Here is a 57003-nt window from a genome sequence, read left to right as displayed (position 1 = left end):
AGCGGGTTCATGCCGCGGATCAACTCCAGCGCCGGGCTGAAGCGCGTGGCCAATTGGGCGGCCATGCCTTCGGACGACAAACCATCATTGATTCGATCAGCCCCGATCATATTGCTGATGCCAATGAACGCCATCAGCACCACCGCCCCGGCCAGGGCAACGCCTATCATGCGGGCCGGCCGGGTGTATTGGTGGATGATGATCGCCGCAAACACCGAGACAAAGATGAAGCGAGAGTTGGCAATGAACAAACAGATGAATGAAGTGGCCAGGCAAATGCTTGCGAGCTTTTTCCTGTGTTCGAACAGCCGTGGGTCTATGAAGTAATAAATCAGATAGGCCACGGCGGCGTACGTACCGCCGTCCAGGTAGCGGTAGGCGTTTTCTTCATAGTAGACGTCTTGAAACTTGTACAAGCCCAAGCGTAACCAGGCAATGTCCAGCACATTGAAGGCGGTCATCGCGATCAATAGCAGGAGCACTGTCTGCAACTTCAGCGTTTTTGCGGCAAGGGTCGCGATGTTCGAGAGCACGATAAATGACAGGATCATTATAAACGGCCGAACATCCTTCAACAGGTACTTGTTCGAGGACTCCAGCAGGCCGCAGGCGAGTAACACCACATACAGCCCGCACCCAAAAAGCAGGCCGCCTGGCACCGTCAATTGTTTCTTCTGTGTAGCCACCTGCCGGATCAGCAGTGCGCCCAGCCCGCCGACGATATAAAAGTCAAAGAAGTAGATACCCTTGAGCGAGATTATTTCGCTGTAGGAGTTACCCGTGGGAATAACAGCCAGCATTATCCCGAACACTACGATTGAGTATTTTGGATTTTTCGCCGCGAGCAAACCCGCTGACAGCGCGATAAGGGATAACAGGTAAAACATGGCTGGGTATTCTTTATGCTGATTTGAATTTGGCACGCTACCGCCCCAGGATTTTTCGTTCATTTCCTGAAAACGTGACCTCTATCCTGCAATTACAGTGGTGAATCAGCTCCGATCAGCCTGGTATTCGTACTGGTAATACCCGTAGTTGCCGTAGCCATATTTGGCCGACGCTTTCTTTTCAACGCCGTTGAAGATCGCGCCCCTGAGCACGATGCCGTTCTGGGCAAATCGGCGCATGGTGTGCTCGATCTCTTTTGCCGGGTTCAAGCCATAGCGGGTGACGATCAGGTTGGTCCCCGATTGCCGTCCCACGATGGCTGCGTCGGTCACGGCCAAGAGCGGTGGCGTATCCAGAATCACCAGGTCATACCGTTCGCTGACCTGCGCCAACAGCTCGGTCAGGTTGCGGTGCATCAGCAGCTCGGAAGGATTCGGCGGTATTTGCCCGCGGCTGATGATGTCGAGGTTTTCAATGGCGGTTTTGTGGATGGCGGATTCAAGGGTGCATTGATTGGAGAGGATGTCGGAAAGCCCATCCTTGGCCGGCACACCCAGCACTTTGTGCAGGTAGCCCCGTCGCATATCCACGTCAATCAACAACACGCGCTGCCCGGTTTGCGCGATGACCGCCGCCAGGTTCACCGAGACAAAGGTTTTACCCACCTCGGGGCTGGGGCCGGAAATCATGATCCGGTTATTCGGCGCCTCGAGCATCGCGAAGTGCAAACTGGTGCGCAAACTGCGCAAGGCCTCCACTGCCAGGTCCGTGGGGTGACTGATGGCCAGCAATGAAGAACCGGCATCGGCACGCCCACGCCCGCGGGTGATTTTGTCTTCTTCGACCTTTTGCAGCGTGCTGTACGGAATCGACGCGTACACCGGCAAGCCCAGTTGCTCGATGGCCTCGGGGCTTTCCAGGCCACGGTTCAGCGCCTTGCGCAGCAGCACCAGGGTCACCGCCAGGAAGCCGCCCAGCAGCGTCGCGATCAGCACGATGAGGATCTTTTTCGGCTTGATCGGCTTGAAGAAATTGACGTCTGCGGTGTCGATCAGGCGCACGTTGCCCACGGTGCCCGCGCGCATCACATCGAGTTCCTGGGACTTGTTGAGCAACTGGGTGTAAATGGCCGTGCCGACCTCGACATCCCGGGTGAGGCTCAGCAGCTCCTGCTGGGTGGAAGGCAGGCTCTCGACCCGGCTCGCCAGGCTCTGCTGCTTGCTGGTCAGCTCGCCGATCTGGGTCAGCAATGCGCGATACGCGGGATGCTGGCGGGTGAACTTGCGGTCCATCTCGGCCTGTTGCAGCTTCAGCTCGGAGATGCTGGTATCGAGGCCCACGATCTGGTCGAGAATCGCCTTGGTTTCCAGGGTGATGTCCACCGACTTGCTGCGGGTCTGGTATTCATTCAAGGCCTTCCCGGCTTTTTCCAGGTCCTTCTTGACCTCCGGCAGTTGCTCCTTGAGAAACGCCAGGCTTTGCGCCGCCTCAGCCGAGGTGCGCTCCACGTTCTGCCGCACGTAGATCGCCGCGATCTGATTGAGGATTTTGATCGCTTGGTCCGGCTCGGTGCTTTCCAGCGCCAGGCCGATCATGCCCGACTCCTTCCCTCGCTCGACCACATCCAGGTTCTCCTGATAGTCGAGGATGCTGGTCAGTCGCGCATTGCGGATCACCCGGAAACGCGTGCCGGGCTTGGCGCGCAGTTCTTCAATCTGGAATGCCACGCCATTTTGCTCGAACGGCTGCCCGGCCTCGCCGGCCGCCAGCACCTGGTCATCTTCATCCACCAGGGTGTAGTGCGCGTTTTCACCCACGGTCAGGGTCAGCTTTTTGCCCAATTGCCCGTCGGGCAGGTCCAGCTTGAAGATCTTCAGCGACTCGCCGCCCCAGGCGAAGCTGTCCAGGCCCAGCAGCGGCTCGGCGATTGCACCGGGGTTGGCCTTCTGGAAGCGGCGCGCCAGGAACTCACCCACTACCGGGAAGTACATCGGCTGTACGACGATATCGAGTTTCAGGTTGTCGACGGTTTTGCCAATCACGTAGCGGGACTGGATCAGCTCGATCTCGGTGGCCGACGGCGACTCCTTGCCCAGCATCCCGCCGATGTCCGAGAAGCCCAGCAAGTCGTTCTTTTTCGCTTCGACCTGCAGCAGGGCATTCGCCTGGTAGACCGGGGTTGCCAGCACCGCATAGGCGACGCCAGTGACCATAAAGGCACCGGTCACCGCAGCGATCAGCCATTTATGGTCGATCAGTGTTCCAAACAGACCGAGGAGATCAATCTCCCCGTTATCGTCTTCCTGTACGGTGACTGCTGGCGTTTGCTGCATAAGTCGGATTCTTAGCCTTTATTTCGATTCAAAAAGTAGTGGCGATCAGCGTGCAAGACGCTGCGCCCATGCGTTTACAGCTTCTTCGATCAACGCATAAGCGTGCACAAACGCGGCCTTGCCTTGACGGTACGGGTCGCTGATCTCTCGCTCGTTTTGCCATTTGCCCAGCAGCAAGACCTTGCCTCGTGCCTCGGGCGCCATGCTGAGTACGGCATTGATGTGCTGTCGTTCCATGACCAGGATCAGGTCGGCTTCACTGATCGCCTGTGGCGCCAACTGGGTGGCCTGGTGCTTGTCGGCCGGATGACCGTGGGCTTCGAGTACCGCACGGGCGGTGGTTTCAATCGGCTTGCCGACCAACGCGGCAATACCTGCAGAACTGATCTTGATATCGGAGCACGGGAGTGCGCCACGCAAAAGACTTTCCGCGGTGGGACTACGGCAAATATTGCCAATACAGACAATCAACACTCTTTTAAACAAGGCACTATCCCCGGGCCATCCATTACCCCATGAAGCAACCTCTTCAACTTCATTACTTCACGGCAGTATTTATTAACACGTAACCCTTACTTCCCCCAAAATTATCTCCGGACGAAAAATAACAACCACCGCCTTCAACCCGACAATTTATAACATTCATTACTTCGTCACTCCCACCGGCTTTAAATTACAGCCTTGTCACGTATCGTCTTATATAGGAAGAGGAACGCCCATGAGCGCAAATGCCAACAAAGCCTGGTACCTGGTCCAGTGCAAATCCCGGCAGGACGAGCGCGCCGAGGAGCACCTCCAGCGCCAGGGCTATACCTGCTTCCGGTCTACCTATAAACGCGAACGGCTGTTGAAGGGCCAGCGCAGGACCACCCGTGAATCGTTGTTCCCCGGCTATCTGTTTATTCAAATGAGCCAGCAGGACAGCTGGAGCTCACTGCGCTCGACCCGCGGTGTGTCGCGGGTGGTGGCATTCGGCGCGCACCCGTTGCCCATCAGCGACACGCTGGTGGACGAACTCCAGGAGCGCGATCACCAGGCCGTGGTGAGCGCCCTGTTGCAGCCCGGCGAAAGCGTGCGCATCAATGAAGGGCCGTTTGCCGAACTTGAAGCGGTCTTCCTGGCCATGGACGGTGAGGAACGGGTGGTGTTGCTGATGAACTTCCTGCAACGGGAACAGCGCATCAACTTGCCATTGGCAGAAATCAGCCGAGTGCAAAGAAGTGACTGATAGCGGCGCTGAACAGACAAGAAATAACATTCAACTTAATAACAGACTAAAAATAACATCCGCTTACTTTTTCACCTCTTGAGAATAAAGTAATACGTGAATTAACAGCGAGGGACGGCCATGAAAAGTTCAAAGCTATTGGTAGAGCGTATCGGCCTGTTTCCTTCTTCGGGAAACATTCACGTCAAGGTTAATAGTTCAACCACCGTTGTAGAACGCATGCAGGTGTTATACGCCGGCCATTCCCTGGACAGTGACGAATCCTGTACCGGGCTTTCAATGGTGTTCGCCGACTGGCGCTTCAAGTTGCAGGTGAGCAATCCCCTGTCCATCTGCCTGTGCGTGGAGAGCCGCGGCGACAGCCACCTGATGCAAATGAAGACGGCCGAACTATTGGCGAATATTTCCTGCACCGAGGAGCGGCCATGAGCATTTATGAGGATCTGAAACGGGCCTACGCCTTGAAAAGGCTGACGAACACGTTTGAAGGTTTCGTGGGCCTGGCACCGCACGAACAACTGCCGGCGGAGCAATATGCGCACAACACCCGGATCATGTCCCACTGGCTGGATCAGTTGCGCGGCAACTCACCGCAGGACATAACCGACACGTTGTTCAAGCAGATGAAGCGTTCGCAGCGCCGTGGCGATGCCCGGCGCTTCAATTGCCAGACGGTGCTGCTGGAGCTGCTGGTGGAAAGTAACCTGGCCCTAGACCTGGCCACTTACTCGGCGTTCAACTGCATGGAAGAGGCCCGCCAGGAAGGCTCCTGATGGGCCTGGTCGGCACCTGATACGGCCACTGCCACATGGTTGAGCAGCTTCTCGGCGTTGTACTTGGGTGCCATCGCACTTAACAACAGGATCACCATTCCCCCACCGATCAACGATGGGGAAACCCGCACTTCAACCACCTCAAGGCGCCACAGAAACGCCAGTGCCGCCATGCCGCCCAAAAAGCCACCGGCCAGTGCTTCGTTGAGTGGGTGAATATAGGGTGCCACGCAATAGGCACTGAACCAGCCGGCGATCAACATCCCGGCGATAGCTGCGGGCCAGCGCCACTCGGGGTTGACCCGGCGCGCCACCAGGCTCATCGCCACGGGCACCATCAACGACGTATTCATGGCGTGACCGCTGAGCACCGCAATATCCAGCTGCTGGAGCGCCACGCCCCAGCCCTTGAACAGCAACTTGCTGAACGCCACGATGGAATAGGTGCAGGCGATGGTCATCAGCCACCACTTGACCGCCTGGGGCCGGGAATACCAGAGCCAGACGGCGATCACCACTGCGGCCGGAATCATGACGGTGATACCGCCATATTGCGCCAGTTCTTCCCGTATCAAGTGCTGTTCCCTACCCGCAAGTTTTTCCCGGACCCATGAGACCTCAGGTCCGGGCAAAACACAACGACTTCAGGGCGTGCCAGCCAGCGATTGCGGCGAAAACACCTCGGTATCCGTCAGTTTCCGTACCTCTACCCGGTGCGGGAAAATCTTCTTTTCCACAAACAAATCATCCACCTGCTGCAACGCCTGCACATCCCGCTCCTCTACCGGCAGCAGCGACTCATCACCCCATGTGCGCAGCAACTGTGAAACCTTGAGCGGGATATCGTTGACCGTGGCAAACACCCGTGCGTATTCCTCGGGGTTCTGCTGCGCCCATTCAAAAGCCTTGGCGAACCGCTGCAAAACGTCACGCAACGCCTGGCGCTTGAGCGGGTCGGTGAGCACTTCATCGGACGCGGTAATAAACGTCAGGCCGGTATTGATGCCCTCCCCGCTGATCAGCACCCGCGCGCCCTGCTGTTCGGCGAACGCCTGGTACACCCCGAAGGTCGCCCAGGCTTCGATCTTGCCGGCGTTGAACGCAGGTAATGCATCGGTGGGCAGCACGAAGCCGACGTTGACGTCCTTTTCATCCACGCCGGCATTCGCCAGGGCGCGGATCAGCAGGTACTGGGAAATGCTCCCACGGGCCGACGACACCACCACATTGCGTCCTTTCAGATCGGCCACGCTGTGGATCGGTGAATCGGGCGGCACCAGGATCGCAATGCTGCGCGCCTGACTGCGGCGCACCGCAACGATACGCAGCGGCGTGCCTCCGGTGGCAGCCGCCAGCACCGGTGTATCCCCGGCCGGGCCGAGGTCCACGGCGCCGGCGCGCAAGGCTTCGAACAGCGGCGCGGCGCCCTGGAAGTTGGCCCACTGGACCTTGTAGTCGATGCCATCCAGGGCGTGTGCGGCCTCCACCACCGTACGCAAGCCCTTGGCCTGGTCACCGAGGATCAGGGTCACACCCGACAGATCCGATGCAGACTTCGGCGCTTCAGCGGCTTTGTCGCAGCCGCCCATCAGCAGTGCAGCCGCCAACAGGCAAAGGGTTCTGAATTCAACCATGGGCAAACCGCCTGACGCTGGCGTTCGCAGGCTGGGAGGCCGGGGCGTCCACTTCAACCCCCAACAGGCTCAGCAAGCGGGCGCGAATCGCCTGGAAACCGTCCTGGCCGGTATCCCGTGCACGGGGCAGGTCGATGCGCAGTTGCTCGGCAATCTTGCCCTCCGCCAGCACGATCACGCGGTCGGCCAGCAGGATCGCTTCGTCGACGTCGTGGGTCACCAGCAACACGGCCGGCGTGTGTTTGCGCCAGAGTTCGATGATCAGGCGATGCATCTTGATGCGGGTCAGCGCATCCAGCGCGGCGAACGGTTCGTCGAGCAACAGCAGCTTGGGCTCGCGCACCAGGCCGCGGGCCAATGCCACGCGCTGGGCCTCGCCGCCGGAGAGGGTCGCCGGGTACGCCTCCAGCCGATGGGCCAGCCCGACTTCCGTCAACGCCTGCACCGCACGGGCCTTGGCGTCGGGAACCCGCAGGCCGAGAATCACGTTTTTCCAGGCGCGCTTCCACGGCATCAGGCGCGGCTCCTGGAACACCGCCGCCCGGGCCTTGGGCACGCGCAACTGGCCGCTGTCGATGCTGTCCAGGCCCGCGAGGCTGCGCAGCAAGGTGGTCTTGCCGGAACCGCTGGCGCCCAGCAACGCAACGAACTCCCCCGGGGCGATATCCAGGTCCAGGCCGTCGATGACCCGCTGCTGGCCGAACTGGCGCACCACATTGCGCAACTGCACCGGTGCTGTTGAAGCTTCGAGAATCGACATGTCAGTTCCTCACAAACGATGGGCGCCAGGCCAGGGCAAAACGTTCCAGGGTGCGGATCAAGCCGTCGATCAGCAGGCCCAGCACGCTATAGATCAACAGGCAAATCACGATCACGTCGGTGCGCATGAAGTCCCGCGCATCACTGGCCAGGTAGCCGATACCGGCGGTGGTGTTGATTTGCTCGACAAACACCAGGGCCAGCCAGGAGATGCCCAGGGAATAGCGCAGGCCGACAAAAAACGAAGGCAACGAGCCCGGCAGGATCACGTGCCAGATCAGCTCGCGACGGTTGAGGCCGAGGGTGTTGGCGGCCTCGATCAGTTTGGGGTCGATGTTGCGGATGCCGGCGAACAGGTTGAGGTACACCGGAAAGGTGGTGCCGGTAACGATAAGTGCGATCTTGGTGAACTCGCCGATGCCAAACCAGAGGATGAACAACGGCACCAGTGCCAGGGAAGGAATGGTGCGCAGCATCTGCATCGGTGAGTCGAGGATTACCTCGCCGCGCTTCGACAGGCCGGTGATCAACGCGGCCACCACCCCGATACTCACGCCAATGCTCAAGCCCAGCAGCGCCCGTTGCAGGGACACCAGCAGGTGCTTGCCCAGCTCTCCGGAGACGATCATTGCCCACAGGGTGCCGCCAATCTGAGAAGGCGCGGCGATGATCCGTGCCGGGATCAAGCCCAGCTCGGAGGCCAGTTCCCACAGCAACAGCAACACAATCGGGCTGACCAGCCGCAGCAACACATCGGGGGTGCGCCAGTTGCGCAGCCAGCGCGGAATCAAACGGGATGCAACGCCGGCTTGACCCTCGGCCTTGTCGACGGAAAACGAACTGGCGTTAAGGGACTTTTCAGTCATCGGGCTTCCTTCCTCATCAAGAACACGGCCAGGAGCGCCGCTGCGGTTTCATGCTATTCGCATAAAAAACCTCAGTGAAATTCTATTTGGGAATAACCTAATACGATTAAAATGCGCATTACTGATAACGATCTAAAACTATGATTCTGTATTTTTATAATTAGGATAGAACCAATCGGCATTTTACAGGCCCGGGTGCGGCCCCTATTTTCGATAGCAGCTTTATTCCTGCCCTCAACAAGGACTGACCATGAGCATCGAATTTATCGGCTATATCGGCGGCCACCACGCCTCCGAGATCCACCCTCGCAGCGGCCCGACCTTGCAGCCCGACTACGTGGAGACCGTGGCCCGCGCCCACGAAGAGGCCGGCTTCGACCGCGCGCTGGTGGCCTTCCATTCCAACAGCCCGGACAGTACGTTGATCGCTGCCCATGCGGCCAGCGTGACGAAAAAGCTGCAGTTCCTGATTGCCCACCGGCCCGGCTTCGTCCAACCCACCCTCGCTGCGCGGCAGTTCGCCACGCTGGATGTGTTCAACGGCGGGCGCACCGCGGTGCACATCATCACCGGCGGCGACGACCGTGAACTGCGGGCCGATGGCAGTCATATCGACAAGGATGAGCGTTATGCGCGCACCGACGAGTACTTGAGCGTGGTGCGGCAGGAATGGACCAGTGAAAAGCCCTTCGACCATCACGGCACTTACTACCGGTACGAGGGTGCGTTTTCGACGGTGAAGTCGCCGCAGCAGCCGCATATACCGTTGTATTTTGGCGGGTCTTCAGCGGCGGCCATTGCGGTGGCGGGCAAGCATGCGGATGTGTATGCGCTGTGGGGTGAGACCTACGAGCAGGTGAAGGAAGTGGTCACCCAGGTGCGGGCTGAGGCGGCCAGGCATGGGCGTACGGTTCGCTTCAGTTTGTCGTTGCGGCCGATTCTGGCAGAGACTGAAGCGCTGGCTTGGGAGCGTGCGGACAGCATCCTGGAGCAGGCGACGGCGCTGGCGCAGAAGAATGGGTTTGTGAGGCGTGAACCGCCGAATGAGGGGTCGCGGCGGCTGTTGGCGGCGGCGGCCCAGGGGTCGCGGTTGGATAAGCGGTTGTGGACCGGGATTGCGGGGTTGCTGGGGGCCCAGGGTAACTCTACATCGCTGGTGGGTACGGCCGATCAAGTGGCCGAGGCGTTGCTGGATTATTACGACCTGGGTATCACGACGTTTTTGATTCGTGGGTTTGACCCGCTCAATGATGCGATCGATTACGGCAAGCGGCTGATTCCACTGACCCGGCAGTTGGTGGCTGAACGGGAACGCCAGGCGGCGGAAAAAGTCGCCTGAAACCACCTGAAGGAGCTGCCCACGCAGCTCCCGCAGAGAAAATCGCTGATTGCATCCAACCCTCTCGCCACGCTAAAGTTGAGAATAATTATCAATCACTAGCTGGCACCCGCATTCCATGAACAACCGCAGCAGTTTCGAACAGGACGTCGAACACCTCTACCTTGAACACAGTGGGTGGTTGAAAAACTGGTTGCGCAAACGCCTGCACGAAACCGCCGATGCCGATGATCTTGCCCAGGACACATTCGTGCGAATCATCGGTGCGCGGCGTCCGGTCAATGAATTGCGCCAGCCCCTGGCCTACCTTGCCACCATCGCCAACAGCCTGCTGATCAACCGCTGGCGCCGCCAGGCAGTGGAGCGCGCTTACCAACACGTGTTGGCCGAGCAACCACAAGCGCTGGAGATATCGCCGGAAGACAAATACCTGCTGATCGAAACCCTGGTGGAGGTCGATGAACTGCTGCATGGGATGCCCGCCGGCATGCGCGAGATCTTCCTGCTGTCGCAGCTCGACGGGCTGACCTACAAGCAGATCGGCAGCCAGCTGGGCCTGAGTGTGGACAAGGTGCAAAAGTCCATGAGCAAAGCGTTCGCCCTCTGCTATGCCAGCCAGTTCGAGTAAGCGCCGTGTCGGTTCAGGATCATCAGGAACACCCCATCCCCGAATCCGTGCGTGACCAGGCTGTCGCCTGGTTCACCCTGGCGCAATCGGGTGAGATCAGCCCCCAGCAGCAGGAACAGTTGCAACAGTGGCGCCAGGCCGACCCCCAACACGAACGCGCCTGGCAACGCTTCACCACCCTCACCCAACAGTTGCAACGGCGCAGCCAGCAACTGAGCACCCCGCTGGCACGCCAGACCTTGCAACAGACCCGAACCCTGGAGCGTGATCGTCGCCAGGTGCTGAAACTCGTGTTGGGTGCCGGCTTGTTGGGCGGTACCGCCTGGCAGGCCAGTGACAGCTTTTGGGTACAAAGCGTCCTGGCCGACTACCACACCGCAACCGGCGAACGCCGCCACCACACGCTGAGCGACGGCACACAAATCTGGCTTAACACCCGAACGCTGCTGGATGCGCAATACGATACCCAGGAACGCCGCCTGACCCTGCGTCAAGGCGAAGTCGACATCCTCACCGCCAGCGACCCCGCCGGGCGCCCCTTGCTGGTGTACACCGCCGAAGCGCGCCTGCAGCCGTTGGGCACGCGGTTCACCGTACGGCGCGAAAACGATGGGCACGGAACCCTGGTGTCCGTCAGCAGCGGCCGGGTCGCCGCCCGCCTCAAGGCAGGAGGCGAGGCGCTGGTGGTAGACGCCCACTCACAGGCCTGGATCAGCAGCACTCGCGTCTACCCGGCACAACCGGCCAACCTGAACGATACGGCATGGATCGACGGATTCATCGTGGCCGAACGCATGCGCCTGGAGGATTTCGCCCAGGAACTGGCGCGGTATCTGCCAGGCATTTTGCGCTGCGAACCGGCGGTCGCCGACCTGCGACTGAGCGGCTCTTACCCGCTGAACAATCCCGGGCAGATCTTCTCGATGCTTGAACAGAGCCTCCCGGTGAAGGTGCAGCAGCGCACGCGTTATTGGGTCACCCTCACCGCGCGGTGAGCCTGCCATGAAAATAAACTGAAAAAAGCCGCAGGTTTTTCATTCTCGTTTGGCTTATGGGCGACTCCCGCTCATTGCAGTGGCGGGAAAGCCCTCCTCCTGACTCCGGAAACCTGCCATGAAAGACCGCTCCGCCCCTCGCCCACGCAGCAGCAATCATCGCTGTGCATCAACCCTCAGCCTGGTCCTGTTCAGCGGCGCGGTACTTGCGCAAAGCGTGCTCGCACCGGTAGCCCTGGCGCAAACGGCAGACAGGCAGATCCACTTCGCGGTCGGCGCAGGGCCGCTGGACCAGGTGTTGGGCCAGTTCGGATTGCAAGCAGCCATTGCGGTGTCCGCCAACGCGAGCCTGACCGCCGGCAAAAACAGTCCGGGCCTCGAGGGTGCCTACACAGTAGCCCAAGGCTTTGCGAGGATTCTGGCGGGCAGCGGTTACACCGCCGCGCTGCAAACCAACGGCAGCTATGTGCTGGTGCCCGAGGCCGACAGCACTGGTGCCCTGGAGCTCGGCGCCACCAACATCAATGCCACGGGGCTGGGTGCTACCACGGAAAATACCGGCTCCTACGCCACAGGCTCAATGCAGACCGCCACCAAGCTGCCGCTGTCGCTGCGTGAAACGCCGCAATCGGTGACCGTCATCACCCGTCAACGCATGGACGACCAGGGCATGCGCAGCCTCGACGATGTGGTGCAGGCAACCCCAGGGCTGCGCATGTCCGCAGCACGGCCGGCCAACAGTGAGTATTTCTCCCGCGGTTTCCCCATCAACAACCTGATGTTCGACGGATTGCCCACCACCTACAACGCCGACTGGGTCGCCGCTGCCGACATGGCGCCCTACGACCACGTGGAAATCGTGCGCGGCGCCACCGGTCTGATGCAAGGCGCCGGCAACCCGTCCGCGGCGATCAACATGGTGCGCAAGCGACCGACGCGGGAGTTCCAGGCCAGCGTCACTGGCAGCGCCGGCAGCTGGGACAATTACCGCTCCGAGCTGGACGTGTCCGGCCCCCTCAACGACAGCGCCAGCGTGCGTGGACGGTTTGTCGGGGCGTACCAGGACAAGGACAGCTTCCAGGATTACGCCGGCCGCGAACGGGGGGTGTTCTACGGCATCAGCGAGTTCGACCTGAGCGACAGCACCACCCTGACCCTGGGAGCTTCGGATCAGAACGATAACAACAACATCAACTGGGGCGGGTTACCGGTCAACAGCGACGGCAGCCATGCCAACTTTTCCCGTTCAAAGACCTTTGGGTATAGCTGGAGCCACCAGGACATCGACAACAAAACCGTATTTGCCGAGCTGGATCACCGGTTCGACAATGACTGGCGCCTGCACCTGGCCGCGTCAAAGAACTGGTCTGACTTCGCGCTGACCGGTGCCGTGCTGGAACACTACGGCGCCTACCAGCAGCGGGTGTTCAACCAGACCCGCAACTACGATCAGTCCACTTATGATGCCTACGCCAGCGGACCATTCAGCCTGTTGGGGCGCCAGCATGAACTGGTCGTGGGTGCCAGCAAGCGCCAACTCAAGACCAGCGGCAAGGGCGGCAACACCTTCATTCCAGTGGCCGACATCATCAACTTCAGCCCCCGCAGCGTACCCAAGCCCAGTGTTCCGGACAGCTACGACCTGAATGAAAAAGTCGACCAGGAAGGCATCTACATCACCACCCGCTGGAGCATCACCGACCCGCTGAAAGTCATTCTCGGCGCACGCCTGGACTGGTACGACACCACCTCGATCTACAACCAGATCAATGACGGTTACTACACCAACAGCCAATACAAGGTCACCCGCAACCTGACGCGCTACGCGGGCGTGATCTATGAACTGGACGAGCACCACTCGGTCTACGCCAGCTACACCGACATTTTCATGCCGCAAAGCGAGGTCGCCAACGACAACTCGGTGATCAAGCCGATCGAAGGCAAGAACTACGAAATAGGTATCAAGGGTGAATACTTCGGCGGCGCGCTCAATGCCAGTGCCGCGCTCTTCCAGATCGACCAGGAAAACCGCGCGGCCTTGCTCGACAGCCAGTCCCAGTGCGCGCGCAGCAACGACGGTGTGTACTGCTACGAAGCCGCCGGCAAGGTCCGCAGCCAGGGTATCGACCTGGAACTGATCGGCGCCCTGACCCCTGATTGGCAAGTGGGCGCCGGCTACACCTTCGCCCAGGCCAAGTACCGCAAGGACGCCGATCGCACCAAGGAGGGCCGCCTGTTCGACACCGACCTGCCACGCCATATGTTCAAGTTGAACACCGTGTACACCCTGCCAGGGGAGCTGGATCAGTGGCGTGTCGGCGCCAACCTGTATGGCCAGAGCAGCATGTTCAACAAGGGCAGCAACTCAAGTTTCGGCCCCTACCATATCGAACAGGAGGCCTATGCACTGGTGGGATTGATGGTGGGCTACAAGGTCAATCAACACCTCGATACCCGGCTGAACGTCAACAACCTGTTCGACAAAAAGTACTATCAGGGCATCGCCAGCAACAGCACCTGGAGTCCGTATGACGTGTACGGCGATCCACGCAATTTCACGGTGACCGCCAAGTACAGCTTCTGACCCGACCTGCGGTGAGGGAGCAGTCTCTCTCACCGCATCGATCAGTTCTTGTAATCGGTATCGCTGCGCTCCAGCTGCCGAATCAACGCATTCCAGTGCCGCGCCACCCCCGGCCCATCCCCGCTCTTGAACACTTCTGCCTGCTTCTCCACCTTGGCCACCACCTCCGCCGGCGGAAAGATCAACTCGGCATTCCCCCCCGCCTGCGCCGCAATCTGGATATTGCACGCCCGCTCCAGCCCCTGCAGCTGCTGGAACGCATGCTCCACACTCACCCCCGCCGTCAGCAATCCATGGTTGCGCAAGATCATCACACTCTTGTCCCCCAGGTCCGCCACCAACCGCTCACGCTCATCCAGGTCAAGGGCCACACCTTCATACCCGTGGTACGCAACGCGCCCGGAAAACCCGATGGAATGCTGGGAGATCGGCAACAACCCGTCCTTCTGCGCCGACACCGCAATACCGTCGCGCGTATGCGTATGCAGCACGGCCTGCAAATCGTGGCGAGCCGCATGGATAGCGCTGTGGATCACATAGCCCGCATAGTTGATCCCCAGGCCCGTAGGGTCATCGACAATCGTGCCGTCGATATCCACCTTGACCAGATTCGAAGCGCTGATCTCATCGAACAACAGCCCGTAGGCATTGATCAGGAAATGCTCCTCAGGCCCCGGCACCCGGGCGGAGAAGTGGGTGTAGATGTGGTCGGTCCACTTGTACAAGGCCGCCAATCGATAGGCCGCCGCAAGTTTAACGCGCACCTCCCACTCTTCCGGGGTAACCCGCTGGCGGACGTTGTTCGAGACACTGGAGATCGAGGTGACGCTGCTCATGGCAAAACTTCCTGGATGGCCTTAAGGACTTCCAGGCAAGCCTAGGGGATGACCAAAAATAATAAAAAGCACATTTTAATCTAAGCTAATTATTATTTTTTTTCATATCACGCCGCATTGCGCACCTTGTGCAACGACGCCGTCACCAGCTTGCCAAACGCGTCCACCGGCCCTTGCAGGTTGCCCAGGAAATGCGGGTAGATCAGCCACAGGTCCATCACCGGCTTGAAGTCCTTCAGTGGCATGGCCGCCAGTTGATCGCGATGGGCACTGCGCTCCAGCAGCGGGCGTGGCACCAGGCCGAGGCCCAGGCCGTCAGCCACCAGGCCCAGTTGCAGCTCGGTGCCGAAGGTCTCCAGGTTGACCCGCAACGCCAGGCCCTGGTCCGACAGGGTGCGTTGCAACCCGGCACGGAAACCGCAGCCATCCGGGTTCAGGATCCAGCCATTCTGGTACACGTCCGCCAGCTTGCAGGGCTTCTTCGGCAGTTGGGCCTTGGCACACACCACCACCAGTTCCATCTTGCCGATGGACTCGCCGACGATGTTGTCCGGGAAGATCTTGCCCGCCGGAAACAGCGCCGCCGCCGCGTCCAGTTCGCCGCGCTCGATCTTGCCCACCAGTTGGCTGCCCCAGCCGGTAGCCACCTGAGCCCGCAGCTCGGGGAATTCACTGCGCAGGTGCTTGAGGGCGTCCAGCAACACCACGTCGCCAATGGTCTGCGGCACCCCCAGGCGCAGCAGGCCGGTGGGCGGCGCGTCGGTGGCCACCAGTTCCCGCAGGGCGTCCATTTCCCGAAGGATCGAACGGCACTGTTCATACACCCGCGTTCCGATCAAAGTAGGCTTGAGCGGCTTGGTGTTGCGGTCGAACAACTCCACCCCCAGCGCCTGCTCGAAGTTCTGCACGCGACGGGTAATGGCCGGCTGGGTCAGTTGCAGCGACTCGGCGGCATGGCTGATGGACTGGCAACGAATCACTTCGACAAAGGCATCGATATCGTCAATTTTCATTTGGGCCGCACATAGAGAACAGTCATTAAGATGTGTGAAAAGCATAGTTCCATAAACGGTGGCTGGATAGCCCAACCCGCGGATCGATAACGTCTAACGCTATTCAAACCGGTTCTAAATTACTTTCCGCTATAACCTAATCATTAAAAAATAGCATATTAACTATAAACATTATGCTTAGATAAACCCATCACCACGAACCACCCACGATGGAATTGTCATGACCCAGGCCCGACACCCGGAGAGACTCAGAGCATTCATTGGCGCCCTGGCGGAATTGATCGACGGCAACCCTCGCGAAGGCGACCTGCTGCACCGCGGCGGCAAGCTGCTGGCGCAACTGGTCAGCCACGATGACTGGCTGCCGGACGAGTTTGCCCAACCCGACCCCGAGCGTTATCAGCAATTCCTGCTGCACGCCGATTCGCGCCAGCGCTTCAGCATCGTCAGCTTTGTGTGGGGGCCGGGGCAGACCACGCCGATCCATGACCATCGCGTGTGGGGGCTGATCGGCATGCTGCGCGGTTCCGAGTATTCCCAGGGCTTTGCGCGTAACGCCGAGGGCGCACTGGTCGCCGACGGCAAGCGCATCCAGCTGGAACCCGGCCAGGTGGAAGCCGTGTCGCCGAAGATCGGTGACATCCATCAAGTCAGCAATGCCTTCAGTGACCAGGTGTCCATCAGCATTCATGTGTATGGCGCCAACATCGGTGCGGTGCGCCGCGCCGTGTACCAGCCGGACGGCAGCGAGAAACTGTTTATCTCCGGTTATTCCAACGCTTTTCTCCCGAACATCTGGGATTTGTCCAAAGACGCCCTGTCCAAAGAGAGCCCTGCCCCATGACTCTATCGAACCGCAGCTTCGCCCAGATTCGCCAGGCCCTCCTGGACCGTGAAGAAGTCGCCCTTGTGGATGTGCGCGAGGAAGCGCCTTTCGCCGAATCCCACCCGCTGTTCGCCGCGAATATCCCGCTGTCGAAACTGGAACTGGAAGTGTATTCACGCATCCCACGCCGGGATACCCAGGTGACGGTGTACGACAACGGTGAAGGCCTGGCACAGATCGCCGCCCAGCGTTTGCAGGCGCTCGGCTATACCGAGGTCAGCCTGCTGGAAGGCGGCCTGGACGGTTGGCGCAGCGCCGGTGGCGAGCTGTTTATCGACGTCAACGTGCCAAGCAAATCCTTTGGCGAGCTGGTGGAAAGCCAGCGCCACACACCGTCGCTGGCGGCTGAAGAAGTGCAGGCGTTGCTCGACAGCAACGCCGACGTGGTGGTGCTCGACGCCCGCCGCTTCGATGAATACCAGACCATGAGCATTCCCACCGGCATCAGCGTGCCCGGCGCCGAACTGGTGCTGCGCGCCCGTGAGCTGGCACCGGACCCGGCCACGCGCATTATCGTCAACTGCGCCGGGCGTACCCGCAGCATCATCGGCACCCAGTCGCTGATCAATGCCGGCATCGCCAACCCGGTGTCTGCCCTGCGCAACGGCACCATCGGCTGGACCCTGGCCGGGCAGAAGCTGCAACACGGCCAGGCTCGACGCTTCGCGCCGACCTCGGAAGAACACCGCCAGATCGCCGCCAGGGACGCCCGCCAAGTCGCCGACAAGGCCCGCGTAGGCCGCGCCACCCTCGCCGACCTGCAACGCTGGCAGCAGGAAGCGGCGCGCACCACTTACCTGTTCGACGTACGCACCCCGGAAGAATTCGAAGCCGGCCACCTGCCCGGCTCGCGCTCCACACCGGGCGGCCAACTGGTGCAGGAAACCGATCACGTCGCCAGCGTACGCGGCGCCCGGCTGGTACTGGTGGATGACGACGGCGTGCGGGCCAATATGTCTGCGTCCTGGCTCGCACAACTGGGTTGGGAAGTGCATGTGCTGGATGACCTGCAACCTGCGCACTTCAGCGAACCGGGGGCCTGGGTTGCCCCCGTCCCGGCGCCGCAACAGGCCGAACTCATCAGCCCGCACACCCTCGCCGAATGGCAGGTTCATGGCGACACCGCAGTACTGGATTTCACCGCCAGCGCCAACTACGTCAAGCGCCACATTCCCGGTGCCTGGTGGGCGTTGCGCGGGCAGTTGCCCGAAGCCTTGCGCAAGGTGCCTGCTGCCGAACGCTACGTGTTGACCTGTGGCAGCAGCCAGCTGGCGCGCCTCGCGGTGGCGCAAGTCGAAGCGCTGACCGGCAAGCCCGTGTTCCTGCTGCAGGACGGCACTGCCAGCTGGATCGCCGCGCAACTGCCGCTGGAGGAAGGCGAGACCCGCCTGGCTTCACCGCGCATCGACCGCTACCGCCGCCCGTACGAAGGCACCGACAATCCGAAGGAAGCCATGCAGGCCTACCTCGACTGGGAGTTCGGCCTGGTGGACCAGCTGGCCCGCGACGGCACCCACGGGTTTTATGTGATCTGAACACCCCCAGGAGCGAGCCCGCTCGCTCCTCTTCCCACTGCCAGCCGACCCCTTCTCCAGGCGGAGGCGACTGAACGCAAGACCTAGCCTGGAGCCCGCCTGATGCGCTTTACCCTTGCCCTTTTACTGGCCGCCCTCACCCTGGGTGCGACTTGCCAGGCCGCCGACCTGCAGCCCCTGCGAGTGGCCAACCAGAAATCCACCATCAAGGCGCTGCTGGAAGTCGCCGGCGAAACCCGGGATGTGCCCTACGAAATCCAGTGGTCCGAGTTCCCCGCCGCCGCACCGCTGGGCGAAGCCCTCAACGCCGGGGCCGTGGACATCGGCGCGCTGGGGGACGCGCCCTACGTGTTCGCCCTCGGTGCCGGAGCACCGCTGAAGGTGGTGAGCATCATCCACGCCGAAGGCCGCAACACCACCGCGCTGATTGTTCCGAAAGATTCCCCGATCCACGATCTTGCCGACCTCAAGGGCAAGCGCATCGTCACCACCCGCGGCTCCATCGGGCACTTCCTGGCGATCAAGGCGCTGCGCAGCGCCGGCCTTTCCACCCACGACGTGCAGTTCATCTTCCTGCTGCCCAGCGAGTCACGGCTGGTGCTGGATAACGGCACCGCCGATGCCTGGTCGACCTGGGACCCCTACACCACCGTGGTCACCAGCCAGAGCCAGGCAAGGGTCCTTGCCAGCGGCAACAACCTGCTGAGCAATCACCTGTACCTCGCCGCCACCAGCAAGGCGATTGCCGACAAGCGCGTGCAGCTGGACGACTTCGTGGCCCGGGTCGACCGCGCCTACCGCTGGAGCAACGATCACCCGCAGGCGTTCGCCGCCGCCATGGCCAAAATCACCGGCTTGCCGCTGGAGGTACACGTAGCCGTGGCCAACGCCACCCATATGCAACCGGTGGCGATTGACGACTCGGTGATCAGCGGCCTGCAAACCACCGCCGACATCTATCAGGGCGAAGGCCTGCTGACCAAACACATCGACGTCTCCCAAGGCTTCGACAAAAGCTTCAACGCCAAACGTGCCCCGCTTACCCAGGCTTCCCGCTAAAAGGAGAGAGAACATGAGCAAACGCCAACTGAAACTCGGTGCCATGGTGCACGGCGTCGGTCACGGCTGGGGCGAATGGCGCCACCCGCAGGCGCAACCCAATGCCAGCGTCAACTTCGGGTTCTACAAGCATCAGACGCAACTGGCCGAAGGCGCGAAGTTCGACTTCGTGTTCATCGCCGACAGCCTGCATATCCATGAAAAATCCAGCCCGCACTACCTCAACCGTTTTGAGCCCCTGACCATTCTTTCGGCCCTGGCCGCCCTGACCTCGAACATCGGCCTGGTGGCGACCGTCACCGTGAGCTACACCGAACCGTTCCAGGTGGCACGCCAGTTCGCCTCCCTGGACCACATCAGCGGCGGCCGCGCCGGCTGGAACGTGGTGACTTCGTGGCTCAGCGGCACCGCCGACAACTTCGGCAAGGCCGAGCACCCGCCCCACGCCGTGCGCTACCGCATCGCCAGGGAGCACGTGAATGTGGTCAAGGGCCTGTGGGATTCCTGGGAAGACGATGCCTTTGCGTACAACAAGCAAAGCGGCGAATTTTTCACCCCTGGCAAGCTGCATGCACTGGAACACAAAGGCGAGTTTTTCTCGGTCAAGGGCCCGCTGAATATCGCCCGCTCGCGCCAGGGCCAGCCGGTGATTTTCCAGGCGGGCACTTCCGAGGACGGGCGCAATTTTGCCGCCGAAAACAGCGACGCGATTTTTGTCCATGCCGAGACCTTCGACGAAGCCAAAGCCTACGCCCAGGACTTGAAGAAACGCGCCCGCAGTTTTGGCCGTGATGCTGATCAGTTGTCGATCCTGCCGGGCATCCGGCCGATTGTTGGCCGCGACGAAGCCGAGGTGGAAAGCCGCTATCAGCAAGCTGTGGAGCTGGTGACCGTCGAGGACGCAATCGTCGCCCTGGGTCGCCCGTTCAACGACCACGACTTCAGCAAGTACCCGCTGGACGAACCCTTCCCGGAACTCGGCGACCTGGGCTCCAACAGCCAGAAAGGCGGCTCCGACCGCATCAAGCAACTGGCCCGCGATGAACGCCTGACCCTGCGGGAAGTGGCCCTGCGGTTCTCCCGGCCCAAGCGCGATTTTGTCGGCACCCCGGAGCAGGTCGCCGACGCGATCCAGACCTGGTTCGAAGCCGGCGCGGCCGACGGCTTCATCATCAATTCACTGCTGCCGGACGGCTTGCAGTACTTCACCGAGCTGGTAGTGCCGGTGCTGCAACAACGCGGGCTGTTGCGCAGCGAATACAGCGGCGCCACCCTGCGGGAAAACCTTGGCCTGGACGTGCCGGCGAACCGCTACAGCACCCCGTTCGAAACTCAACCAACGCAGATCGCCATCTGACCAGGGCACGACCATGACGAACACGATCAAACACGGACAGTTCAATCGTCGCGGCTTCCTGGGCGCCAGTTCGATTGCCCTTGGCGCGCTGGGCCTCGCCTCGCTGGTGCCCCGGGCTTTCGCTGCACCTGCGAAGCTCTCGGACCTGACCCTGGCCGTCGCCACCTACCGTGGCCAGGACTCGTACTTCACCGACGACGCCGGCACTTCCAACACGCCCTATAAAGTCGACTACGCCGAGTTCGCCGGCGGCAACCTGATCGTCGAAGCGCTGGCCTCCGGCAGCCTGGACATTGGCGGCATGAGCGAGATCCCGCCGATCTTCTCGATCCAGAGCCACCGCGAGCCGAAGCTGATTGCGGTGCTGCAAGGTGACGTGAATAACCAGGTGATCCTGATTCCCAAGGAGTCGAAAATTGAATCCATCGCCCAGTTGAAAGGCAAGCGTGTGGGCTATGTGCGCTCCACCACCTCGCACTACTTCTTGATCAAGGCCTTGAAGGAGCAAGGGCTGACCTTCAACGACATCACCCCCGTGGCACTCACGCCACAGGACGGTTTCAGCGCGTTCCAGAGTGGCCAGCTGGACGCCTGGGTGATCTACGGGGTGTTTATCCAACTGGCGAAATTCCGCAGCGGCGCCCGGGTATTGAAAACCGCCCTCGGCTACCTCTCCGGCAACTACCTGATCGGCGCCCGCCCCGCTGCCCTGGAAGACCCGCTGCGCAAACAGGCGATCCAGGATTACTTGCAGCGCCAGGCGCGCACGCTGGAATGGATGAACAACAACCCTGAACCGTGGGCTGAAAAATCGGCGAAGTTGCTCGGTGTGGACAAGGCAGTGTTCCTCGACGTGTACAACAACCGCAGCCAGCCCTACAGCGTGATCGAGGTGAACGACCAGGCCATCGCTTCGCAGCAGGAAGTGGCGGACCTGTTCTTCAATGCCGGGGTATTGAACGAGCGGCTGGATGTCAGCCCGTTGTGGGACCGGCAGTTCAAGTTGCTGCCGATATAACCCGCCTTCGAAAACGCCGAATAACCCATGTGGGAGCGGGCTTGCTCGCGAAAGCGGTGGATCAGCCAACGGATGTGCAACCTGACACACCGCTTTCGCGAGCAAGCCCGCTCCCACATTTTGAACGAGTACACCCATCATGAGCCTTTCTTCTCAACCGTCACTGCGCTCCGTGGAAGTGGCCAATTTCGAAGCCTTGCTGGAACGCCTCAGCGCCCAGCTCGCCGCCACTGCACACATCGTTGATGAAAGCGGCACCTTCCCCCACGACAACTTCAAGCTGCTGCACGAACACGGCCTCGTCGCCCTGACAGTGCCCAAGGCCCTCGGCGGTGGCGGTGCCAACCTGAGCCAGGCGCGCAAGGCCATCAGCGCGATCGCCAAGGGCGAGCCGTCCACCGCGTTGATCCTGGTGATGCAGTACCTGCAACACACGCGCCTGCAAGACAGCAAAACCTGGCCGCCCGCCCTGCGCACCCAGGTCGCCGAAGACGCTGTGCGCAATGGGGCGCTGATCAATGCCCTGCGCGTCGAACCCGATCTCGGCACCCCGGCCCGTGGCGGCCTGCCCGCGACCATCGCCCGGCGTACCGCCGCCGGCTGGCGCATCAGCGGGCACAAGATCTACTCCACCGGCAGCCATGGCCTGAGCTGGTTCAGCGTGTGGGCCCGCAGCAGCGATGAAGACCCGTTGGTAGGCGCCTGGCTGGTGCCCAGGGACAGCCCCGGCATCAGCATCATCGACACCTGGGACCACCTCGGCATGCGCGCCACCTGCAGCCATGAAGTGGTGTTCGACAACGTGCTGGTGCCGCTGGACCACGCGGTCAGCGTCAGCCCCTGGAGCGCACCGCAGGCGGAACTGGACGGTGACGGGTTCCTGTGGATGTCGGTACTGCTCTCATCGGTGTACGACGCCGTGGCCCAGGCCGCGCGCGACTGGCTGGTGGACTGGCTGGAACAACGCAAGCCGTCCAACCTCGGCGCCGCGCTGTCGACCTTGCCGCGCTTTCAGGAGACCGTCGGGCATATCGACACCCTGCTGTTTGCCAACCGCAGCCTGCTGGACGCCGCCGCCGACGGGCACACCCCGACGGCCCACGCCGCACAGATCAAATACCTGGTGACCGGCAACGCGATCCGCGCCGTCGAGTTGGCCATCGAGGCTTCCGGCAATCCCGGCCTGTCCCGACACAGCCCACTGCAGCGGCATTACCGCGACGTGCTGTGCAGCCGCGTGCATACCCCGCAGAACGACGCGGTGCTGCAAGGCGTCGGCAAGGCCGTCTTCGCTCAACGACACAAGGAACGCCCATGAGCCAGGTGATTATCGCCAGCCAGCTGGACGAAGATTTCAATCAAGTCATCCGCCAGCGCCTGGCCCTCACGCACCCCGGTGCAGAGGTGATCAGTGTGCCGGCCGGTGTGCCCAGCGACTTGCCGGCCCAGGCCAATATCCTGCTGGCCCGGCCGATCAATGTGCGCGGCTACACCGCGCCGGACACACCGCCACCGGGTTGGCCGTACGGCGTGCAGTGGATCCAGGTGGTGTCGTCGGGCATCGACTTCTATCCCAGGTGGCTGTTCAACGGGCCGCCGGTGAGTACCTCACGGGGCAGCGCCGCCGAAAACCTCGCCGAGTTCGCCCTCGCGGCAATCTTCGCGGCGGCCAAGCATTTGCCGGATATCTGGGTAAAGGATGCCCAGTGGCAGTTCACCCCGCTGCGCCCGCTCAAGGGCACCACCCTGGGGATTCTCGGGTTTGGCGCGATTGGCCGCAGCCTGGCGCAGAAGGCTCATGGGTTGGGGATCAAGGTGGTGGCATTACGCCAAAGTGACACGCCGTTTGACGTGGAGGGTGTGGAAGCGGCGCGGGATATCCATGACCTGTTTGCTCGTTCCGATCACCTGGTGCTGGCAGCGCCACTGACCGAGGCCACACGGCATATCGTCGATCGTGAGGCGCTGGCGAATGCCAAGCCAGGGTTGCACCTGATCAATATTGCCCGGGGAGGATTGGTGGATCATGAGGCGCTGCTGGAGGCGCTGGACAGCGGCCATATCGGGCTGGCTTCGCTGGATGTGACCGAGCCCGAGCCATTGCCGGACGGGCATGCGTTGTATGGGCATCCGAGGGTCAGGGTGTCGCCGCATACGTCGGCGATTTCGACCAATAGCCGGCATGATATTGCGGACAGTTTCCTGGGCAATCTGGAAAGGTATCTGAGTGATCGGCCGCTGGAAAACCTCGCTGATACCCAACGCGGTTACTAAACCCAACAGAGATCAAAATGTGGGAGCGGGCTTGCTCGCGAATGCGGTGTTTCAGTCACTATCAATGTTGACTGAGCGACCGCATTCGCGAGCAAGCCCGCTCCCACATTTGTTTTTTGTTCGGCTGAAAAATATCATCAGCCTTACGCATCACATTCAAACCAATACATACCTATTTTTTATAATTAACTTATAACTAATCGGACTTTTACGCCCGGCATTTATACAAATACTGTTACATCCAGTACCGACCCCTGACCAGGTGGAGGCCCAATTTTGCCTAAACCGTCAACCACCTCAGGGGTCCATCATGAGTCCTACCGCCGTACCCAATCGCCTGGCACTGGCCATCTCCCTCGCCCTGTTCGGCCTCGCCGTTCACGCCGACGACGCCGCCCTGCCGGTGGTCAATGTCACCGCCGAGCACCGCAGCGAAGACCTGCAAAAAACCCCGCTGGCGATTTCCGCGTTTGATGAAAAGGCCCTGGAAGACAAGCAGATCAACAGCGTGCGCGACCTCTCGGGCCAGGTGCCGAACCTGACACTCAGCCGCCAGTCGATCTCCTACAGCGCGCAGACCTACGGCATTCGCGGTATCGGTGAAACCGACCCGATCCAGGAAGCCGCCGTCGCCGTGTATGCCGATGACCTGTACATCCCGCGTGCGATTTCGTCGATGCTCGACTTCAACGATGTGGAGCGTGTCGAAGTGCTGCGCGGGCCCCAGGGCACCCTGTACGGACGCAACAGCAGCGCCGGCGCGATCCGCGTGATCACCCGCGATCCGACCCAGGAAACCCGTGGTTTTGTAGAGCTGGGCGCCGGCAACTACGATGCGCAGAACGCACGCCTGCTGATCAGCGGCCCGCTGGTGGACAACGCGCTGTTCGGCAGTTTCTCGGCGATCCGCCTGAGCCGCGACGGCACCGTCTCCGATCCCACCCGGGGCAAGGATGTAAACAACGTCGACATCCAGTCCTACCGCGGCAAGCTGCGCTACAAGCCGGTGGATTCGCCGTGGGATGTGCAACTGACCCTGGCCGGTACCTTCGACCGGGGCGACACCACCAGCTACACGCCTTTCGACGCCAACGGGCATTTCGACAAATTCAAGAGCTACAGCAGCCTCGACCCGAAAAACCGCCTGGACCAGGGCAGCTCGGTACTGCGGGCGATTTACGCGATCAATGACAACCTGAACTTCAAATCAGTAACGGCCTACTCGGCGTTCCACCAACCGGTGGACTACGACAACTCAGGGCAAGCCGCGCTGATCCAGAACAACCTGATTCTGTACAAGCAGAACTATGCGACCCAGGAGTTCCAGCTCAACGGCGACTACGACGATTTCAGCTTCAGCACCGGGGTGTACCTGTACCGCGAGAAGTTCGACGCCGACCGCGACAACCTTACCTATTCCATCGCCCGCAATCGGGTGATCGGCCAGGGCCAATACAGCACCACCAACACCGAAAGCTATGCGCTGTATGGCCAGGGCACCTACAAGCTGACGCAACAACTGTCGCTGATCGCCGGCCTGCGCTTTACCCGCGAGCACAAGAATTTCGACTTCACCAACTACGCGATCAACACCGACCGGCAAATCACCGGCACCAACTTCACCGCCGAGTCGAGCAAATCCTGGCAGTCCACCAGCCCGAAGATCGGCTTCGAATACGCCTGGACCCCGCACCTGAACCAGTACGCCTACGTCGCCAAGGGCTTCAAGGCCGGTGGCTACGACAACCGCGCCCCCACCCAGGCCGCCGCCGAACAGGCGTTCTCCCCGGAAGACGTGACCACCTGGGAAACCGGGGTCAAGGGTGACTTCTTCGACCAGCGCCTGCGGGCCAACGTCGCGCTGTTCTACAACGACTACAAAGACCTGCAAACCAACGCCTATGACCCGGCGCTGGGGGTGAGCCTGCGCACCAACGTCGGCCGTGCCCACACCTACGGCGTGGAGCTGGAAACCCTCACCGCCCTGAGCCGCGACCTGCAACTGACCGCCAACGTCGGCTACCTGCAAAGCAAATACGACGACTTCCAGAACGCCAGCGGTGCCGGGGTGGATGCCAACGGCAAGCAACTGGTGTTCTCGCCACGCTGGAACGCGAGCGTTGGCCTGAACTACACCATCCCGGCCGGGCTGCCGGGCACCTGGCTGGCAGGCACCGATGCGCAGTTCCAGACCAAGTCCTACGCCAACGCATTGAACGACGACATCCAGGAAATCCCGCAACAGACCTTCTGGAACGCCAACACCCGCTACATCAGCGGCGACGGCCACTGGACCACCACCCTGGCGGTGAAAAACCTGCTGGACCGCGCCTACCCGCAGTCGGTGGGCTACGTGCCCTCCAGCGGCGCCCGCTACTACTCGGTCAACGACCCGCGAACCCTGTTGCTGACCGTGCGCTACGACCTCTGACAAACCGCTATCTCAAGGAGCGAATCATGGCTTTTACCCGCAGGGAACTGATTTCCCGTATTGCCGCCGTGGGCGGTTATTCCGCCGCTGTCAGCGCATTGGGCGCGCTGGGGCTGACGCCTCAGGCGGTGGCATCGAGCTTTACCCCGCTGCAATTGGGCAGCACCGGCAAAGGCAAGCAGGTGGTGGTGGTCGGCGCCGGGATCTCCGGGCTGGTCAGCGCCTATGAGCTGCGCAAGGCCGGGTTCAACGTGACGATCCTGGAAGCCCGCGACCGGGTGGGTGGACGCAACTGGACCCTGCGCCGAGGCACCAAGGTCGATTTCGACGACGGCGTCAGCCAGACCGTCGACTTTGATGACGGGCAGTTTTTCAACGCCGGCCCCGCGCGTATTCCCAGCCACCACCAGACGATCCTCGGCTACTGCCGCGAGCTGGGTGTGGAGCTGCAAGTACTGGTCAACAGCAGCCGCAACGCCCTGGCCCGGCCGGATACGCAACAGCCGGCGTTCCAGTTGCGCCAGGCGGTCAATGACACCCGTGGCCAGCTCTCGGAACTGCTGGCCCGCACAGTCAGCCGCAAGGCGTTGGACCAGGACCTGAGCGTGGATGACCGCAAGGCGCTGCTGAGTTTCCTCAAGGTGTACGGCGACCTCAACGGCGACCTGCAATACAAGGGTTCGGTGCGCTCCGGCTACACCCGCGTGCCCGGCGCCGGCGACCAGACTGGCGTGACCCGCGCGCCGCTGGAGCTGCAGACCCTGCTCAATCCGAAGCTGTGGGGCGCGCTGGTGTTCGATGAAATCCCGGAGTTTTCCTCCACCATGTTCCAGCCGGTGGGCGGCATGGACCGCATTCCGTATGCCTTCTACGAGCATCTGAAAGATGCGGTGCGCTTCAACGCCGAAGTCAGCGATATCCAGACCTCGGAGCAAGGCAGCCGGATCACCTACCGCGACCGCATCAGCGGCAAGACCCAGGTGCTGAGTGCCGACTACGCGATTGTCACCGTGCCCTTGCCGCTGCTGGCCAAGCTGCCAACCAACTTCACGGCACCCTTCAAGCAGGCGATCCAGACCGCGCAAAGCGACCAGGCCAACAAGGTGGCCTGGCAAACGCCGCGCTTCTGGGAAACCGACTTCAACATCTACGGCGGCCTGTCGTACCTCGACCATGAAGTCAAAGGCCTGTGGTACCCCAGCGACCGCCTCAACAGCGCCCAGGGGATTCTGGTGGCGGCCTACAACACCAGTGAATCGGCCCAGGCCTTCAGCCAGAAATCCCTGGCCGAACAGTTCGCCTCCTCACGCCAGGCGGTGGAGCTGTTGCACCCCGGCCACAGCGCCAAGTTGCAAAAACCGGTGGCGATCAACTGGTCGAAAGTCAGCTACAGCAAGGGCCCGTGGATCGTCAACGACGAGGTCGGCGAAAGCGCCTACCGCCTGCTCAACGAGCCCCAGGGCCGCACGTACCTGGCCAGCGACGCCCTCGCCCACGGCGGCGTCGGCATCTGGCAGAACAGCGCCGCCGATTCGGCGCGGCGCATCGTCTCGCTGATCGGCCGGCATGCCGAACGCCAGCAACCGGGCGTCGCCGCCTGACTTTTCTCTCTCAAGGAATGAACCGATGAAGACGCTTTTTGCAGGACTGCTGATGACCGCCACCACCCTTGCCGCCCACGCCGATGAGATCAAGCGCGTGCCGCTGCCGAACTCGAACTTCCCGATCTCATTGGCGGTGTCGGTGCCGCCGCAGACCGAGCTGTTGTTTGTGAGTGGGTTGCTGGCCGACCTGCATGACCCCAAGGCGCCGAAAGACTCGTTTGCCGCCTATGGCGACACGGCCATCCAGACCACGTCGATCCTCAACAAGCTCAAGGGTGTGCTGCAAGGCCAGGGCCTGGATTTGGGAGATGTGGTGCAGCTGCGGATATTCCTGGTGGGCGATCCAGCCAAGGGCGGCAAGCTCGACTTTGCCGGGTTGCAGGAAGGCTATACGCCGTTCTTCGGCAGTGCCGAGCAGCCGAAAAAACCGGCGCGCACCGCGGTGCAAGTCGTCGCGTTGCCATTGCCCGGCGGGCTGGTAGAAATCGAAGCGGTTGCCGCGCGCAAACGCTGACAGGGACATCACTCGAGACCAAGGAGCTCCACTCTCATGCGAAAATTCAACTGGCTGACGGCACCTTTGTGGCGAGGGAGCTTGCTCCCGCTGGGGCGCGCAGCGGCCCTGAAGCCTGACTCCGCAATTTCCCCGGAAGACTGTGGCGACGGTATTGGGGCTGCTACGCAGCCCAGCGGGAGCAAGCTCCCTCGCCACAGCAAGCTCCCTCACCACAGCAAGCTTCCTCACCACAGCAAGCTCCCTGGCCACAGCAAGCCCACTCGCCACAGCAAGCTCGCTCATCGTAAAAGGCTACATCGGTACAATCATCTGAAACTCCTGCCGCTCTCGCTGGCGTGCGGCCTGGCGTCCTTCGGCGTCGAATCTGCCGAAGACCGCTCCCCCACCCTCGACACCGTGGTGGTCACCGGCAACCGTGGCGCCGAACAACGCACCGTCACCACCAGCCCCACGCCGATTGATGTGATCAGCGGCGAACAGCTGCGGGCCGTGGGCAAGCCGAGTTTGCTGGAGGCATTGGGCAAGCTCATCCCCTCGTTCAACCTGCCCGACCGCGCCGGCTGGGATGCCAGCGGCGTGGTGCGTTCGGCCACCTTGCGCGGCCTCACCGCCTCTCACGTACTGGTGCTGGTCAACGGCAAACGCCGCCATACCAGCGCCACCCTGAACATCAACGGCATCAACAGCGGCGCGGCCCCCAGCGACCTCGACCTGATCCCGGTGGCTGCCATCGACCATGTTGAGGTGCTGCGCGACGGTGCGGCGGCGCAATACGGCTCGGATGCGATTTCCGGGGTGATCAATATCATCCTCAAGCAGACCACCGGCGGCAGTTCCGACACCACCCTGGGGCAGAACTACGACGGCAAGCGCGGCACCGGCCAGGAGGCGCTGAACTATGGCTTCCAGGTGGGGGAAGCCGGGGTGCTCAACGTGTCCCTCGACACCCGCTACCAGGAGCGCGACAACAAGGCCGGCAGCAACGGCTACAGCAGCCATTACTACCCGCTGGCGGACGGTTCCCCCGACCCGCGCGAAGCCACCTCCAGCCACCACACCTACAAAGGCTACGGCTCGCCCCGCAGCCAGTTGGGCAATGTGGCGTACAACCTCGACCTGCCGCTGAACGACAACCTGACGCTGTACTCGTTTTCCACCCTGGCCACCCGGGAGAACAACGACGGCCAGAACTTCCGCCTGCCCAACGGCCGCAATACCATCACCACCGGGCCCAATGGATACCCCGATGGCTACAGCCCGTACTGGCTGGTCAACGAGACCGACTTCCAATCGGCCTTCGGTGCCAAGGGCAATGACCTCGGCGGCGGTTGGGGTTGGGACCTGAGCAGCACCTACGGGCGCAACTACGCCAAGCAGCGCACCTACGACAACCAGAACCCGTCCCTGGGCGAAAGCACACCGAACAAGTTCACCTCCGGGATCTACATCGCCGACCAGCTCACCACCAACCTCGACCTGAAAAACACCTACGAGATCGGCCTGGCCAAGCCGCTGGACGTGGCGTTCGGCCTGGAGCACCGGCGCGAAAGCTACGAGACCCGCGCCGGCTCCGAGGCTTCCTATATCGATGGCAGCTACGTGTTCCCGGCAGGCCATCCGCGTGCCGGGCAGCGTCCCGATCCGGGGGCTCAGGTCACCAACGGCATCCGTCCGGAAGACGCGCAGAAGGTCAGCCGCAACAGCGTCGCCAGCTATGTCGACCTCGGGTTCTACCCCACCGAGCAGTGGTACATCGGCGTGGCCGGGCGCTACGAACATTACAACGAAGGCGTCGGCGGTACCCGCAGCGGCAAGCTCAGCACGCGGTATGCGTTCAACCCGGTGTTCGCCCTGCGCGGCACCGTGAGCAACGGCTTTCGCGCACCGTCCCTGGCCAACGAGATCTTTACCGCACGCTCCACCGGGTTCGACACCATCAATGGCGTGTACCAGTCGTATAACTACGTGATCCTGCCGGTGGATTCCGCCGGCGCTCAGGCATTGGGTGCCAAGTCACTGAAGCCGGAGCGCTCGACCAACTTCAGCCTCGGTTTCGCCGTGACCCCAAGCGATGACTTGAGCCTCACGGTGGACGGCTACGTGATCAACCTGCGGGACCGCCTGGTGCTCAGCGAACGCTTCCAGGGCCCGGGCATTGCCTCCCTGCTGGACAGCATCGGCGTACCGGCCACGGCGGGCGCACAGTACTTCACCAACGGCGCCAACACCCGCACCTCCGGGGTGGACGTGGTGGGCAACTACCGGCAGAACCTCGACCGCTACGGCTCGGTGAAATGGACGGCGGCGCTGAACTACAACCACACGCAGATCCTCAGCGTCAACGACACCCCGGCGCAGCTAGCCGCCCTGGGCAACTTCCAGTTGATGGGTCGCCAGTCACGGGCACTGATCACCAAGACTTCACCCAGCAGCAAGATGATCTTCTCCGCCGACTGGGCGATCCACGACTTCGACGTCAACCTGCGCCTGACTCGCTACGGCACCTACACCGAGGTCAACAGCTCCAGCGACGCGAGCCTGGACCGCACGTATTCGGCCAAGTGGATCACTGACCTCGACGTGGCCTACGCGATCAGCAAACAGCTGACGGTGGCCGTAGGTGCGCAGAACCTGTTCGACAAATACCCGGATCACATCGGCGTGAAGAACTCGTCGTTCGGCGATAACTGGGGCAGCTATTCGCCGTTCGGGTTTACCGGCGGGTATTACTACAGCCGGGTGCAGTACGCGTTCTGATTCAACAACCGCCGGCCAGGCGTTCACGCAGGAACTCGATCAACGCCTGCACCGGGCGCGAGCTCTGGCGGTGCTGGGGGTAAACGGCGGAAAGGGTCAGGGGTTCGGGCGCGCAGTCTTCCAGCAGCGTCACCAGGCGGCCGTCCTGCAAGGCTTGGGCAACGATAAAATGGGGTAGATAGGTGATGCCCAACCCGGCCACGGCGGCATCCCGCAGCAGCTCACCGTTGTTGACCCGCATGCGCCCGCTGACGTTGCGGGTGTGGGGTTTGCCATCGACCTTGAAGTGCCATTGCACCTGGCGACCATGGCCGTAAGGCAGGCATGCGTGATCGGCCAGGTCATCGGGACTCTGCGGCGTGCCGTGGCGGGCCAGGTAGTCGGGACTGGCGCAGTAGACGCGCTGCACACTGGCGATGCGTCGGGCGATCAGGGTCGAATCCTCAAGGGTGCCGATGCGCAGCACCAGGTCGTAGCCCTCGCTGATGAGGTCTACCGGGCGGTCACTGAGGTCCACTTCCACGGTGACGTGAGGGTGGCGTTGCAGGAACAGCGGCAACAGGCAACCCAGGTGCGCCATGGCAAACGACAACGGCGCGCTCAGGCGAATGGTGCCTCGGGGCTCGGTGTTTTGCCCGGCGATGCCCTGCTCCACTTGCTCGACTTCACTGAGCAGGCGCAGGGCGGATTCGTAGTAACTCTGGCCCAGCGGCGTGACGTCCAGGCGGCGGGTGGAGCGGTTGAGCAGGCGTACGCCGAGGCGCTCTTCCAGCTGGATCAGGCGGCGGCTGACAAACTGCTTGGACAGGCCAAGATGCTCGGCGGCAGCGGTGAAACTGCCGGATTCCATGACCTGGCAAAACAGGCGCATGTCTTCGAAGGGGTTCATTGTCGCTTCTCGGTGGACGCTGGGCTGTTTTATAGCCGGTCAGTCGCCACACCACAAATCAAAATGTGGGAGCGGGCTTGCTCGCGAAGGCGGTGGGTCAGTCGGTACATGTATTGACTGGCACACCGCCTTCGCGAGCAAGCCCGCTCCCACATTGGATTACCTGCATATCAGAGAGCGGTTTATTTGGCCGTCAGCGCCGAGTAGCTGTTCATCAAATTGCGATAGTTGGGAATACGCGGCGACAGCAGATTCGCCAAGCCTTCCATGTCGTTGCGCCAGTCCACCTGCAGCTCGCAGGCCACCGAGAACCAGTTCACCAGCTGTGCACCGGCCGCCGTCATGCGTGCCCACGCAGCCTGTTGCACGGTCTCATTGAAGGTGCCCGAAGCATCGGTGACCACAAACACTTCAAACCCTTCAGCCAGGGCCGACAACGTCGGGAAGGTCACGCACACGTCGGTCACCACCCCGGCAATGATCAGTTGCTTGCGGCCGGTGGCTTTCACTGCCTTGACGAAATCTTCGTTGTCCCATGCGTTGATCTGGCCAGGGCGCGGGATGTACGGCGCGTCCGGGAACAGTTCTTTCAGCTCCGGCACCATCGGGCCGTTGGGGCCGCTTTCGAAACTGGTGGTGAGGATAGTCGGCAGCTTGAAGAACTTGGCCAGGTCCGCCAGGGCCAGCACGTTGTTCTTGAACTCGTTGGGCGAGAAGTCCTGCACCAGGGAAATCAGGCCGGTCTGGTGATCCACCAGCAGGACCACGGCGTCATCTTTGTTCAGGCGTTTGTAAGTCATGGGAATACTCCTTTGAGGTTAGATTCAGAAGGCAAAACACGAGCAGCCAAACGCGCCCCAGAAACCCTGGAAGTCGCTGACCGGCACGTTCGAGAGACGCGCCCGTTCATGGCTATGGGAATGCACGCCACAGGGGCCGCTGCATTGGTGCACCTGGGCTTGCAGCGCTGAGGCCGGGCGCCAGTGGCCCGGGACCTTGACCACCGGCGACCAGTCCGGCAGCACCGGCACGCTGGGTGGTGCGAAATCTTCAAAGTCGCCGGCGCCGTACACCACCTTGCCGCCGACCACGGTGAGTACCGATTCGATCCACTTGATGGCTTCCTCGTCGACACTGAAGAAGTCCGCCGACAGTGCCGCCACGTCCGCCAGTTGGCCGACCTTGATCTGGCCCTTCTTGCCTTGCTCGGAGGAGAACCAGGCGCTGCCGTGGGTGAACAGTTCCAGGGCCGTCAGCCGGGGCAGCCCCTCGGCGTGCAGTTCCAGCCCGCCGACGGTGCGGCCGCTGACCATCCAGTACAGCGAGGTCCAGGGGTTGTAGCTCGACACCCGGGTGGCGTCGGTGCCAGCGCCCACCGGCACGCCTTCGGCGAGCATGCGTTTGATCGGCGGCGTGGCCTCGGCGGCCTTGGCGCCGTAGCGCTCCACAAAGTACTCACCCTGGAACGCCATGCGGTCCTGGATCGCGATGCCGCCGCCCAGCGCCCGCACGCGCTCGATGTTCTGCGGGGTGATGGTTTCGGCGTGGTCGAAGAACCATGGCAAGCCGTTGAACGGGATGTCGCGGTTGACCTTCTCGAACACGTCGAGCATCCGCGAGATCGACTCGTTGTAAGTGGCGTGCAGGCGGAACGGCCAGCGCTGTTCTACGAGGTGGCGCACCACCGGTTCCAGTTCCTGCTCCATGGTCAGCGGCAGGTCCGGGCGTGGTTCGAGGAAGTCTTCGAAGTCGGCCGCCGAGAACACCAGCATTTCGCCCGCGCCGTTGTGGCGCAGGTAGTCGTCGCCCTGATGCAGGGTCACGCTGCCGGTCCAGTTCTTGAAGTCGCTGAGTTCTTCCTTGGGCTTCTGGGTGAACAGGTTGTACGCGATGCGCACGGTCAGTTGCTGGTCCTTGGCCAACTGCTCGATCACGGCATAATCGTCGGGGTAGTTCTGGAAACCACCGCCGGCGTCGATGGCGCTGGTCAGCCCCAGGCGGTTGAGTTCGCGCATGAACTGGCGGGTGGAATTCACCTGGTATTCCAGGGGCAGTTTCGGGCCCTTGGCCAGGGTCGCGTAGAGAATCATCGCGTTGGGCCGCGCCACCAGCATGCCGGTGGGGTTGCCGTTATGGTCGCGCACGATCTCGCCGCCGGGCGGGTTCGGCGTGTCCTTGGTGTAGCCGGCCACCCGCAGGGCGGCACGGTTGAGCAAGGCGCGGTCATACAGGTGCAGCACGAACACCGGCGTGTCGGGGGCGGCCTGGTTGAGTTCGTCGAGGGTGGGCATGCGCTTTTCAGCGAACTGGAATTCGTTCCAGCCGCCCACCACCCTCACCCACTGCGGCGTGGGCGTGCGGTCAGCCTGATCCTTGAGCATGCGCAGGGCATCGGCCAGGGACGGCACGCCTTCCCAGCGCAGTTCGAGGTTGTAGTTCAGGCCGCCACGGATCAGGTGCAGGTGCGAGTCGTTGAGGCCAGGGATGACGGTGCGACCCTTGAGGTCGATGACCTGGGTACCACTGCCGCGAAGGGCCATGGCTTCGTCGTCGGTGCCCACCGCGACGAAGCGTCCCTGGTGGATCGCAACTGCCGTGGCGCGGGGATTTTCACGGTCCACGGTGTGGAACTGGCCATTGAACAGAATCAGGTCGGCGTTCATAGGGTTTCCTTTACAGAGGCTTCAAGCCAGGGCGCGAACAGACGGGTGGCCGCCGGCATCAGCAGGTAAACCACCAGTACAACGATGGTCAGGGTGACCAGGAAGGTGGCGACGATGTAGTTGGACAGGAACGGGTGCAGCCGCAGTACCGGGCCCCAGATGATCGGCACCAGCAAGGTCAGCGGCAGGATCACCAGCAGCGTGACCACCGCCTGCTTCCAGCGCGGCGGCTTGGCGGCAGTATCGGCCAGGGGCGAGAACCAGAACTCGTTGACCGCGCCGACTTCGGTCTGGTCGCCGTCGGCCAGCATCGGTGCGGCTTGGTTGATCAGCTCCAGGCGCTGCGGCGAATCGAGCCAGCGCTCCAGGTCTTCGGTGGAGCGGTAACGCAGCACGCAGGTGAATAGCGCCAACCCGCCCTGTTTACTGCGCACCACATCGACGCCGAGGTGCCCGGGACGCTCACCGGCAATACGCACGATGCGTCGCAGCCAGGCTTCGTAGTCGGCTTCAAGCCCGGGTTTTATGCGGTGCTTGACCACCAGGGTCACGACCTCGTCCGGCCCGCCTTGTGCTGTTGAGTCCATCGTGCCCTTCCCCTGGATGCTTGAACGTTCGCGCTAGTGTGCGACGGCCCGATCCAGAAAAATTGCATGCATGTGCTCAGTTCAACAGATGCTTGCAGCGGTCTACACTGGGGATTCATTCACCGGTAAGGTGTGTGAAAACAAGCGCCCATCGACCACGGATAGCGATCATGGCTCAACCAGCAGCTGCAACCGGAACCCTGTGTTCAGAGCGGGAACAGAGGGTCAAGCAATTGATCCTCGCCAATCTTGCTGGCCCCCTGCAGGTGACGGAACTGGCTCGCGCCTGTGAGCTGTCCCGCAGCCATTTCTCCAGGGCCTTCAAGCGCACCACCGGTGTATCGCCCCAGGAATGGATTCGCCAGCAACGCATCAAGCAGGCCAAGGTGCTGATCACCGGCTCCGCCCTGAGCCTGACGCAGATCAGCCAGGAATGCGGGTTCTGCGACCAGGCGCACTTCTGTCACCTGTTCAGCCGCAGCGAAGGCGTGAACCCGATGGCCTGGCGCAAACTTCAGCTGCGCTACCGCCATCATCTGCGGACGGCACAGCTGGCGATCGTCAATCTAAAAGAGACAGTCATTCCGATTTCAGCTTCTTAATCAACCTATCGTTAACCAGTAATCTTCTCCTCACACCGAAGCCCTGCATCTCGCAGCCAGGCTTCCCTTGAGGAGAACACCCCATGCTGACCCTTCGCAAAGCCTCGGAACGCGGCGCCGCCAATCACGGTTGGTTGAAGTCGTTCCACACCTTCTCGTTCGCCAACTACTGGAATCCCAAAGAACAGGGTTTTTCCGACCTGCTGGTGATCAACGATGACCGGGTTGCCGCCGGCAAGGGCTTCGGCCAACACCCGCACCGCGACATGGAGATTTTCTCCTATGTGCTCGAAGGCGCCCTGGAACACAAGGACACCCTGGGCACCGGTTCGGTGATTCGCCCCGGCGACGTGCAACTGATGAGCGCCGGCAGCGGCGTGGCCCACAGCGAGTTCAACCACAGCCACACCCAGGGCGTGCACTTCCTGCAAATCTGGATCGTGCCGGAGGTGGCGGGCGCCGAACCGCGCTATCAGCAGGAGCACTTCACCGAGGCGCAGAAACGCGGCCGGTTGCAGTTGATCATCTCGCCGGAAGGCACCGACGGCTCCCTCGGCGTGCGCCAGGACGCGCGGGTGTATGCCGGGCTGTTCAACGGCTTTGAAACCGCCAGCCTGCCGCTGGCCCCGGAACGCTACGCCTACATCCATGTGGCGCGGGGCAGCGTTGAAGTCAATGACCAGCGCTTGCACGAAGGCGACGGCGCCCGAGTGCGCGATGAGCGGGAGATTCACCTGAGCCGTGGGGAGGACGCCGAGGTGCTGGTGTTCGACCTGCGCCCTCGGGAACTGCCAGAAATGCCGTGATGAGCGACGCGATGGCCCGGGAAAACGGGCCATCGCTGGCGTCGATAGTCACCATCAGCCCAATGAAGTTCTCTTAAAAAATCTGCCGCGTAACATCGCATCCATACCAACCAACGACTTTCCCGGAGCACACCCTCATGAAACGCCAACTCTTGCTTAGCCTCGCTTTCTCGGTACTTGCTGTAAGCGCCTTTACCCAACCTGCCCTCGCTGAAGGCGGCGCGGATCGCCTGATGGACAGCCGCGTGGCTGAGGGTGGGTCTGACCGTATGCTGGAACGCCGCGTTGCTGAAGGCGGGTCTGATCGCCTGCTGGAACGTCGTGTTGCTGAAGGTGGTGCTGATCGCCTTCAAGAAAACCGTGTAGCTGAAGGTGGCGCTGACCGTCTTCAAGAAAACCGCGTAGCCGAAGGTGGTGCTGACCGTCTTCAAGAAAACCGTGTAGCTGAAGGTGGCGCTGACCGCCTGATGGAAAACCGCGCGTAACCCCTGTCGTTCGCGGTTCACCCCCAGCCGGCCTGATCAGCCGGCTTTTTTTCGCCTGCTGTTAACTGATCCTCACAAGCGCCACGACCCCTGTGGCGAGGGAGCTTGCTCCCTCGCCACACAAGCTCTCTGGCCATTAGTGAAGTTCACGATCCAGCCACACCACCGCCTTGCCAATCTGCTGCCGTGCCTCAATCCTCGCGTGCACCTGCTGCACCTCTTCCAGCGTGTAATGCCCTTCGATATCCACCGTCAGCGAACCCTCAAGCATCGCCGCAAACACTGCATTGGCACGCCTCTGCACCGTCGGCCCGTCGGCCATGTGGTCGTTGAGCCGTGGCCGGGTCAGGAACAACGAGCCAGCTTCCCCCAGCTCCATCGGGTCCAGATCAGTGATCGAACCGGAGACGTTGCCGTAATTGACGATCAACCCGCGCGTACGGCAAGCCCTGAAGCTCTCGCGCAAGGTGGCCTTGCCCACCGAATCGAACACCACATCCACGCCCTGCCCTTGCGTGGCCTCCAACACCCGCTCGGCAAACCCGTCGTATTGCCAGGCCTGATCCGCGCCACGCTCAAGGGCAATCGCGCACTTTTCGACGCTGCTGCCGGTGGTGAACACCGTGGCACCGAGCCGATGGGCCATTTGCACCAACAACTGGCCGATGCTGCCGGACGCGGCATGGATCAGGCAGCTGTTGCCCGCCTGCAACCGCGCGACGTCTTCAATCAGGTAGTGAGCCGTGCAGCCCTGGAACATCGCCGCAGCCGCCTGATCGAAGCTGATCGCATTGGGAATTTGCGCCACCCGCGCGGCGGGTACGCTGGCGTATTCAGCGAACGCGCCCCAGGCAATGCACCAGGCCACCCGATCACCCGGCGCCAAATGGCTCACGCCCTCGCCCACCGCCACCACCACACCCGCGCCTTCCATGCCCAGGGTGCACGGCAGCCGTACCGGGTAGGTCACCGAGCTGGCGTATTTGCCCTGGCGGGTGTGCACATCCATGAAATTGATCCCGGCGCAGGCCACCTTGACCAGCACATGGCCGGGTGTCACCTGAGGTGTAGGGACATCGTGGCGCAGTTGAACAACTTCCGGGCCGCCGTAGGTTTCAAGGGTGAGGGCTTTCATCGCGAGACAACTCCGTTTGCAGTGGGAATGCGCCATGGTAAAAGGCGCTACTCTGTACGAGAATTCCCCAATACCTCCCCCCCTCCGTGCGAAAATAGCCCGATGTTCGACTGGCAGGATCTGTATTTCTTCACCGTGCTGGCGCGCACCCAATCACTGTCGGCTGCCGCCCGCGAACTGCAGGTGGAACACGCCACTGTTGGCCGGCGCGTCGATGCCCTGGAAAAAGCCCTCGGCGTCAAACTGGTGGATCGCCTGCCCCGCAGCCGGCCGCTCACCGAGGAAGGCCTGGCACTGGCGAAGCTGGCGGCCGGCATGGGCGAGATGGCCACCGAAGTGATGCGCCTGTCCCGCGTGGCCTCGATCGAAGTGGCCGGCACCGTGCGGGTCAGTTGCCCGCCGTCGATTGCCATCCACTGCATCGCGCCCCATGTCGCACGCTTCAGGGCGCAGTATCCCAAGCTGAATATCGTGTTGATGTCCTCGACGACGCTGGCCGCCCTCGACAAAGGCGAAGCCGACATTGCCCTGCGCACGGTGCGTCCCGATGAGGAAGCGCTGGTGCGTCGCAAGGTCGGCGCCGTGCGTTTCGGGCTCTATGCCACGCCCGAGCTCAAGCAGTTACCCGCTGAACAGTGGACGTTCATTGCCTATGACGCCACCCGCGACCATCTGCCCCAACAGGCGTGGATGCACCAGGTGCGCGGCAACCGCACGATTGCCTTCGCCGCCAGCGACCTGATCACCCAGCAAATGGCCGCCCGGGCCCAGGTGGGTGCAGTGGTGTTGCCCACGCTGGTGGGCGATCACGACGCGGCATTGGTGCGGTTGGCAACGAACACCGAAGGCCCGGTTCGCGATATCTGGCTGACGGTGTATCCGGATATGCGCCGCTCGCCGTCGGTGAAGGTGGTGATGGAGTTTCTGGTGAGCTGCATTGAAGGCGAGCCGCAGTTGCGACGGTGAGACCGATTACTGCGCGGCGTACTGTTCGTCGCTGACCTGCTCCATCCAGTCCACCACCTTGCCGTCGAGCATTTCGTTGATCGCGATATGGGTCATGGCGGTGTTCGCCGTGGCGCCATGCCAATGCTTGACCCCGGGTGCAATCCATACCGTGTCGCCGGGGCGAATGGCCCGCACGGGCTGGCCCGCATTTGCATTGTTGGTTGACGCGCTGCGTTATCGCGGCTGAAGGAAGTCCGTCAGGGCCGCGCCCAAGCCATCGAACACCACGGCGATGCGCGGGACCTTGCGCATGTCCTGATGCATGGCGATCCACACGTCAACCTTGAAATCCACCTGCGCGGGCAACACCCGCACCAGCCCGTGACGTTGTGCCACCTGGGCTGAACACACGCCGATCCCAAGCCCCGCACGCAGAGCGGCCAACTGCGCGAGGTGATCGTCGGTGCGAATCACCGTACTGGGCGCCGAACAGTCGAAACCGCGCTCACCCAGGAATTCGATCTCCAGCAAGTTGCGGTCCGGCCCGATCAGCGGGTAGCCGTGCAATTGCGCAACGGTGTCCGGCGTGCCCTGCTCTGCCAACAGTTCGGGTGCGGCGTACAACCCTACGTGAAGGTCGCCGACCTTGCGCGCGACCACCGTGGATTCGACCGGGCGACGGATGCGTACGGCGACGTCGGCCTCTTGCCGGGCAAGTGCCTGCAGCCGATTGGATACGCTCAGTTCGATGGCCAATTGCGGATGATCACGGCGCAGGCTGCGCAACATGGGCGGCAGCACTTCAACGCCCAGCAGCTTGCCGCTGGTGAGCCGCACCGTGCCGCCGGCGAGGGCCGTGTCGGCCGAGGCTGCGCGGCTGAAGGCGTTGGCGGCAACGGCCATCGCTTCAACGTGGCTGATCAGGTCCTTGGCCGTGTCGGTGGGCAACAGCCCGGCGGGTGAGCGGATAAACAGGCTGACCCCGACGCTCTGCTCCAGGGCCTCGATCCTTCGCCGCGCGGTGGCCTGGGCGATCCCCAGCAAACGGGCCGCGCCCGACAGGCTGCCGGTGCGCAACACGGCGAGGAAGGCGCGCTGGGTTTCCCATTGGAGTTGCGGGGCGTTCATACATTTCCTGTGAGCCGCTGGGCAGTTTTGGCGGATGTTCTTTGTTCGGAGGCTGCGGCATGCTGGCGAGCATAACCGATGGGGCTTTCGCCCTCACTTTGCACAGGATCGTTTTTGATGACACTCACCGGCCAATGTCGCTGCGCCCGCGTGACCTACACCCTCGATACCGACGCGCCGCTGGCGGTGTATGCCTGCCATTGCCGCCACTGCCAGACCTGGAGCGGCAGCGCGTTTGCCCTGCATGCGCTGTTGCCGGCGGATGCGCTGCGGGTTGAAGGTTCGCTGACGGAATATGCCTATGACGTCGATGGGCAGCGCTCGGAACATCGGTTGTGCGGGGTGTGCCATACGCGGATCTGCAACACCACGACGGCCGCGCCGGGGTTGGTTGTGCTGCGGGTCGGGACACTGGATGAGAGCCCGTCCGTGCAGCCGGTGGCGCATATCTGGCTGCGGCACAAGCAGCCGTGGGTAACGCTGGCGGAGGGTGTTCCGACCTGGCCGGAAAGCCCTACGCCCCAGGCGTTTGCGCAGGCGTTGAGCGTTCCCCTGTAGACATGACTCACACCCACACTGTGGCGAGGGAGCTTGCTCCCGCTGGGTTGCGCAGCAACCCCAAAAGCATTGACCGGCCCATCCTGAAAGACCGCAGCGGCCTACCAGGGGGCGCTTCGCCCCCCAACGGGAGCAAGCTCCCTCGCCACATTGGGCTCTGCGTCGATGTTGAGGCTCAGCACTTCGCCATTGCGCAACTGCCAGTCGAAGAAGTCTGAAAAGTCATCGCGAACCAGGGCGCGAATCGCCTTGGCCACCACCCCATGAGCAACCAACCTATAACTGCATATCGCCTCCTTGTTCCCTGACGCTGAAAGGCCGCGAACGGCGCACCCGATAAAGCCCTAAGCTAAGATCGAAAAATTATTTATCGAATGTTTTTTAGAACAATAAGCTCACCTTAATCCATTAAGAGTCGAGCACGCCATGCCCCAGTTTTCGCTCCATCGCCTTTTCATCGCAGGCCTTGCCACACTGGGCCTCTGCACCACCCTGAGCACACAAGCCCAGGAAACCGTACGCATCGGTTACCAGAAATCCTCGACCCTGATCACCTTGCTGAAAACCCAGGGCACCCTGGAAAAAGCCCTCAAGGCCGACGGCATCGACGTCACCTGGCACGAGTTCCCCAGTGGCCTGCCGCTGCTGGAAGCACTCAACGTCGGTAACGTGGATATCAGCGCCGACGTGGCCGACACCGTGCCGATCTTCGCCCAGGCCGCCCAGGCCAAGCTCACCTACTTCGCCCAGGAAGCGCCCTCGCCCCAAGCCCAGGCGATCGTGGTGCGCAAGGACTCGCCGATCCAGCAACTGGCGGATTTGAAAGGCAAGAAAATCGCCGTGACCAAGGCCGCCGGCACTCACTATTTATTGATCGCTGCCTTGGACAAGGCGGGGCTGGCCTTCTCCGATATCGAGCCGGCGTACCTGACGCCCGCCGATGGCCGCGCTGCGTTTGAAAACAACAAGGTTGATGCATGGGTCACGTGGGAACCGTTCCTCACCAGCGTGCAGCGCCAACTACCCACCCGCACCCTTGCGGACGGTACCGGGCTGGCCAGTTACAAGCGCTATTACCTGACGGGTACGCCCTACGCCCAGGCGCATCCCGAAGTGCTGAAGCTGGTGTACGAGCAGTTGCACCAGGCTGGCGAGTGGGTGAAGAGCCACCCGCGTGATGCCGCGAAAGTGCTGGGGCCATTGTGGGGCAACCTGGATGTGGAGACTGTCGAGGCCGCCAATGCTCATCGCAGCTATGAGGTGCAACCGGTGACGCTGGATCAGTTGGGGGAACAGCAGAAAATTGCGGATGCGTTCTTCAAGGCGGGGTTGTTGCCCAAGGCGGTGGATGCGCAGGATGTGCAGGTGTGGAAACCCTGAGGCAGTCAACTGTGGGAGCCGGGCTTGTCCGCGATGCAGACAACTCGGTACTCCAGTCATACCGCGGTGATGCCATCGCAGCCTCGCCAAGGCTCGACAGCTCCCACAGGTGATGTTCAGGGCCTGGACTATCGGCGGTGTCAGCTTTTACGCGTCGCGTCATCCAGCGCAAGGATGGTGTGAGCATTGGTCACCGTGGTCGCCAGGGTATTGATCACTCCCGAACGCAACGCCCCCAGCGTTGCCGCCGCCTTGGTGTTTTCACTGGCAATCGCCACCACATCCGGAATCCGGAACAGCTCCTGCACCGTCAACCCGATCACCCGCCCCTGAATCGCGTTGACCGCCGGCTGGCCATGAATGTCGATGAAGTCATAACCCATCATGTCCCCCACGGTGCCGGACAACCGCGCCTGTGCAATTTCCTGGGGCGAAAACCACCCCATGCGCACCATGTTGCTGTTTTCACTCATGTCACCGATGCCGATCAACGCCATGTCCGCACGGCGGGCACGGTCAAGCGTGGAACGCACCGTATCGTTGCTGATCAACACCCCACGCAGTTCCGGGTTGGCCACCAGCGCCGGGGCGTACAGGCTTTCACTCTCGCCACCAAACCGCAGGGCCAGGCGCCGGCAAATATGGTCGGGGTTCATGTATTCACCCGCCTTGAGCGAACCGCCAATGGCGCACACAAACGTGCAGTTGCGGGTCACCGGCAAAAACACATTATCGGCCACCGCACCGACGTTACGCCCCATACCCACCGCGACGATCATGCCGTCGCTGAGGGTTTTGTTCAGGTAGTTGGCCACCAGGCTCGCCACCGCCGAGCGCTGGGTGTCCGGGTCGCTGTGGTCCACCGCAATCAAGGCGCGGTCCAGCTGGAAGCGCTCCACCAGCGCCTGTTCCAGCTCGTTGTTCATCGCCGGGTGCTGCAACACCCGCACCTCGACAATCCCTTCATCCCGTGCGCGTTTGAGCAGGCGGCTGACTTTTGCCCGGGACAGGTCGAAGCGCTTGGCGATGGCTTCCTGAGTGACGTTCTCAAGGTAATAGAGCATCGCCACTTCGGTCATCAGGTCGATGTCGCTGGCGATGCGCTGGGTACTGTCACTCATGGGCACGGGCTTCCGTTTCGGTGTCAAAGGCGCATTCTCCCGACTCTTGCCCCGTTCCGTCCACTACTGATGCCCGTCACGCTCGATCGCGTTGATGCGGTCGACCTTGGCCCCGGAACGCGCGGCTTCGAACTCCGACTCCAGGAACGACTTGACGATGCTCTTGGCCAGTTCCGCGCCGATCACCCGTGCACCGATGGACAGGATCTGCGCATCGTTGCTCTTGCGTGCCCGCTCCGCCGAATAGGTGTCATGGGCCTGGGCCGCACGAATCCCCAGGACTTTGTTGGCCGAGATGGCCATGCCGATGCCAGTGCCGCACACCAGCACGCCCAAGCGTTGCTCGCCGGCATTGATCGCCGTGGCCACCGCCAGGGCAATGTCCGGGTACAGCACCGGCGCCGTGGAATGGGTGCCGAAGTCCGTCACCGGGTAACCCAGCGCCTCGATATGGCGCTTCAACAGTTCTTTGAGCTCATAACCCGCTTCATCGCATCCGATAGCCACCGGGAAAGGTGTGTTCATGGCGTTTGGCTCCGCTGCCGTTTTGGGTACTGGAGAGTGATCATATGATCACTCGATGAAATTTATCTCAGTCATTTCTCGGATATTCCAGTCGCCCTGTCAAGCGGGATTTAGCTGACCTTCCAGTCAAAGCCCTCTAAACCGGCGTACTTTGCGCAAATCCATCCATTTACAACTTTTCAGTGAAAGAGATTGACTGATCAGAATTTCATTTGATACACATATGCTCACAGCGAAACATGACTGTGCGACCTAATAAGAATTCACAGCACGAGGACACGCCGATGGCCACGCCATTACTGCTCCAGGCTGAACACGTCGCCAAGGCTTACGCCGGGATTCCTGCCCTGCGTGAGGGGCGCCTCTCTCTGCGGGCCGGCAGCGTCCACGCCCTGTGCGGCGGCAATGGCGCAGGCAAATCGACTTTCCTGAGCATCCTGATGGGCATCACCCAGCGTGACGCCGGGACCATCCTGCTCAACGGCTCCCCCGTTCAGTTCAACCGCCCCAGCGAAGCACTCGCGGCGGGGATCGCGATGATCACCCAGGAGCTGGAACCCATTCCCTACATGACCGTCGCCGAAAACATCTGGCTGGGCCGCGAACCGCGCCGCGCCGGCTGCATCGTCGACAGCAAGGAGCTCAACCGGCGCACTCGCGAACTGCTGGAAGGCCTGGAGTTCGACGTCGACGCCACCAGCCCCATGCATCGCCTGAGCGTGGCGCAGATCCAGCTGGTGGAGATCGCCAAGGCATTCAGCCACGACTGCCAGGTGATGATCATGGACGAGCCCACCTCGGCCATCGGCGAGCGCGAGGCCGAAACCCTGTTCAAGGCCATCCGCCGCCTCACCGCCCGTGGTGCCGGCATCATCTATGTGTCGCACCGCCTCAGTGAACTGGCGCAGATTGCCGACGACTACAGCATCTTTCGCGACGGCGCCTTCGTTGAGACCGGGCGCATGGCCGATATCGACCGCGCCCACCTGGTGCGCGGCATCGTCGGCCAGGAACTGACCCGCATCGACCACAAGGTCGGCCGCGAATGCGCCGCCGAATGCTGCCTGGACGTCGACAGCCTGAGCCGCGCCGGCGAGTTCCAGGACATCAGCCTGCAACTGCGCCAGGGCGAGATTCTCGGCATCTACGGGCTGATGGGCTCGGGCCGCAGCGAATTCCTCAACTGCATCTACGGCCTCACCACGCCGGACTCCGGCAGCGTGACCCTGCAAGGCAAACCGATGCCCATCGGCCTGCCCAAGGCAACGATCCAGGCCGGCATGTCACTGGTCACCGAAGACCGCAAGGACAGCGGCCTGGTGCTCAGCGGCAGCATCCTCTCGAACATCGCATTGTCGGCGTACAAGCAGCTGTCGAGCTGGTCGCTGATCAATGCCCGCAAGGAAAACCAACTGGCCCAGGACATGGTCAAGCGCCTGCAGATCAAGACCACTTCCCTGGACCTGCCGGTGGAATCCATGAGCGGCGGCAACCAGCAGAAAGTAGTGCTCGCCAAATGCCTGTCGACCCAGCCGATCTGCCTGCTGTGCGATGAGCCGACCCGGGGCATCGATGAAGGCGCCAAGCAGGAGATCTATCACCTGCTGGACCAGTTCGTGCGCGCCGGCGGCGCGGCAATTGTGGTGTCGTCCGAAGCCCCGGAATTGCTGCACCTGAGTGACCGTATTGCCGTGTTCAAAGGCGGAAGGCTGGTGACCATCAGCAGCGATACCGCCCTTTCCCAGGAAGCCTTGTTGAGTCTTGCCTCATGAATGCCAAATCACTTTCTACACCTGCAGCCGCCCCCGTCACGACCGCACCCCGCAGCCGCCTGCGCCTGTCCCTCGACCGCTTCGGCCTGCCGCTGGTGTTCATCCTCCTGTGCCTGGTGATGGCCTTCGCCAGCGAATACTTCATGACCTGGCGCAACTGGATGGACATCCTGCGCCAGACCTCGATCAACGGGATCCTCGCCGTGGGCATGACCTACGTGATCCTGACCAAGGGCATCGACCTGTCGGTGGGCTCGATCCTGGCCTTTGCCGGGCTGTGCAGCGCCATGGTCGCGACCCAGGGCTATGGCGTGCTCGCGGCAGTCAGCGCCGGGATGTTCGCCGGGGCGATGCTCGGGGTGGTGAACGGCTTTATGGTGGCCAACCTGTCGATCCCGCCCTTTGTCGCGACCTTGGGCATGTTGAGCATTGCCCGGGGCATGACCTTCATCTTGAACGACGGCAGCCCGATCACTGACCTGCCCGACGCCTACCTGGCGCTGGGCATCGGCAAGATCGGCCCGATCGGTGTGCCCATCGTGATCTTCGCCGTGGTCGCGCTGATCTTCTGGATGGTGCTGCGCTACACCACTTACGGCCGTTATGTGTATGCGGTGGGCGGCAACGAGAAGAGCGCGCGCACCTCCGGGATCGGCGTGCGCAAGGTGATGTTTTCGGTGTACGTGGTCTCGGGCCTGCTCGCCGGGCTGGCCGGTGTGGTGCTGTCGGCGCGCACCACCTCTGCCCTGCCCCAGGCCGGCACTTCGTATGAGCTGGATGCGATTGCCGCCGTGGTAATCGGCGGCACCAGCCTGTCGGGCGGTACCGGCACGATTGTCGGCACGCTGTTTGGCGCATTGCTGATCGGCGTGATCAACAACGGCCTGAACCTGCTCGGCGTGTCCTCCTATTACCAGCAGGTCGCCAAGGGCCTGATCATCGTGTTCGCAGTGCTGATTGACGTGTGGCGCAAGAAGAAACGCTAGTTCTGAAAACTACCACTACAACAATAACGGAGTTCTCTCATGAAACCTGGTACGACTTTGGCCGCCGTCGCGGCACTCTCCCTGCTCGCCAGCAGTGTCACCCTGGCCGCCGATGGCAAGACCTACAAGATCGGCGCCGCCGTGTACGGGCTCAAGGGCCAGTTCATGCAGAACTGGGTGCGCGAGCTGAAGGAACACCCCGCAGTCAAGGACGGCACCGTGCAGTTGACCGTGTTCGACGGCAACTATGACGCACTGACCCAGAACAACCAGATTGAAAACATGGTGACCCAGCACTACGACGCGATCCTGTTTGTGCCGATCGACACCAAGGCCGGCGTCGGCACCGTGAAGGCCGCCATGAGCAATGACGTGGTGGTGATCGCCTCCAACACCAAGGTGGCGGACGCCAACGTGCCTTATGTTGGCAACGATGACGTGGAAGGCGGTCGCCTGCAGGCCCAGGCCATGGTCGACAAACTCAAGGGCCGCGGCAACGTGGTGATCATCCAGGGCCCGATTGGCCAGTCGGCGCAGATCGACCGCGAAAAGGGCGAGATGGAAGTACTGGGCAAGCACCCGGACATCAAGATCATCGAGAAGAAAACCGCCAACTGGGACCGCGCCCAGGCCCTGGCCCTGACCGAAGACTGGCTGAACGCACACCCCAAGGGCATCAACGGGGTGATCGCGCAAAACGATGACATGGCCCTCGGTGCGGTGCAGGCGTTGAAGTCCCATGGGCTGACGTCCAAGGATGTGCCGGTGACGTCCATCGACGGCATGCCGGATGCGATCCAGGCGGCGAAGAAGGATGAAGTAACCACCTTCCTGCAGGACGCCCAGGCCCAGTCCCAAGGCGCGCTGGATGTGGCGCTGCGGGCGCTGGCCGGCAAGGATTACAAGCCGCAGTCGGTGATCTGGGAACGTTATGGCAAGGACGTGAAATGGGGTGACGGCACCGCCAGGAACTACATCCTGCCGTGGGTGCCGGTGACCAATGCGAATGCGGATGCGCTGTATCAGCAGGTGAGCGGTACGAAGTAAGTTTTGACTTGAAACCCGGTCAAGTGTGGGAGCGGGCTTGCTCGCGAAAGCGGTGGATCATTCAACAGATGTGCCACCTGATACACCGCTTTCGCGAGCAAGCCCGCTCCCACATTGGATCTTCACCGATCTGAAAAATGGAGTCATGTTCATGTCTGGATTCTGGAATCAAGCCTTCGACCTCACCGGCCGCTGCGCCGTGATCACCGGCGGGGCCGCCGGGATCGGTCTGGCTTGTGCCAGCCTGCTGGTGGAACGCGGCGCGCGGGTGGCCCTGCTGGACCGCGACCCGGCCGTGGTCGAAGTCGCCGCCAGCCTCGGCGCCGGGAACATCGGCATCGCCGTGGACCTGCGCCAACTCGACCAGGTGCACAGCACCGTCGATTACGTATTCGATCACTTCAAACGCTTGGATTACCTGATCAACAGCGCCGGCGTCGCCCTGCTGGACAAGGCCCTGGACGTCAGCGAAAACGCCTGGGACACCACTCTCGACATCAACCTCAAGGCCAGTTTCTTCGTGGCCCAGGCCTGCGCCAGGCACATGCTTGCCCAGGGCAGCGGGCGCATCGTCAACCTCGCCTCCCAAGCGGCGGTGATCGGCCTGGACCGTCACGTCGCCTACTGCGCCAGCAAGGCCGCCGTGGTCGGCATGACCAAGGTGCTCGCCATGGAATGGGCGCCGCATATCAACGTCAACGCCATCTCCCCGACCATCGTCGAAACCGCCCTCGGTAAAAAGGCCTGGGCGGGCGAGCTGGGGGAACGGGCCAAATTGCAGATCCCGGCGGGCCGCTTTGCCCAGCCGGAAGAAATCGCCGGGCTGGCGTTGTACCTGCTCAGCGACGCCGCACAGATGATCACCGGGGAAAACGTGGTGATCGACGGTGGCTACAGCATCCAGTAATTGATCTTTTGTCGTGAGGTTTATCGTCATGTCTACCGTTACCGAACGCACTGCCGAACAACTGTCCCCCGTCATTCCGAAAACCATGCAGGCCGTGGTCTGTCACGGCCCCGAAGACTATCGCCTGGAGACCGTCGATGTGCCGACGCCCGGCCCCGACGAGATCCTCACCAAGGTCGAGCTGTGCGGCATCTGCATGGGCGACATCAAGACCTACCGCGGCGCGCCCTCGTTCTGGGGCGACGCCGAGCAGCCGCGCTACGTGAAGCCGCCGATGATTCCCGGCCACGAGTTTGTCTGCCGCGTGGTCGCCCTCGGCCCTGGCGCGGAAAAGCGCGGGGTGAAGGTCGGCGACCGGGTGATTTCCGAACAGATCGTGCCGTGCTGGGGCTGCCGCTTCTGCAACCACGGCCAGTACTGGATGTGCCAGAAACACGACTTGTACGGCTTCCAGAACAACGTCCAGGGCGCCATGGCCCAGTACATGATCTTCACCAAGGAAGGCATCATCCACAAAGTACCGGACTCGATTGCCCCGGACGAAGCCATCCTGATCGAACCCCTGGCCTGCTCGCTGCACGCGGCGGAACGGGCGAATGTGGATTTCGACGACATCGTGGTGGTGGCCGGCGCCGGCACCCTGGGCCTGGGGATCATCGGTGCGGTGCGCATGCGCAACCCGAAAAAACTCATCGTGCTCGACATGAAACCCGAACGCGCTGCCCTCGCCCTGCGCATGGGTGCGGACGAAGTGTGGAACCCGGGCGAAGTCGACGTGATGGCGAAGATTCGCGAGATCACCGATGGCTACGGCTGCGACATCTACATCGAAGCCACCGGGCACCACAAGGCGGTGAACCAGGGCCTGGCGATGTTGCGCAAGCTGGGGCGCTTCGTGGAATTCAGCGTGTTCAACGACGAGGCCACGGTGGACTGGTCGATCATCGGTGACCGCAAGGAACTGGACGTGCTGGGCTCGCACCTCGGCCCCTACATGTACCCGCGCGCCATCGACTTTATCGGCAACCGCAAGATCGACATGCGAGACGTGGTGACCCACAAGTTTGCCCTGGCGGACTTCAAGGAAGCATTTGCGGTGATGGAGCGCGGGGACAAGTCGCTTAAAGTCGTCCTGGAACCCTGATTGGCCCAATAACACAAAACCCTGCGGGCGCCGGGCTTAGGCTTTTTGTGGGAGCTGGCTTGCCTGCGATGCAGACGCCTCGGTCTATCTGTGACACCGAGCCGATGCAATCGCAGGCAAGCCAGCTCCCACAAAAGCCCCCGGCTCCCACACCAAGAACAAGAACACAGGAAACCGCGTTATGAATCGAGTGATAAACGATCCGGACCAGGTGGTCGAGGACATGCTGCGGGGTATTCTGGTCGCGCACCCCGAGCTGCGCCAATACGAAACCAATCCCCGGGTGATCGGCAAGGCCAAGCCGTCACCACAGGGCCGGGTGGGCATCGTGACCGGCGGCGGCTCCGGCCATGAACCGGCGTTCCTTGGCTATGTCGGCCCGGGCCTGGTGGACGCCGTGGCCGTCGGCGAAATCTTCTCCTCGCCCACCGCCAAAAGCTTCTTCGACGCCTTCCGTGCCGCCGACCACGGCGCCGGGGTGGCGTGCCTGTACGGCAACTATGCCGGCGACAACATGAACGTGAAGCTGGCGATGAAGATGGCCGCCAGCAAGGACATGCGCATCCGCACCGTGGTCGCCAACGACGACGTGGCCTCGGCGCCCAAGGCCGACATCGCCAAGCGTCGCGGCGTGGCAGGCGAGATCTTCATGTGGAAGGTCGGCGGTGCAGCCGCGGCCCAGCATTACGACCTGGACGGGGTGATTCGTGTCGCCCAGAAGGCCGTCGACAATTGCCGCTCCATCGGCATCGGCCTCACGCCCTGCACCATCGCAGCGGTGGGCAAGCCGAACTTCCAGATTCCCGACGGGCAGATGGAATTGGGCATCGGCCATCACGGCGAGCCTGGCATTGAAGTCATCCCGATCGAATCCGCCGAGGCCATGGCGGCCCGCATGCTCGCGCCGATCCTCGCCGACCGCGACTTCAGCCAGGACGACAGCGTGGTGGTGCTGGTCTCGGGCCTGGGTGCGACGCCGGTGATGGAACTTTACATTTTCTACGCCGAGGTTGAACGTCAGCTGCAAGCCAGGGGCTTGAAGATTCACCGCTGCTACGTGGGCAACTACTTCACCTCCCTGGAAATGATGGGCGTGACCCTGACCTTGCTGGGCCTGGACGCCGAGCTGAAATCCCTGATCGACCAACCCTGCCGCTCCATCGGCATGACCCAGGCGGACTAAACCATGAGCCAGCATTTCTCCACCCACGACGGCAGCGCCATCGTCGCCGACCTGGTGAGCGTGATCGTTGCCAACCGCGAATACCTGAGCGAAGTCGACGGCGCCATTGGCGATGGCGACCACGGCATCAACATGGCCAAGGGGTTCGCCCATTGCGGGCGCACGATTGAAGGCCGCCAGCTGACCCTGGCCGAAGCCCTGGATGAGTTAACACTGAGCCTGATGGAAGGCATCGGCGGCTCCATGGGGCCGTTGTATGGCAGCCTGTTTATCGGCATGGCGGATGAGGTGCGCGGCAGCGAACAGATTGACGCGGCGACCTTTGCACATTTGCTGCGGGGCGGGCTGACCTCGTTGCAGGACATCACCGAAGCCGGCGTGGGTGACAAGTGTTTGATGGACACCTTGATTCCGGCGGTGGAGGCGTTTGAACAGGCCCATGGGTCGGGGGCGTCATTCAGTGAGGCGTTGGAGGCGATGAAAAGTGCCGCGTCGCGGGGGCGGGATTCCACCAAGGACCTGGTGGCAAAAATCGGCCGCGCCAGCCGCCTGGGCGAGCGCTCACTGGGTGTACTGGATGCCGGAGCGGTATCGTGCTGCTTGATACTGACGCGATTGGCGGATTCGGTTCAACCGCGGTTGGTGTAGTGCTTGAAATGACCCCTTCGCGAGCAAGCCCGCTCCCACCTTCGACCGAGTTCCATCTTTGGAATGCCGTCGAAGGTGGGAGCGGGCTTGCTCGCGAAGGCAGCAACACACTTAACCCGTGAAGCACCTAACCCGCCGCGATCAAACCTTCAACCTGGCTACCTGCTTCACCTGCTCTATATACCGCGCCACCGCCGGCGCCTTTTCAAAGCGCCGGTAAATCAGCGACAACCAGGACGACGCCTCGCTGCCTTCGATGCTGCGGTACACGACATTCGGCAAGCTCACATGCCCCACCACCGACTCCGGCACTACCGCTACGCCCTGCCCCAGTGACACCAACGCAATCACCGCCACCAACCCACCCGGCTGCGGCCCCAGGCGCGGCGCATAACCACCCTGCGCTGCCACGTGCAGCGTGCCACTGATCTGCTCGGGCAAGATGAAGGTCTCGTTCTGTAGGTGCTCGCAACTGATTGCCTTCAACCCCAGCAGCCACGAATCCTGGGGCAACGCCAGCACAAACCCTTCACTGCTCAACCGCACCGCTTCGACCCCATCAGGCAAGGTCATCGGCGAACGAATGTAGCCGATGTCGAAACGCCCCTCCGCCACCAGCCCCGGCAACGCTGCCATGGGGCTCTCGCGCACGCTGAGGCTCACGTCCGGGCAGTCCGCGCAGAACGACTGCACCTGGCGCTGCAACAACCCCGAATACACCGCCGACGCCACATAACCCAGCTCGATATGACCGATCTCGCCACGCCCGGCGCGCTGGGCATTGCGTTGGGCAAACTCGAACTGGCGCACGGTGGCCTCTGCCTCGATCAGCAAGGCCGCGCCCGCCTCGGTCAGGCTGACCTCGCGCTGGCGGCGGATAAACAAGCGCGTACCGAGGGTGGTTTCCATGTCCTGGATCTGCCGGCTCAGGGTCGGCGGCGCGATACCCAGCTGTTCGGCAGCACGGGTGAAATTGCGTTGCCGGGCAACCGCCAGGAAGTAGCGGAAATGACGTATTTCCATCGCAGGATTAGCTCAAAGGTAATGAAGTGCTTCGCCACGCCTAATAAAGACACTCAAGGTCGGAGATAAGCTGGCAGCAGGTCCACCTTAGAGAGCCTTTGCGATGCACGTCAAATTCTGTTCCAGGATTGCCCAAGAAGTAATCCAACCATGAGTACCATTAACCCACGCCTGACGCTGCTGACCGCCTCCGGGGTCTGTTCGCTGATCGTGCTCGACACCAATATCGTCGCCGTGACCCTGCCGAGCATCGCCCGGGACCTGGGGGCGAATTTTGCCGATATCGAATGGGTGGTCAGCGCTTATATGCTGGCCTTCGCCGCCCTGTTATTGCCGGCCGGAAGCATTGCCGACCGCTTTGGCCGCAAGAAGACCCTGGTCTGGGGCCTGGGTATTTTCATCCTCGCCTCCCTCGGCTGCGGTGCGGCGCCGAATGCGTTGTTCCTGGATATCGCTCGCGCCGTCAAAGGTGTCGGCGCAGCGCTGCTGCTGACCTCGGCCCTGGCCTCCATCGGCCATACCTTCCATGACGAAGTGGAACGCGCCAAGGCCTGGGCCTTCTGGGGCGCGTGCATGGGCGTGGCGATGACCGCCGCACCGACCCTCGGCGGGTTGATTACCCAATACCTGGGCTGGCGCTGGATTTTCTATCTGAATTTGCCGGTCGGCCTGGTGCTGATGGGGCTGGTGCTGCGCGCGATTCCGGAATCCCGCGATGCCCAGGCTGCAAGGCTCGACCCTTGGGGCAGCCTGAGTTTCAGTGCCAGCCTGCTGTGCCTGATCTGGGGCTTGATCGAAGCCAACCGTATCGGCTGGGACAACCCGCTGACTTATGCACGGCTGCTGGGAGGCGCTGCGTTGCTGGGTGTTTTTGTACTCGCCGAACGCCTGCAACAGCGGCCCATGGTCGACCTGCAACTGTTCAGGCACCCGCGCTTTATCGGTGCACTGCTGGGGATGTTCGCCTACGCCGGCTGTGCCCAGGTGATGATGACGCTGCTGCCGTTCTACCTGCAAAACGGCCTGGGGTTCTCCGCGATTGCCTCCGGGCTGGGCATGTTGCCGTTTGCCTTGACCATGTTGATTTGTCCGCGGATAGGCGCCCGACTGGCTAGCCGTTTTGCCCCGGCAACGATGATGGCGACGGGGCTGGCGTTGGTGGGGTGCGGCAACCTGCTGAGTGCCTGGGCGGTCAATATCGGCGGCTATCTGCCGTTCGCCCTGGCGATTGCCGTCACGGGGGCCGGCGCGGGATTGCTCAATGGCGATACGCAGAAAAACATCATGGCTTGCGTGCCACGGGACCGCGCGGGGATGGCGTCGGGCATGAGCACCACCATGCGCTTCAGCGCGATCATGTTGGCGATCGGGGTGTATGGGGCGTTGTTGAGCAGCCATAGCGAACAGTTGCTGCACACGAGCATCGGCTCCCAGTGGCAGGAACAGGCGGCAGGGATTGCTTCACGGGTAGTGGCGGGCGATATGCCGGCGGCCATGGCGTTGCTGCCTGAAACGGCACGAGGGATGGTGCAGCCACTGGCGCGGCAGGCGTTCGTCGGCGGGTTCAGCGTGGTGCTGTGGGTGGCGGGGTTGTTGGGTTTGCTGGGGGCGCTGGTGGTGGGCTCGTTGATGCGGCATCCCATACCGGCGGTGCCGCAGGCCTCTTTACTGACTCGATAATGCGACCACCACGACCCAATGTGGGAGCGGGCTTGCTCGCGAATGCGGTGGGTCAGTCAATACATCTGTGACTGATCCACCGCATTCGCGAGCAAGTCGAATCGTCGCACCGCCGCTCCCACATTTTGATCTTCGAACGTCAGCTGGAATTGTTACCAGAAACGCTGCTGGGTCAGGCGACTCCACCAGGTCAGCAGCACCCGGTCTACCGAACCGCTGGCCGCCAGGCCCACCCGCTCTTGCAGGCTTTTACGCTCGGCATAGTGCAGGTGGAACACCTCGGCGGTCTTGGCCTTGGTCGCCAGGTATTCGTCGCTGGTTTGCAGCTGGTCCACCAGTTGCTTGTCCAGCGCCGCGACACCCAGCCAGACTTCGCCGGTGGCCACATCATCAATCGCCAGCTGCGGGCGGTAGCGCGACACGAAGTTCTTGAACAGTTGATGGGTGATGTCCAGGTCTTCCTGGAACTTCTCGCGGCCCTTCTCGGTGTTTTCGCCAAACACGGTCAGGGTGCGTTTGTATTCACCGGCGGTCAGCACTTCGAAGTCGATGTCGTGCTTCTTCAGCAGGCGGTTGACGTTGGGCAACTGCGCCACCACGCCAATCGAGCCAAGGATGGCAAACGGTGCGCTGATGATCTTCTCGCCGATGCACGCCATCATGTAGCCGCCGCTGGCCGCGACCTTGTCGATGCACACGGTCAACGGCACGCCCGCCTCGCGGATACGCGCCAGTTGCGACGACGCCAGGCCGTAGCTGTGAACCATGCCGCCGCCGCTTTCAAGGCGCAGCACCACTTCGTCCTTGGGTGTGGCCAGGCTCAGCAGTGCCGTGATTTCATGGCGCAGGCTTTCAGTGGCCGAGGCCTTGATGTCGCCGTCGAAATCCAGCACGAACACCCGTGGCTTGGCTTCTGGCTTCTTCTTGCCCTTCTTCTTTTCGGCCTTGCCTTCAGACTTGCGCAGGGCCTTGAGCTGGTCCTTGTCGAGCAGGGTCTGCTCCAGGCGCTCACGCAAACCCTTGTAGAAGTCATTGAGCTTGCTGACCTGCAACTGGCCGGCAGCTTTGCGGCGGCCTTTGCTGCGCAGTGCGGCGAAACTGATCAGCACCACCAGGATGGCGACGACCAGGGTGACGGTTTTAGCCAGGAAAGTAGCGTACTCGGCCAGAAAATCCATGTGACTCCTTACAAGTGCAGTGCGCCAGGCGCGGATTGCCCAAGCATACCGACGCCACCGCCATGGGGCCAGTGATCAAACCGCCAGCAGCGGGCCTCTAACGACCTTTTAAAACAAGCGTATGTTTTTTCATTGACAGCTTCCCGGCATCCTCATAACCTCGCCAGACTTTCAACGTACCGGGAAAACGGACGTGGGCAGCATCTACCTGATTCGACATGGCCAGGCCTCCTTCGGTGCAGACGACTACGACGTGCTGTCGCCCATCGGTGTGCAACAGGCGCAAGTGCTTGGCCGCCACCTGGCGGAACTGGGCCTGAGCTTCGACCGCTGCGTGTCGGGCGACCTGCGCCGCCAGCAGCACACTGCTACCGCCGCCTTCGAACAATACAGCGCCCTCGGCCTGCCGGTACCCACGCTGGAAATCGACAGCGCGTTCAACGAGTTCGACGCCGAGGCGATCATCCGCGCCCTGCTCCCGGACCTGCTGCACAGCGAACCCGAAGCCCTGCATATCCTGCGCAACGCCGCGCAAAACCGTGGCGAATTCCAGCGCATCTTTTCCCTGATCATCGAACGCTGGCTGGCCGGCACCTACGACCCGCCGGGCCTGGAAAGCTGGCTGGGATTTGTCGAACGTGTTCAGGGTGGCCTGCAACGCCTCCTCGAAGCCGCCGACAACCGTGACAAGATCGCCGTGTTCACCTCCGGCGGCACCATCACGGCCCTGCTCCACCTGATTACCCGAATGCCTGCCGCACAGGCCTTCGAACTGAACTGGCAAATTGTTAACACCTCGCTCAACCAGCTGAAATTCCGTGGTCGCGAGGTGGCACTGGCTTCCTTCAACAGCCATACCCACTTGCAACTGTTGAAGGCGCCGCAGCTCATCACTTTCCGATGAATTGCGGCCAACCGTGACCCCAAGGTCACTGGACTCACCATAAAAGGATCGAAACCATGACTGACGTAGCTAAAGCCGTAGAAGCAATGAAAGCCAAATTCAACCCAGCCGCTGCCGACGGCCTGGACCTGGTGTTCGGTTTCCGTATCGACGACACCCAGAACTTCTCGCTGGTCGTGAAAAACAACACCTGCGAACTGCTGGAAGGTGAAAACCCGGACGCCCAAGTCACCCTGGTGATGGACGGCGACACCATGAAAGGCATCGTCAGCGGCGAAACCGACGGCATGCAGGCATTCATGGGCGGCAAACTGCGCACTGAAGGCGACATGATGCTGGCCATGAAATTGAGCGAGCTGTTCCCGGCCTGATCAGGGCAACCCTGGCAAG

Annotated in this window: 53 protein-coding genes and 1 pseudogene (1 of these 54 cut by a window edge); 34 read left to right on the top strand and 20 right to left on the bottom strand. The window is 62.0% G+C overall.

Annotated elements, in window-relative coordinates:
* The 3 genes from HX817_RS04510 to HX817_RS04500 all read right to left on the bottom strand — a co-directional run.
* Positions 1–887, bottom strand: partial view of a DUF6369 family protein gene (locus tag HX817_RS04510; protein WP_023658751.1) — the 5' portion only. Its footprint begins 385 nt before the window's first position; the window shows 887 of its 1272 coding nt (coding positions 1–887); the start codon lies at positions 885–887; its stop codon lies off the left edge, out of view.
* 105 nt (positions 888–992) lie between these two features.
* Entirely contained in the window at positions 993–3221 is a 2229-nt protein-coding gene (locus HX817_RS04505; protein WP_177039862.1) for a polysaccharide biosynthesis tyrosine autokinase, read from the bottom strand.
* A gap of 45 nt (positions 3222–3266) precedes the next feature.
* Positions 3267–3707: a low molecular weight protein-tyrosine-phosphatase gene (locus tag HX817_RS04500; RefSeq protein ID WP_032899408.1), complete on the bottom strand. Its 441-nt coding sequence runs from the start codon at positions 3705–3707 to the stop codon at positions 3267–3269.
* A 232-nt stretch (positions 3708–3939) separates the two neighbouring features.
* Here HX817_RS04500 and rfaH point away from each other — a divergent pair, with 232 nt between their 5' ends.
* The 3 genes from rfaH (at position 3940) to HX817_RS04485 (ending at position 5222) form a co-directional block, all read left to right on the top strand.
* Positions 3940–4449, top strand: coding sequence for a transcription/translation regulatory transformer protein RfaH (gene rfaH / locus HX817_RS04495; RefSeq protein ID WP_003211330.1), 510 nt, complete (start codon positions 3940–3942; stop codon positions 4447–4449).
* 120 nt (positions 4450–4569) lie between these two features.
* Positions 4570–4878 (top strand): hypothetical protein, encoded by a 309-nt coding sequence (locus HX817_RS04490; protein WP_023658750.1) that lies wholly within the window; start codon positions 4570–4572, stop codon positions 4876–4878.
* Positions 4875–5222, top strand: coding sequence for a hypothetical protein (locus tag HX817_RS04485; protein ID WP_134326346.1), 348 nt, complete (start codon positions 4875–4877; stop codon positions 5220–5222). The genes HX817_RS04490 and HX817_RS04485 overlap by 4 nt, the downstream gene beginning before the upstream one ends.
* Here the strand turns inward: HX817_RS04485 and HX817_RS04480 are convergent.
* From HX817_RS04480 to HX817_RS04465, 4 genes are all read right to left on the bottom strand, one after another.
* Positions 5174–5797: a hypothetical protein gene (locus tag HX817_RS04480; RefSeq protein WP_087694216.1), complete on the bottom strand. Its 624-nt coding sequence runs from the start codon at positions 5795–5797 to the stop codon at positions 5174–5176. The two genes, HX817_RS04485 and HX817_RS04480, sit on opposite strands and share 49 nt — an antisense overlap.
* A gap of 69 nt (positions 5798–5866) precedes the next feature.
* Positions 5867–6856 carry an ABC transporter substrate-binding protein gene (locus HX817_RS04475; RefSeq protein ID WP_177039861.1) on the bottom strand — a complete coding sequence of 330 codons (990 nt, stop codon included), beginning with the start codon at positions 6854–6856 and terminating at the stop codon, positions 5867–5869.
* Entirely contained in the window at positions 6849–7616 is a 768-nt protein-coding gene (locus tag HX817_RS04470) for an ABC transporter ATP-binding protein (RefSeq protein WP_177039860.1), read from the bottom strand. The genes HX817_RS04475 and HX817_RS04470 overlap by 8 nt, the downstream gene beginning before the upstream one ends.
* 1 nt (position 7617) lies before the next feature.
* Positions 7618–8481, bottom strand: a complete 864-nt coding sequence (locus HX817_RS04465; RefSeq protein ID WP_003211316.1) for an ABC transporter permease — start codon at positions 8479–8481, stop codon at positions 7618–7620.
* Positions 8482–8731: 250 nt separating this feature from the next.
* Here HX817_RS04465 and HX817_RS04460 point away from each other — a divergent pair, with 250 nt between their 5' ends.
* From HX817_RS04460 to HX817_RS04445, 4 genes are all read left to right on the top strand, one after another.
* On the top strand, positions 8732–9820 hold the full coding sequence (locus tag HX817_RS04460; protein ID WP_177008629.1) for an LLM class flavin-dependent oxidoreductase: 1089 nt from the start codon (positions 8732–8734) through the stop codon (positions 9818–9820).
* A gap of 118 nt (positions 9821–9938) precedes the next feature.
* Positions 9939–10448 (top strand): sigma-70 family RNA polymerase sigma factor, encoded by a 510-nt coding sequence (locus HX817_RS04455; RefSeq protein ID WP_177008630.1) that lies wholly within the window; start codon positions 9939–9941, stop codon positions 10446–10448.
* Positions 10449–10453: 5 nt separating this feature from the next.
* Positions 10454–11443, top strand: coding sequence for a FecR domain-containing protein (locus HX817_RS04450; protein ID WP_371317767.1), 990 nt, complete (start codon positions 10454–10456; stop codon positions 11441–11443).
* A gap of 118 nt (positions 11444–11561) precedes the next feature.
* Positions 11562–14027, top strand: a complete 2466-nt coding sequence (locus HX817_RS04445; protein WP_177039859.1) for a TonB-dependent receptor — start codon at positions 11562–11564, stop codon at positions 14025–14027.
* 41 nt (positions 14028–14068) lie between these two features.
* Here the strand turns inward: HX817_RS04445 and HX817_RS04440 are convergent, their stop codons facing one another.
* Entirely contained in the window at positions 14069–14863 is a 795-nt protein-coding gene (locus HX817_RS04440; RefSeq protein ID WP_010171950.1) for a class II aldolase/adducin family protein, read from the bottom strand.
* Between the two features lie 107 nt (positions 14864–14970).
* Positions 14971–15876 (bottom strand): LysR family transcriptional regulator, encoded by a 906-nt coding sequence (locus tag HX817_RS04435; RefSeq protein WP_177039858.1) that lies wholly within the window; start codon positions 15874–15876, stop codon positions 14971–14973.
* A 220-nt stretch (positions 15877–16096) separates the two neighbouring features.
* Between HX817_RS04435 and HX817_RS04430 the strand changes: the two genes are divergently transcribed.
* The 11 genes from HX817_RS04430 to HX817_RS04380 all read left to right on the top strand — a co-directional run bounded on the left by HX817_RS04430 (position 16097) and on the right by HX817_RS04380 (position 31314).
* On the top strand, positions 16097–16720 hold the full coding sequence (locus HX817_RS04430; protein ID WP_087694851.1) for a cysteine dioxygenase: 624 nt from the start codon (positions 16097–16099) through the stop codon (positions 16718–16720).
* Positions 16717–18297, top strand: coding sequence for a rhodanese-related sulfurtransferase (locus tag HX817_RS04425; RefSeq protein WP_177039857.1), 1581 nt, complete (start codon positions 16717–16719; stop codon positions 18295–18297). Before HX817_RS04430 ends, HX817_RS04425 begins: the two co-directional genes overlap by 4 nt.
* Positions 18298–18399: 102 nt before the next feature.
* Positions 18400–19356, top strand: coding sequence for an ABC transporter substrate-binding protein (locus HX817_RS04420; RefSeq protein ID WP_177039856.1), 957 nt, complete (start codon positions 18400–18402; stop codon positions 19354–19356).
* A 13-nt stretch (positions 19357–19369) separates the two neighbouring features.
* Positions 19370–20713: an LLM class flavin-dependent oxidoreductase gene (locus tag HX817_RS04415; protein WP_008434605.1), complete on the top strand. Its 1344-nt coding sequence runs from the start codon at positions 19370–19372 to the stop codon at positions 20711–20713.
* A 13-nt stretch (positions 20714–20726) separates the two neighbouring features.
* Positions 20727–21731 (top strand): ABC transporter substrate-binding protein, encoded by a 1005-nt coding sequence (locus tag HX817_RS04410; protein ID WP_003211303.1) that lies wholly within the window; start codon positions 20727–20729, stop codon positions 21729–21731.
* 139 nt (positions 21732–21870) lie between these two features.
* On the top strand, positions 21871–23049 hold the full coding sequence (locus tag HX817_RS04405) for an acyl-CoA dehydrogenase family protein (protein WP_177039855.1): 1179 nt from the start codon (positions 21871–21873) through the stop codon (positions 23047–23049).
* Positions 23046–24005: a D-isomer specific 2-hydroxyacid dehydrogenase family protein gene (locus tag HX817_RS04400; RefSeq protein ID WP_087694855.1), complete on the top strand. Its 960-nt coding sequence runs from the start codon at positions 23046–23048 to the stop codon at positions 24003–24005. The genes HX817_RS04405 and HX817_RS04400 overlap by 4 nt, the downstream gene beginning before the upstream one ends.
* Before the next feature lie 310 nt (positions 24006–24315).
* Positions 24316–26436: a TonB-dependent receptor gene (locus tag HX817_RS04395; RefSeq protein WP_177039854.1), complete on the top strand. Its 2121-nt coding sequence runs from the start codon at positions 24316–24318 to the stop codon at positions 26434–26436.
* A 26-nt stretch (positions 26437–26462) separates the two neighbouring features.
* Positions 26463–28037, top strand: coding sequence for an FAD-dependent oxidoreductase (locus HX817_RS04390; protein ID WP_177039853.1), 1575 nt, complete (start codon positions 26463–26465; stop codon positions 28035–28037).
* A gap of 25 nt (positions 28038–28062) precedes the next feature.
* The gene (locus HX817_RS04385; protein ID WP_003211308.1) at positions 28063–28554 is read left to right on the top strand and encodes a RidA family protein; all 492 of its coding nucleotides are present in this window, start codon (positions 28063–28065) and stop codon (positions 28552–28554) included.
* Between the two features lie 36 nt (positions 28555–28590).
* Positions 28591–31314: a TonB-dependent siderophore receptor gene (locus tag HX817_RS04380; RefSeq protein WP_256348650.1), complete on the top strand. Its 2724-nt coding sequence runs from the start codon at positions 28591–28593 to the stop codon at positions 31312–31314.
* A gap of 1 nt (position 31315) precedes the next feature.
* Here HX817_RS04380 and HX817_RS04375 read toward each other — a convergent pair whose 3' ends face one another.
* The 4 genes from HX817_RS04375 to HX817_RS04360 all read right to left on the bottom strand — a co-directional run bounded on the left by HX817_RS04375 (position 31316) and on the right by HX817_RS04360 (position 35453).
* Complete coding sequence (locus HX817_RS04375) at positions 31316–32203, bottom strand: LysR family transcriptional regulator (RefSeq protein WP_003212824.1); 888 nt, start codon at positions 32201–32203, stop codon at positions 31316–31318.
* A 182-nt stretch (positions 32204–32385) separates the two neighbouring features.
* On the bottom strand, positions 32386–33009 hold the full coding sequence (gene ycaC, locus HX817_RS04370) for an isochorismate family cysteine hydrolase YcaC (protein ID WP_161635723.1): 624 nt from the start codon (positions 33007–33009) through the stop codon (positions 32386–32388).
* Positions 33010–33027: 18 nt separating this feature from the next.
* Positions 33028–34866: an amidohydrolase gene (locus tag HX817_RS04365; protein ID WP_177039852.1), complete on the bottom strand. Its 1839-nt coding sequence runs from the start codon at positions 34864–34866 to the stop codon at positions 33028–33030.
* A complete protein-coding gene (locus HX817_RS04360; protein WP_177028409.1) occupies positions 34863–35453 on the bottom strand; it encodes an antibiotic biosynthesis monooxygenase in 591 nt (196 codons plus the stop codon). The genes HX817_RS04365 and HX817_RS04360 overlap by 4 nt, the downstream gene beginning before the upstream one ends.
* A 170-nt stretch (positions 35454–35623) precedes the next feature.
* On the opposite strand from HX817_RS04360, the gene HX817_RS04355 reads away from it, so the two are divergent.
* The 3 genes from HX817_RS04355 to HX817_RS04345 all read left to right on the top strand — a co-directional run bounded on the left by HX817_RS04355 (position 35624) and on the right by HX817_RS04345 (position 37346).
* A complete protein-coding gene (locus HX817_RS04355) occupies positions 35624–36055 on the top strand; it encodes a helix-turn-helix domain-containing protein (RefSeq protein WP_177039851.1) in 432 nt (143 codons plus the stop codon).
* An 83-nt stretch (positions 36056–36138) separates the two neighbouring features.
* On the top strand, positions 36139–36861 hold the full coding sequence (locus tag HX817_RS04350) for a pirin family protein (RefSeq protein ID WP_177039850.1): 723 nt from the start codon (positions 36139–36141) through the stop codon (positions 36859–36861).
* A 137-nt stretch (positions 36862–36998) separates the two neighbouring features.
* The gene (locus tag HX817_RS04345; RefSeq protein WP_087694860.1) at positions 36999–37346 is read left to right on the top strand and encodes a hypothetical protein; all 348 of its coding nucleotides are present in this window, start codon (positions 36999–37001) and stop codon (positions 37344–37346) included.
* Positions 37347–37482: 136 nt separating this feature from the next.
* Here the strand turns inward: HX817_RS04345 and HX817_RS04340 are convergent, their stop codons facing one another.
* Positions 37483–38481, bottom strand: coding sequence for a quinone oxidoreductase (locus HX817_RS04340; RefSeq protein ID WP_177039849.1), 999 nt, complete (start codon positions 38479–38481; stop codon positions 37483–37485).
* 102 nt (positions 38482–38583) lie between these two features.
* On the opposite strand from HX817_RS04340, the gene HX817_RS04335 reads away from it, so the two are divergent.
* The gene (locus HX817_RS04335) at positions 38584–39447 is read left to right on the top strand and encodes a LysR family transcriptional regulator (RefSeq protein ID WP_177008642.1); all 864 of its coding nucleotides are present in this window, start codon (positions 38584–38586) and stop codon (positions 39445–39447) included.
* Between the two features lie 6 nt (positions 39448–39453).
* On the opposite strand, the pseudogene HX817_RS04330 reads toward HX817_RS04335, so the two are convergent.
* Positions 39454–39633 (bottom strand): annotated as a pseudogene (locus HX817_RS04330) (cupin domain-containing protein); the annotation flags it as partial.
* Between the two features lie 30 nt (positions 39634–39663).
* Positions 39664–40557, bottom strand: coding sequence for a LysR family transcriptional regulator (locus HX817_RS04325; RefSeq protein ID WP_177039848.1), 894 nt, complete (start codon positions 40555–40557; stop codon positions 39664–39666).
* A gap of 117 nt (positions 40558–40674) precedes the next feature.
* Here HX817_RS04325 and HX817_RS04320 point away from each other — a divergent pair, with 117 nt between their 5' ends.
* Both HX817_RS04320 and HX817_RS04315 read left to right on the top strand, forming a co-directional pair.
* On the top strand, positions 40675–41115 hold the full coding sequence (locus tag HX817_RS04320) for a GFA family protein (protein WP_177039847.1): 441 nt from the start codon (positions 40675–40677) through the stop codon (positions 41113–41115).
* Between the two features lie 426 nt (positions 41116–41541).
* Complete coding sequence (locus HX817_RS04315) at positions 41542–42495, top strand: aliphatic sulfonate ABC transporter substrate-binding protein (RefSeq protein WP_177028413.1); 954 nt, start codon at positions 41542–41544, stop codon at positions 42493–42495.
* A 140-nt stretch (positions 42496–42635) separates the two neighbouring features.
* On the opposite strand, the gene HX817_RS04310 is transcribed toward HX817_RS04315, so the two are convergent.
* Positions 42636–43616, bottom strand: coding sequence for a sugar-binding transcriptional regulator (locus HX817_RS04310; protein WP_003215718.1), 981 nt, complete (start codon positions 43614–43616; stop codon positions 42636–42638).
* Between the two features lie 63 nt (positions 43617–43679).
* Positions 43680–44141, bottom strand: coding sequence for a ribose 5-phosphate isomerase B (rpiB, locus tag HX817_RS04305; protein WP_003215716.1), 462 nt, complete (start codon positions 44139–44141; stop codon positions 43680–43682).
* Between the two features lie 284 nt (positions 44142–44425).
* Between rpiB and HX817_RS04300 the strand changes: the two genes are divergently transcribed.
* The 7 genes from HX817_RS04300 to dhaL all read left to right on the top strand — a co-directional run bounded on the left by HX817_RS04300 (position 44426) and on the right by dhaL (position 51828).
* A complete protein-coding gene (locus HX817_RS04300) occupies positions 44426–45913 on the top strand; it encodes a sugar ABC transporter ATP-binding protein (protein WP_003215714.1) in 1488 nt (495 codons plus the stop codon).
* A complete protein-coding gene (locus HX817_RS04295; protein WP_003215711.1) occupies positions 45910–46899 on the top strand; it encodes an ABC transporter permease in 990 nt (329 codons plus the stop codon). The genes HX817_RS04300 and HX817_RS04295 overlap by 4 nt, the downstream gene beginning before the upstream one ends.
* A 39-nt stretch (positions 46900–46938) precedes the next feature.
* Positions 46939–47946 carry a substrate-binding domain-containing protein gene (locus HX817_RS04290; RefSeq protein WP_087694868.1) on the top strand — a complete coding sequence of 336 codons (1008 nt, stop codon included), beginning with the start codon at positions 46939–46941 and terminating at the stop codon, positions 47944–47946.
* Between the two features lie 151 nt (positions 47947–48097).
* The gene (locus HX817_RS04285) at positions 48098–48853 is read left to right on the top strand and encodes an SDR family oxidoreductase (protein ID WP_087694869.1); all 756 of its coding nucleotides are present in this window, start codon (positions 48098–48100) and stop codon (positions 48851–48853) included.
* 28 nt (positions 48854–48881) lie between these two features.
* Positions 48882–49997: an alcohol dehydrogenase catalytic domain-containing protein gene (locus HX817_RS04280; protein ID WP_177039846.1), complete on the top strand. Its 1116-nt coding sequence runs from the start codon at positions 48882–48884 to the stop codon at positions 49995–49997.
* A 181-nt stretch (positions 49998–50178) separates the two neighbouring features.
* The gene (locus tag HX817_RS04275; RefSeq protein WP_003215684.1) at positions 50179–51180 is read left to right on the top strand and encodes a dihydroxyacetone kinase subunit DhaK; all 1002 of its coding nucleotides are present in this window, start codon (positions 50179–50181) and stop codon (positions 51178–51180) included.
* Positions 51181–51183: 3 nt separating this feature from the next.
* Positions 51184–51828, top strand: coding sequence for a dihydroxyacetone kinase subunit DhaL (dhaL, locus tag HX817_RS04270; RefSeq protein ID WP_177039845.1), 645 nt, complete (start codon positions 51184–51186; stop codon positions 51826–51828).
* Positions 51829–51969: 141 nt separating this feature from the next.
* Here dhaL and HX817_RS04265 read toward each other — a convergent pair whose 3' ends face one another.
* Entirely contained in the window at positions 51970–52851 is an 882-nt protein-coding gene (locus HX817_RS04265; RefSeq protein WP_102605152.1) for a LysR family transcriptional regulator, read from the bottom strand.
* 150 nt (positions 52852–53001) lie between these two features.
* Between HX817_RS04265 and HX817_RS04260 the strand changes: the two genes are divergently transcribed.
* Positions 53002–54531 (top strand): MFS transporter, encoded by a 1530-nt coding sequence (locus HX817_RS04260; RefSeq protein ID WP_177039844.1) that lies wholly within the window; start codon positions 53002–53004, stop codon positions 54529–54531.
* Between the two features lie 152 nt (positions 54532–54683).
* On the opposite strand, the gene sohB is transcribed toward HX817_RS04260, so the two are convergent.
* Complete coding sequence (gene sohB, locus HX817_RS04255) at positions 54684–55709, bottom strand: protease SohB (protein WP_008434663.1); 1026 nt, start codon at positions 55707–55709, stop codon at positions 54684–54686.
* A gap of 193 nt (positions 55710–55902) precedes the next feature.
* Here sohB and HX817_RS04250 point away from each other — a divergent pair, with 193 nt between their 5' ends.
* Both HX817_RS04250 and HX817_RS04245 read left to right on the top strand, forming a co-directional pair.
* A complete protein-coding gene (locus HX817_RS04250; RefSeq protein ID WP_102368789.1) occupies positions 55903–56613 on the top strand; it encodes a histidine phosphatase family protein in 711 nt (236 codons plus the stop codon).
* 56 nt (positions 56614–56669) lie between these two features.
* Positions 56670–56984, top strand: coding sequence for an SCP2 sterol-binding domain-containing protein (locus tag HX817_RS04245; protein WP_087694874.1), 315 nt, complete (start codon positions 56670–56672; stop codon positions 56982–56984).
* Positions 56985–57003: the final 19 nt, after the last annotated feature.

Origin of the sequence: Pseudomonas sp. C6002, assembly GCF_013385805.1 — a bacterium.
In the GTDB taxonomy this organism is placed as follows: Bacteria; Pseudomonadota; Gammaproteobacteria; order Pseudomonadales; family Pseudomonadaceae; genus Aquipseudomonas.
Note: the sequence above shows the minus strand (reverse complement) of the source record. Positions and strands in the feature narration are given on the sequence as shown.

Excerpts from the sequence above, each read along its gene's own strand:
- HX817_RS04505 (WP_177039862.1), bottom strand. The coding sequence starts at position 3,221 with ATGCAGCAAACGCCAGCAGTCACCGTACAGGAAGACGATAACGGGGAG.
- rfaH (WP_003211330.1), top strand. The coding sequence starts at position 3,940 with ATGAGCGCAAATGCCAACAAAGCCTGGTACCTGGTCCAGTGCAAATCC.
- HX817_RS04490 (WP_023658750.1), top strand. The coding sequence starts at position 4,570 with ATGAAAAGTTCAAAGCTATTGGTAGAGCGTATCGGCCTGTTTCCTTCT.
- HX817_RS04485 (WP_134326346.1), top strand. The coding sequence starts at position 4,875 with ATGAGCATTTATGAGGATCTGAAACGGGCCTACGCCTTGAAAAGGCTG.
- HX817_RS04475 (WP_177039861.1), bottom strand. The coding sequence starts at position 6,856 with ATGGTTGAATTCAGAACCCTTTGCCTGTTGGCGGCTGCACTGCTGATG.
- HX817_RS04470 (WP_177039860.1), bottom strand. The coding sequence starts at position 7,616 with ATGTCGATTCTCGAAGCTTCAACAGCACCGGTGCAGTTGCGCAATGTG.
- HX817_RS04465 (WP_003211316.1), bottom strand. The coding sequence starts at position 8,481 with ATGACTGAAAAGTCCCTTAACGCCAGTTCGTTTTCCGTCGACAAGGCC.
- HX817_RS04460 (WP_177008629.1), top strand. The coding sequence starts at position 8,732 with ATGAGCATCGAATTTATCGGCTATATCGGCGGCCACCACGCCTCCGAG.
- HX817_RS04455 (WP_177008630.1), top strand. The coding sequence starts at position 9,939 with ATGAACAACCGCAGCAGTTTCGAACAGGACGTCGAACACCTCTACCTT.
- HX817_RS04445 (WP_177039859.1), top strand. The coding sequence starts at position 11,562 with ATGAAAGACCGCTCCGCCCCTCGCCCACGCAGCAGCAATCATCGCTGT.
- HX817_RS04440 (WP_010171950.1), bottom strand. The coding sequence starts at position 14,863 with ATGAGCAGCGTCACCTCGATCTCCAGTGTCTCGAACAACGTCCGCCAG.
- HX817_RS04435 (WP_177039858.1), bottom strand. The coding sequence starts at position 15,876 with ATGAAAATTGACGATATCGATGCCTTTGTCGAAGTGATTCGTTGCCAG.
- HX817_RS04430 (WP_087694851.1), top strand. The coding sequence starts at position 16,097 with ATGACCCAGGCCCGACACCCGGAGAGACTCAGAGCATTCATTGGCGCC.
- HX817_RS04425 (WP_177039857.1), top strand. The coding sequence starts at position 16,717 with ATGACTCTATCGAACCGCAGCTTCGCCCAGATTCGCCAGGCCCTCCTG.
- HX817_RS04420 (WP_177039856.1), top strand. The coding sequence starts at position 18,400 with ATGCGCTTTACCCTTGCCCTTTTACTGGCCGCCCTCACCCTGGGTGCG.
- HX817_RS04415 (WP_008434605.1), top strand. The coding sequence starts at position 19,370 with ATGAGCAAACGCCAACTGAAACTCGGTGCCATGGTGCACGGCGTCGGT.
- HX817_RS04410 (WP_003211303.1), top strand. The coding sequence starts at position 20,727 with ATGACGAACACGATCAAACACGGACAGTTCAATCGTCGCGGCTTCCTG.
- HX817_RS04405 (WP_177039855.1), top strand. The coding sequence starts at position 21,871 with ATGAGCCTTTCTTCTCAACCGTCACTGCGCTCCGTGGAAGTGGCCAAT.
- HX817_RS04400 (WP_087694855.1), top strand. The coding sequence starts at position 23,046 with ATGAGCCAGGTGATTATCGCCAGCCAGCTGGACGAAGATTTCAATCAA.
- HX817_RS04395 (WP_177039854.1), top strand. The coding sequence starts at position 24,316 with ATGAGTCCTACCGCCGTACCCAATCGCCTGGCACTGGCCATCTCCCTC.
- HX817_RS04390 (WP_177039853.1), top strand. The coding sequence starts at position 26,463 with ATGGCTTTTACCCGCAGGGAACTGATTTCCCGTATTGCCGCCGTGGGC.
- HX817_RS04385 (WP_003211308.1), top strand. The coding sequence starts at position 28,063 with ATGAAGACGCTTTTTGCAGGACTGCTGATGACCGCCACCACCCTTGCC.
- HX817_RS04380 (WP_256348650.1), top strand. The coding sequence starts at position 28,591 with ATGCGAAAATTCAACTGGCTGACGGCACCTTTGTGGCGAGGGAGCTTG.
- HX817_RS04375 (WP_003212824.1), bottom strand. The coding sequence starts at position 32,203 with ATGAACCCCTTCGAAGACATGCGCCTGTTTTGCCAGGTCATGGAATCC.
- HX817_RS04365 (WP_177039852.1), bottom strand. The coding sequence starts at position 34,866 with ATGAACGCCGACCTGATTCTGTTCAATGGCCAGTTCCACACCGTGGAC.
- HX817_RS04360 (WP_177028409.1), bottom strand. The coding sequence starts at position 35,453 with ATGGACTCAACAGCACAAGGCGGGCCGGACGAGGTCGTGACCCTGGTG.
- HX817_RS04355 (WP_177039851.1), top strand. The coding sequence starts at position 35,624 with ATGGCTCAACCAGCAGCTGCAACCGGAACCCTGTGTTCAGAGCGGGAA.
- HX817_RS04350 (WP_177039850.1), top strand. The coding sequence starts at position 36,139 with ATGCTGACCCTTCGCAAAGCCTCGGAACGCGGCGCCGCCAATCACGGT.
- HX817_RS04345 (WP_087694860.1), top strand. The coding sequence starts at position 36,999 with ATGAAACGCCAACTCTTGCTTAGCCTCGCTTTCTCGGTACTTGCTGTA.
- HX817_RS04340 (WP_177039849.1), bottom strand. The coding sequence starts at position 38,481 with ATGAAAGCCCTCACCCTTGAAACCTACGGCGGCCCGGAAGTTGTTCAA.
- HX817_RS04335 (WP_177008642.1), top strand. The coding sequence starts at position 38,584 with ATGTTCGACTGGCAGGATCTGTATTTCTTCACCGTGCTGGCGCGCACC.
- HX817_RS04325 (WP_177039848.1), bottom strand. The coding sequence starts at position 40,557 with ATGAACGCCCCGCAACTCCAATGGGAAACCCAGCGCGCCTTCCTCGCC.
- HX817_RS04320 (WP_177039847.1), top strand. The coding sequence starts at position 40,675 with ATGACACTCACCGGCCAATGTCGCTGCGCCCGCGTGACCTACACCCTC.
- HX817_RS04315 (WP_177028413.1), top strand. The coding sequence starts at position 41,542 with ATGCCCCAGTTTTCGCTCCATCGCCTTTTCATCGCAGGCCTTGCCACA.
- HX817_RS04310 (WP_003215718.1), bottom strand. The coding sequence starts at position 43,616 with ATGAGTGACAGTACCCAGCGCATCGCCAGCGACATCGACCTGATGACC.
- rpiB (WP_003215716.1), bottom strand. The coding sequence starts at position 44,141 with ATGAACACACCTTTCCCGGTGGCTATCGGATGCGATGAAGCGGGTTAT.
- HX817_RS04300 (WP_003215714.1), top strand. The coding sequence starts at position 44,426 with ATGGCCACGCCATTACTGCTCCAGGCTGAACACGTCGCCAAGGCTTAC.
- HX817_RS04295 (WP_003215711.1), top strand. The coding sequence starts at position 45,910 with ATGAATGCCAAATCACTTTCTACACCTGCAGCCGCCCCCGTCACGACC.
- HX817_RS04290 (WP_087694868.1), top strand. The coding sequence starts at position 46,939 with ATGAAACCTGGTACGACTTTGGCCGCCGTCGCGGCACTCTCCCTGCTC.
- HX817_RS04285 (WP_087694869.1), top strand. The coding sequence starts at position 48,098 with ATGTCTGGATTCTGGAATCAAGCCTTCGACCTCACCGGCCGCTGCGCC.
- HX817_RS04280 (WP_177039846.1), top strand. The coding sequence starts at position 48,882 with ATGTCTACCGTTACCGAACGCACTGCCGAACAACTGTCCCCCGTCATT.
- HX817_RS04275 (WP_003215684.1), top strand. The coding sequence starts at position 50,179 with ATGAATCGAGTGATAAACGATCCGGACCAGGTGGTCGAGGACATGCTG.
- dhaL (WP_177039845.1), top strand. The coding sequence starts at position 51,184 with ATGAGCCAGCATTTCTCCACCCACGACGGCAGCGCCATCGTCGCCGAC.
- HX817_RS04265 (WP_102605152.1), bottom strand. The coding sequence starts at position 52,851 with ATGGAAATACGTCATTTCCGCTACTTCCTGGCGGTTGCCCGGCAACGC.
- HX817_RS04260 (WP_177039844.1), top strand. The coding sequence starts at position 53,002 with ATGAGTACCATTAACCCACGCCTGACGCTGCTGACCGCCTCCGGGGTC.
- sohB (WP_008434663.1), bottom strand. The coding sequence starts at position 55,709 with ATGGATTTTCTGGCCGAGTACGCTACTTTCCTGGCTAAAACCGTCACC.
- HX817_RS04245 (WP_087694874.1), top strand. The coding sequence starts at position 56,670 with ATGACTGACGTAGCTAAAGCCGTAGAAGCAATGAAAGCCAAATTCAAC.